The organism is Streptomyces hokutonensis, assembly GCF_042751305.1.
GTDB lineage: Bacteria > Actinomycetota > Actinomycetes > Streptomycetales > Streptomycetaceae > Streptomyces > Streptomyces hokutonensis_A.
In genome coordinates, this window is the sequence record NZ_JBHYWD010000003.1 from 187,775 (window position 1) to 233,317 (window position 45,543).

Annotated in this window: 38 protein-coding genes; 17 read left to right on the plus strand and 21 right to left on the minus strand. The window is 70.6% G+C overall.

Annotated features, from left to right (window positions below):
- Window positions 1-187 precede the first annotated feature (187 nt).
- The 4 genes from ACFXC1_RS10785 to ACFXC1_RS10800 form a co-directional block, all read right to left on the minus strand.
- Complete coding sequence (locus ACFXC1_RS10785) at window positions 188-1,648, minus strand: NCS2 family permease (RefSeq protein ID WP_381241416.1); 1,461 nt, start codon at window positions 1,646-1,648, stop codon at window positions 188-190.
- Between the two features lie 115 nt (window positions 1,649-1,763).
- Window positions 1,764-4,148, minus strand: coding sequence for a xanthine dehydrogenase family protein molybdopterin-binding subunit (locus ACFXC1_RS10790; RefSeq protein ID WP_381241418.1), 2,385 nt, complete (start codon window positions 4,146-4,148; stop codon window positions 1,764-1,766).
- 2 nt (window positions 4,149-4,150) lie between these two features.
- Window positions 4,151-4,720 carry a (2Fe-2S)-binding protein gene (locus ACFXC1_RS10795; RefSeq protein ID WP_381241420.1) on the minus strand — a complete coding sequence of 190 codons (570 nt, stop codon included), beginning with the start codon at window positions 4,718-4,720 and terminating at the stop codon, window positions 4,151-4,153.
- Window positions 4,720-5,610, minus strand: a complete 891-nt coding sequence (locus ACFXC1_RS10800) for an FAD binding domain-containing protein (protein WP_381241422.1) — start codon at window positions 5,608-5,610, stop codon at window positions 4,720-4,722. Before ACFXC1_RS10800 ends, ACFXC1_RS10795 begins: the two co-directional genes overlap by 1 nt.
- A gap of 311 nt (window positions 5,611-5,921) precedes the next feature.
- Here ACFXC1_RS10800 and ACFXC1_RS10805 point away from each other — a divergent pair, with 311 nt between their 5' ends.
- Window positions 5,922-7,595: a PucR family transcriptional regulator gene (locus ACFXC1_RS10805; protein ID WP_381241424.1), complete on the plus strand. Its 1,674-nt coding sequence runs from the start codon at window positions 5,922-5,924 to the stop codon at window positions 7,593-7,595.
- Between the two features lie 117 nt (window positions 7,596-7,712).
- On the plus strand, window positions 7,713-8,495 hold the full coding sequence (locus tag ACFXC1_RS10810; RefSeq protein ID WP_093632174.1) for a hypothetical protein: 783 nt from the start codon (window positions 7,713-7,715) through the stop codon (window positions 8,493-8,495).
- Between the two features lies 1 nt (window position 8,496).
- Here ACFXC1_RS10810 and ACFXC1_RS10815 read toward each other — a convergent pair whose 3' ends face one another.
- The gene (locus ACFXC1_RS10815; RefSeq protein ID WP_381241426.1) at window positions 8,497-8,754 is read right to left on the minus strand and encodes a hypothetical protein; all 258 of its coding nucleotides are present in this window, start codon (window positions 8,752-8,754) and stop codon (window positions 8,497-8,499) included.
- Window positions 8,755-8,882: 128 nt separating this feature from the next.
- Window positions 8,883-9,689 (minus strand): GntR family transcriptional regulator, encoded by an 807-nt coding sequence (locus tag ACFXC1_RS10820; protein WP_381241427.1) that lies wholly within the window; start codon window positions 9,687-9,689, stop codon window positions 8,883-8,885.
- A gap of 157 nt (window positions 9,690-9,846) precedes the next feature.
- Between ACFXC1_RS10820 and ACFXC1_RS10825 the strand changes: the two genes are divergently transcribed.
- The gene (locus ACFXC1_RS10825; RefSeq protein WP_381241429.1) at window positions 9,847-10,695 is read left to right on the plus strand and encodes a (2Fe-2S)-binding protein; all 849 of its coding nucleotides are present in this window, start codon (window positions 9,847-9,849) and stop codon (window positions 10,693-10,695) included.
- Window positions 10,696-10,997: 302 nt separating this feature from the next.
- The gene (locus ACFXC1_RS10830; RefSeq protein WP_381241431.1) at window positions 10,998-12,032 is read left to right on the plus strand and encodes a DUF2637 domain-containing protein; all 1,035 of its coding nucleotides are present in this window, start codon (window positions 10,998-11,000) and stop codon (window positions 12,030-12,032) included.
- 84 nt (window positions 12,033-12,116) lie between these two features.
- Here ACFXC1_RS10830 and ACFXC1_RS10835 read toward each other — a convergent pair whose 3' ends face one another.
- Window positions 12,117-12,569, minus strand: coding sequence for an ATP-binding protein (locus tag ACFXC1_RS10835; protein ID WP_381241433.1), 453 nt, complete (start codon window positions 12,567-12,569; stop codon window positions 12,117-12,119).
- Between the two features lie 438 nt (window positions 12,570-13,007).
- Window positions 13,008-13,478, minus strand: a complete 471-nt coding sequence (locus tag ACFXC1_RS10840) for a hypothetical protein (RefSeq protein ID WP_381241435.1) — start codon at window positions 13,476-13,478, stop codon at window positions 13,008-13,010.
- Window positions 13,479-13,661: 183 nt separating this feature from the next.
- On the opposite strand from ACFXC1_RS10840, the gene ACFXC1_RS10845 reads away from it, so the two are divergent.
- Entirely contained in the window at window positions 13,662-14,735 is a 1,074-nt protein-coding gene (locus ACFXC1_RS10845; protein WP_381241437.1) for a helix-turn-helix domain-containing protein, read from the plus strand.
- On the opposite strand, the gene ACFXC1_RS10850 is transcribed toward ACFXC1_RS10845, so the two are convergent.
- Both ACFXC1_RS10850 and ACFXC1_RS10855 read right to left on the minus strand, forming a co-directional pair.
- Window positions 14,732-16,474, minus strand: coding sequence for a pyruvate dehydrogenase (locus ACFXC1_RS10850; protein ID WP_381241439.1), 1,743 nt, complete (start codon window positions 16,472-16,474; stop codon window positions 14,732-14,734). The genes ACFXC1_RS10845 and ACFXC1_RS10850 overlap by 4 nt on opposite strands.
- 73 nt (window positions 16,475-16,547) lie before the next feature.
- On the minus strand, window positions 16,548-18,254 hold the full coding sequence (locus ACFXC1_RS10855; RefSeq protein ID WP_381241441.1) for a protein phosphatase 2C domain-containing protein: 1,707 nt from the start codon (window positions 18,252-18,254) through the stop codon (window positions 16,548-16,550).
- 470 nt (window positions 18,255-18,724) lie between these two features.
- Between ACFXC1_RS10855 and ACFXC1_RS10860 the strand changes: the two genes are divergently transcribed.
- Together ACFXC1_RS10860 and ACFXC1_RS10865 are read left to right on the plus strand one after the other, a co-directional pair.
- On the plus strand, window positions 18,725-19,705 hold the full coding sequence (locus tag ACFXC1_RS10860) for a helix-turn-helix transcriptional regulator (protein ID WP_381241442.1): 981 nt from the start codon (window positions 18,725-18,727) through the stop codon (window positions 19,703-19,705).
- Between the two features lie 36 nt (window positions 19,706-19,741).
- Window positions 19,742-20,224 (plus strand): DUF456 domain-containing protein, encoded by a 483-nt coding sequence (locus tag ACFXC1_RS10865; protein ID WP_381241444.1) that lies wholly within the window; start codon window positions 19,742-19,744, stop codon window positions 20,222-20,224.
- Between the two features lies 1 nt (window position 20,225).
- Here the strand turns inward: ACFXC1_RS10865 and ACFXC1_RS10870 are convergent, their stop codons facing one another.
- The gene (locus ACFXC1_RS10870; protein ID WP_381241445.1) at window positions 20,226-21,467 is read right to left on the minus strand and encodes an SGNH/GDSL hydrolase family protein; all 1,242 of its coding nucleotides are present in this window, start codon (window positions 21,465-21,467) and stop codon (window positions 20,226-20,228) included.
- Between the two features lie 172 nt (window positions 21,468-21,639).
- Between ACFXC1_RS10870 and ACFXC1_RS10875 the strand changes: the two genes are divergently transcribed.
- Window positions 21,640-22,002, plus strand: coding sequence for a PPOX class F420-dependent oxidoreductase (locus ACFXC1_RS10875; RefSeq protein ID WP_381241447.1), 363 nt, complete (start codon window positions 21,640-21,642; stop codon window positions 22,000-22,002).
- A gap of 5 nt (window positions 22,003-22,007) precedes the next feature.
- Here ACFXC1_RS10875 and ACFXC1_RS10880 read toward each other — a convergent pair whose 3' ends face one another.
- The 3 genes from ACFXC1_RS10880 to rsgA all read right to left on the minus strand — a co-directional run bounded on the left by ACFXC1_RS10880 (window position 22,008) and on the right by rsgA (window position 25,142).
- Window positions 22,008-22,493 carry a methylated-DNA--[protein]-cysteine S-methyltransferase gene (locus ACFXC1_RS10880; RefSeq protein WP_381241449.1) on the minus strand — a complete coding sequence of 162 codons (486 nt, stop codon included), beginning with the start codon at window positions 22,491-22,493 and terminating at the stop codon, window positions 22,008-22,010.
- A complete protein-coding gene (locus ACFXC1_RS10885) occupies window positions 22,490-23,926 on the minus strand; it encodes a DNA-3-methyladenine glycosylase 2 family protein (RefSeq protein ID WP_381241910.1) in 1,437 nt (478 codons plus the stop codon). The genes ACFXC1_RS10880 and ACFXC1_RS10885 overlap by 4 nt, the downstream gene beginning before the upstream one ends.
- Before the next feature lie 100 nt (window positions 23,927-24,026).
- Window positions 24,027-25,142, minus strand: coding sequence for a ribosome small subunit-dependent GTPase A (gene rsgA, locus ACFXC1_RS10890; RefSeq protein WP_381241450.1), 1,116 nt, complete (start codon window positions 25,140-25,142; stop codon window positions 24,027-24,029).
- Window positions 25,143-25,739: 597 nt separating this feature from the next.
- Between rsgA and ACFXC1_RS10895 the strand changes: the two genes are divergently transcribed.
- Window positions 25,740-26,270 carry a hypothetical protein gene (locus tag ACFXC1_RS10895; RefSeq protein ID WP_381241912.1) on the plus strand — a complete coding sequence of 177 codons (531 nt, stop codon included), beginning with the start codon at window positions 25,740-25,742 and terminating at the stop codon, window positions 26,268-26,270.
- Window positions 26,271-26,475: 205 nt separating this feature from the next.
- Here the strand turns inward: ACFXC1_RS10895 and ACFXC1_RS10900 are convergent, their stop codons facing one another.
- The 7 genes from ACFXC1_RS10900 to ACFXC1_RS10930 form a co-directional block, all read right to left on the minus strand.
- A complete protein-coding gene (locus ACFXC1_RS10900) occupies window positions 26,476-27,462 on the minus strand; it encodes a L,D-transpeptidase (RefSeq protein ID WP_381241452.1) in 987 nt (328 codons plus the stop codon).
- 139 nt (window positions 27,463-27,601) lie between these two features.
- A complete protein-coding gene (locus tag ACFXC1_RS10905) occupies window positions 27,602-28,174 on the minus strand; it encodes a YbhB/YbcL family Raf kinase inhibitor-like protein (protein ID WP_381241454.1) in 573 nt (190 codons plus the stop codon).
- On the minus strand, window positions 28,171-28,818 hold the full coding sequence (locus tag ACFXC1_RS10910; protein ID WP_381241455.1) for a hypothetical protein: 648 nt from the start codon (window positions 28,816-28,818) through the stop codon (window positions 28,171-28,173). The genes ACFXC1_RS10905 and ACFXC1_RS10910 overlap by 4 nt, the downstream gene beginning before the upstream one ends.
- A gap of 28 nt (window positions 28,819-28,846) precedes the next feature.
- Complete coding sequence (locus ACFXC1_RS10915) at window positions 28,847-29,290, minus strand: MarR family winged helix-turn-helix transcriptional regulator (protein ID WP_381241456.1); 444 nt, start codon at window positions 29,288-29,290, stop codon at window positions 28,847-28,849.
- A 93-nt stretch (window positions 29,291-29,383) separates the two neighbouring features.
- Window positions 29,384-30,880 (minus strand): cellulose-binding domain-containing protein, encoded by a 1,497-nt coding sequence (locus tag ACFXC1_RS10920; RefSeq protein WP_381241457.1) that lies wholly within the window; start codon window positions 30,878-30,880, stop codon window positions 29,384-29,386.
- Between the two features lie 215 nt (window positions 30,881-31,095).
- A complete protein-coding gene (locus tag ACFXC1_RS10925) occupies window positions 31,096-32,415 on the minus strand; it encodes a radical SAM protein (RefSeq protein ID WP_381241458.1) in 1,320 nt (439 codons plus the stop codon).
- A 169-nt stretch (window positions 32,416-32,584) separates the two neighbouring features.
- Window positions 32,585-33,244, minus strand: a complete 660-nt coding sequence (locus tag ACFXC1_RS10930; protein WP_381241459.1) for a pyridoxamine 5'-phosphate oxidase family protein — start codon at window positions 33,242-33,244, stop codon at window positions 32,585-32,587.
- Window positions 33,245-33,392: 148 nt separating this feature from the next.
- Here ACFXC1_RS10930 and ACFXC1_RS10935 point away from each other — a divergent pair, with 148 nt between their 5' ends.
- The 8 genes from ACFXC1_RS10935 to ACFXC1_RS10970 all read left to right on the plus strand — a co-directional run bounded on the left by ACFXC1_RS10935 (window position 33,393) and on the right by ACFXC1_RS10970 (window position 45,347).
- On the plus strand, window positions 33,393-34,637 hold the full coding sequence (locus tag ACFXC1_RS10935; RefSeq protein ID WP_381241460.1) for an FAD-binding protein: 1,245 nt from the start codon (window positions 33,393-33,395) through the stop codon (window positions 34,635-34,637).
- Window positions 34,638-34,784: 147 nt separating this feature from the next.
- A complete protein-coding gene (locus tag ACFXC1_RS10940; protein WP_381241462.1) occupies window positions 34,785-36,062 on the plus strand; it encodes an ROK family transcriptional regulator in 1,278 nt (425 codons plus the stop codon).
- A gap of 11 nt (window positions 36,063-36,073) precedes the next feature.
- Window positions 36,074-37,930 (plus strand): glycoside hydrolase, encoded by a 1,857-nt coding sequence (locus tag ACFXC1_RS10945; protein WP_381241463.1) that lies wholly within the window; start codon window positions 36,074-36,076, stop codon window positions 37,928-37,930.
- 214 nt (window positions 37,931-38,144) lie between these two features.
- A complete protein-coding gene (locus ACFXC1_RS10950; protein WP_381241465.1) occupies window positions 38,145-39,410 on the plus strand; it encodes an ABC transporter substrate-binding protein in 1,266 nt (421 codons plus the stop codon).
- A gap of 20 nt (window positions 39,411-39,430) precedes the next feature.
- A complete protein-coding gene (locus ACFXC1_RS10955) occupies window positions 39,431-40,399 on the plus strand; it encodes a carbohydrate ABC transporter permease (protein ID WP_381241467.1) in 969 nt (322 codons plus the stop codon).
- Window positions 40,396-41,265 carry a carbohydrate ABC transporter permease gene (locus ACFXC1_RS10960; protein ID WP_381241469.1) on the plus strand — a complete coding sequence of 290 codons (870 nt, stop codon included), beginning with the start codon at window positions 40,396-40,398 and terminating at the stop codon, window positions 41,263-41,265. Before ACFXC1_RS10955 ends, ACFXC1_RS10960 begins: the two co-directional genes overlap by 4 nt.
- Window positions 41,266-41,292: 27 nt before the next feature.
- On the plus strand, window positions 41,293-44,178 hold the full coding sequence (locus tag ACFXC1_RS10965; protein ID WP_381241470.1) for a glycoside hydrolase family 2 TIM barrel-domain containing protein: 2,886 nt from the start codon (window positions 41,293-41,295) through the stop codon (window positions 44,176-44,178).
- Window positions 44,179-44,189: 11 nt separating this feature from the next.
- Window positions 44,190-45,347 carry an MFS transporter gene (locus ACFXC1_RS10970; protein WP_381241472.1) on the plus strand — a complete coding sequence of 386 codons (1,158 nt, stop codon included), beginning with the start codon at window positions 44,190-44,192 and terminating at the stop codon, window positions 45,345-45,347.
- Window positions 45,348-45,543 lie beyond the last annotated feature (196 nt).

Genomic DNA, 45,543 nt, shown 5'->3' on the forward strand with positions numbered 1-45,543 from the left:
TCGGCCTCTCCACTCTCACACCTCCACACCCCCCCTCGTGCACAGCGCCGCGGCTTCTAACCCAGTCTGTCTATACTACAAACGGGGCGCCCCCGCCCCCCCCCCCCCGCCCCCCGGGGAACTGCGCGACCAGCCACGACGGACCTGCGGCGGACCACCGGCCCATCGCGGCTCTCCCGGCGGAGCGCTACCGCACTCCGAGCCAGCCCTCGATCGGGTGGAGGGCGAAGTACACGAGGAAGATGACGGTCAGGCCCCACATGAAGGCGCCGATCTCGCGTGCCTTGCCCTGGGCGGTCTTGATGGCGACGTACGAGATGACGCCCGCGGAGACACCCGCCGTGATGCTGTACGTGAACGGCATCACAACCACCGTGAGGAACACGGGAATTGCGGTGGCCCGGTCGGCCCAGTCCACGTGCCGGGCGTTCATCAGCATCATCGAGCCGATGACGACCAGGGCGGCGGACGCGACCTCCTGGGGGACGATCGCGGTGAGCGGGGTGAAGAACAGGCAGGCGGCGAAGAAGAGTCCGGTGACGGCCGAGGCGAGGCCCGTTCGCGCGCCCTCCCCGACTCCCGTCGCCGACTCGATGAAGACGGTCTGGCCGGAGCCGCCCGCGACACCGCCGATCGCGCCGCCCGCGCCGTCGATGAACAGCGCCTTGGACAGGCCCGGCATCCGCCCCTTGTCGTCGGCGAGCTCGGCCTCGGTGCCGACGCCGATGATGGTGGCCATCGCGTCGAAGAAGCCGGCCAGCACGAGCGTGAACACGATCATGCCGACCGTCATCGCGCCGACCTTGCCCCAACCGCCGAACTCCACATGGCCGAAGAGCGAGAAGTCGGGCATGGAGACCGCGCTGCCGTGCAGTTCGGGGGCGGCACCGCTCGCCCACTGCTTGGGGTCGATGACTCCTGCGGAGTTGAGGATCGCGGCGACGACCGTGCCGGTGATGATGCCGATGAGGATGGCGCCGGGCAGGTTGCGGGCCTGGAGCATGAAGATCAGGAGCAGCGTGCCGGCGAACAACAGGACGGGCCAGCCCGCGAGTTCGCCCGCCGGGCCGAGGGTGACGGGCGTCGCCCTGCCCTGGTGCACGAAGCCCGACTTGTAGAAGCCGATGAGGGCTATGAACAGCCCGATGCCCATCGTGATGCCGTGTTTCAGCGCGAGCGGAATCGAGTTCATGATCATCTCGCGCAGGCCGGTGACGACCAGCAGCATGATGACCACGCCGTAGACCACGCACATGCCCATCGCCTGCGGCCAGGTCATCTGCGGGGCGACCTGCGAGGAGAGCACCCCGGAGACGGAGAGCCCGGCGGCGAGGGCCAGCGGCACCTTGCCGACGAAGCCCATCAGGAGCGTGGTGAGGGCCGCCGCGAACGCGGTCGCGGTGATCAGGCCCTTCTGGCCGAGCGTGTCCCCCGCGACGTCCTTGCCGGACAGGATCAGGGGGTTGAGCAGCAGGATGTACGCCATCGCCATGAAGGTGGTGACTCCGCCGCGCACCTCGCGCGCGACGGTCGATCCCCGTTTCGAGATGTGGAAGTAACGGTCGAGCCAGGACCGGCCGGCCGGGACGCGGGTTCCTTCGCCCGCGTCTTCGGCGGCGGTCCTGGGTTCCAGGGACTGCTGGGTCATGGGGCCATCTCCCAAGGTTCACAGGGGCACCCGCTCGCCGCCTCTGGAGCGGCATGCGGGATTTGGGATGGACGACCCGGGGGACGGCCCGAGACGAACAAGGGGGACCCGGAGGTCACATACCGGTGAGGTGCTCCGGGCGTACCGGTGTCCTGTTCAGTTCCAGCCCGGTCGCGTTCCGAACTGCCGCTAGCACGGCCGGAGTCGACGACAGGGTGGGTGCCTCGCCGATGCCGCGCAGCCCGTACGGGGCGTGCTCGTCGGCGAGTTCGAGCACATCGACCGGAATGGTCGGTGTGTCGAGGATGGTGGGGATCAGGTAGTCCGTGAAGGACGGGTTCCTGACCTGGGCGGTCTTCGGGTCGACGATGATCTCCTCCATGACCGCGATGCCGAGACCCTGGGTCGTACCGCCCTGGATCTGGCCGATCACGGACAGCGGGTTGAGCGCCTTGCCGACGTCCTGCGCGCAGGCCAGCTCGATGACCTTCACCAGGCCGAGTTCGGTGTCGACCTCGACGACGGCGCGGTGCGCGGCGAAGGTGTACTGGACGTGCCCGAAGCCCTGTCCGGTGCGTAGGTCGAAGGCCTCGGTGGGACGGTGCCGCCACTCGGCCTCGATCTCGACGGCCTCGCCTTCGAGGACGTCCACCAGATCGGCGAGGACCTCGCCCGCGTCGGTGACGACCTTGCCGCCCTCCAGGAGGAGTTCGGCGGTGGCCCAGGCCGGGTGGTAGGTGCCGAGCCTGCGGCGGCCCATCTCCAGGACCTTCTCGCGGACCAGCTCGCAGGAGTTCTTCACGGCGCCACCGGTGACGTACGTCTGGCGGGACGCGGAGGTCGAACCGGCCGAACCCACCTGCGTGTCCGCCGGGTTGATGGTCACCTGGGTGACGCCCAGTTCGGTGCGGGCGATCTGCGCGTGGACGGTGACACCGCCCTGGCCGACCTCCGCCATCGCGGTGTGCACGACGGCGACGGGCTCACCGGCCACAACTTCCAGGCGGACCTTGGCCGTCGAGTAGTCGTCGAAGCCCTCGGAGAAGCCGACGTTCTTGATGCCGACCGCGTAGCCGACGCCTCGTACGACGCCTTCGCCGTGCGTGGTGTTGGACAGCCCGCCCGGCAACTGCCGTACGTCGGCGGCCTCTCCGGCCGCGAGCCACTGCTGCTCCGGCGGCATGGGCATCGCCTTGACGCGGCGCAGGAGTTCGGCGACGGGCGCCGGTGAGTCGACGACCTGTCCGGTCGGCATCACCGTCCCCTGCTCCATCGCGTTGAGCTGACGGAACGCGACCCGGTCCATGCCCACCTTGTCGGCGAGCTTGTCCATCTGGGCCTCGTAGGCGAAGCACGCCTGGACCGCGCCGAAGCCGCGCATCGCGCCGCAGGGCGGGTTGTTGGTGTAGAGGGCGATGGCCTCGATGTCGACGTTGTCGACGACGTACGGTCCGGCGCCGAGCGACGAAGCGTTTCCTACGACCGCCGGGGACGCGGACGCGTAGGCGCCGCCGTCCAGGACGATGCGGGCCTTGAGGTGGGTGAGCCTGCCGTCCTTCGTGGCGCCGTGCTCGTAGTACAGCTTGGCGGGGTGGCGGTGGACGTGGCCGAAGAAGGACTCGAAGCGGTTGTAGACGATCTTCACGGGTTTGCCGGTGCGCAGGGCCAGCAGGCAGGCGTGGATCTGCATCGACAGGTCCTCGCGCCCGCCGAACGCGCCGCCGACTCCGGAGAGCGTCATGCGGACCTTGTCCTCGGGCAGGCCGAGGACGGGCGCGATCTGGCGCAGGTCGGAGTGCAGCCACTGGGTGGCGATGTAGAGGTCGACACCGCCGTCCTCGGCGGGTACGGCGAGCCCGGACTCGGGGCCCAGGAACGCCTGGTCCTGCATGCCGAAGGTGTACTCGCCCTCGACGACGAAGTCGGCGCGCTCGCGGGCCGCCGCCACGTCACCGCGCACGATCGGCTGGCGGTGCACGATGTTCGGGTGCGGGACGTGGCCGATGTGGTGGTCGTCGCGGTTCTCGTGGACGAGGATCGCGTCCGGGGCGGTCGCGGACGACTCGTCGGTGATGACCGGGAGTTCGCGGTACTCGACCTTGATCTTCGCGGCCGCGCGGCGGGCGGTCTCGGGGTGGTCGGCGGCGACGATCGCGACCGGCTCGCCGTGGTGGCGGACCTTGCCGTGCGCGAGGACCGGGGTGTCCTGGATCTCCAGGCCGTAGTTCTTCACGTCGGTCGGGAGGTCGTCGTAGGTCATGACGGCGTAGACGCCTGGCGTCTTGAGCGCCTCGACCGTGTCGATGGAGACGATCTCGGCGTGGGCGACCGTGGAGCGCAGGATCTGGCCCCAGAGCATGTCCTCGTGCCACATGTCGGAGGAGTACGCGAACTCGCCGGTGACCTTGAGGGTGCCGTCCGGGCGGAGCGTGGACTCGCCGATGCCGCCCTTGGTCTTGGAGCGCTGGGTGAGGTTCGTGGGAGTGCCGGTGGTGCCCATCGTCAGACCGCCTCTCCCTGCCTGGCGGCCGCCAGGCGGACCGCGTCCATGATCTTCTCGTAGCCGGTGCAGCGGCACAGGTTGCCCGAGAGCGCCTCGCGGATGTCCGCGTCCGTCGGGTTCGGGTTGTGCTCCAGCATCTCGTCGGCGGCGACGAGGAGACCGGGGGTGCAGAAACCGCACTGGACGGCTCCGGCGTCGATGAACGCCTGCTGGATGGGGGCGAGTTCGGTGCCCTCGCCGGTCTGGGAGTCCTGTCCCTTCGCGGCCCACTGCTTGGCCTCGTCCAGCGACGTACCGCAACTCCCGTGCTCCGCGCGCTGCTTGGCGTAGTCCGCGAGCCCCTCGACGGTGACGACCTCGCGGCCCTCGACCTGCCCGGCGGCGACCAGACACGAGCACACCGGGACGCCGTCCAGCCGGACCGTGCAGGAACCGCACTCGCCCTGCTCGCACGCGTTCTTGGAGCCCGGCAGGCCCATCCGCTCGCGCAGCACGTACAGCAGGGACTCGCCCTCCCACACGTCGTCCGCTTCCTGCGGGCGGCCGTTGACCGTGAAATTGACGCGCATTACGCGACTCCCTCCGAACGGGCGGCGGAGCCGCGGTAGGACTCCCAGGTCCAGGTCAGGGTGCGGCGGGCCATGATGCCGACCGCGTGGCGGCGGTAGCTCGCGGTGCCCCGGACGTCGTCGATCGGGTTGCAGGCGGCGGAGCACAGGTCCGCGAACTGCTTGGCGACCGACGGGGTGATGATCCGGCCGTTGTCCCAGAAGCCGCCCTCGTCGAGCGCCGCGTTCAGGAATTCCTCGGCCGCCTTCGCCCGTACGGGTGTCGGCGCGGCCGAACCGATGCCGGTGCGGACCGTGCGGGTGGAGGGGTGCAGGGCCAGACCGAAGGCGCACACGGCGATCACCATGGCGTTCCGTGTACCGACCTTCGAGTACTGCTGGGGGCCGTCCGCCTTCTTGACGTGGACGGCGCGGATCAGCTCGTCGGGCGCGAGCGCGTTGCGCTTCACGCCGGTGTAGAACTCGTCGATCGGGATGAGCCGGGTGCCTCGCACCGACTCGGCCTCGACCTCGGCGCCGGCCGCGAGGAGCGCGGGGTGGGCGTCTCCGGCCGGGGAGGCGGTGCCGAGGTTGCCGCCGACGCCGCCGCGGTTGCGGATCTGCGGGGAGGCGACCGTGTGCGAGGCGAGGGAGAGGCCCGGCAGTTCGGTGCGCAGGTGCTCCATGATCCGGGTGTACGGGACCGAGGCCCCGAGCCGCACGCTGTCGGCGCCGACCTCCCACTCGTAGAGATCACCGATGCGGTTGAGGTCGAGCAGGTACTCGGGCCGGCGGTGGTCGAAGTTGATCTCGACCATCACATCGGTGCCGCCCGCGATCGGTACTGCGGTGGGGTGCTCTGCCTTGGCGGCGAGCGCCTCCTCCCAGCTTGCGGGGCGAAGGAAGTCCATGACCGGCTCTCTTCTTCGTCTCGTGGGTCGTACGGATCAAGCCAGTTCGTGTGCGGCGGGCCCGGCTCGTTCATGCGCTGTTAATGCAGCGTGGGGTCAGTACACAGGGCCGTGCTCCCCGGGGTCAGTCACGGAAACCATGAAGGAGTTGGCTGGCCAGCGCGGGCATCTTGTAGATTCGTATGAACGGAGGCCATCAGTAACCCCTCCGATTCCCTGTGGAAACGTGGGAAACAGCCCCGCACGGCCCCGCACCCACAGCACCTCTTGGTTCATCGTAGTTTTCTAGACAAAGAACGGCGGCGACGGCGATGCGGCTGCGCGCACTTCTGGACACCGATGCGCTGGGGCTGCGGCTGCTCGGCGGGGCGGACGAGCTGGACCGCACGGTACGCGGGGTGATGACCACCGACCTGCGCGACCCCAGCCGCTACCTCTCCGGCGGCGAGCTGGTCCTGACCGGTCTGGCCTGGCGCCGGAGCGCTTCGGACTCCGAGCCGTTCGTACGGCTCCTGGTGTCCGCCGGGGTGGCCGCGCTGGCCGCCGGCGAGGCCGAGCTCGGCGACATCCCGGACGACCTCGTGGTGGCCTGCGCCAAGCACCGGCTGCCGCTGTTCGCGGTCAACGAGTCGGTGGCGTTCGCGACGATCACCGAGCATGTCGTACGGCAGGTGTCCGGTGAGCGGGCCGGTGATCTGGCGGCCGTGGTGGACCGGCACCGCCGGATGATGACCTCGGGCCCGGCGGGCGGTGGCCCGGACGTGGTCCTGGACCTGCTCGGCTCCGACCTCGATCTGCGGGCGTGGGTGCTGTCGCCGACCGGGCGGCTGATCGCGGGTTCGAAGGTGGCGGGGGCCGCGCTGCCCGTGGACGTGTGCGCCAAGCTGGCCGCCGAGCACCTGGCCGCCGCCCGAACGGGCCGCCGGGGACCGCACCGGCTGGCGCTGGGGGCGGCGACGTACTCCCTCTTCCCGATCCGCAGCAGCGGGCGGTCCCCGCAGGGCTCGCGGGACGTGCGCGAGACGGTGCTGTCGGACTGGCTGCTGGCCGTCGAGGCGGACGCCGGGGACTGGCCGGACGAGCGGCTGGACCTGCTCCAGGGCGTCACCCAGCTCATCGCGGTCGAGCGTGACCGGCGGGACGCGGCGCGCACGGTCCGCAGACGGCTCGCGCAGGAGGTGCTGGAGCTGGTCCAGACGGGTGCCGCGCCGGCCGAGGTCGCCGCGCGGCTGCGGGTCGCCGCGCCCGTCCTGCTGCCCGGTCTCGGGGCGGCACCGCACTGGCAGGTGGTGGTGGCCCGGGTCGAGTGGGAGGGCGGGGACATCGAGGCCGGACCGGTCGCCCAGTCTCTCCTGGAGGAGATCCTGGTCGACCCCCTGGCGACAGGCCCCGAGCCCTCCGACCGGATCGCCGTGGCCCACACGGGCGACGAGGCGATCGCGCTCGTACCGCTGCCCGCGGTGTCGGCGGAGCACGACGGCTCCGAGTCCGGGCTCCACGCGGACCTGCTGCTGGCGGCCGTACGGGATCCGCTGTCGGCTGGGCTCGACGACGACGGGCGGGTGACGCTCGGGGTGAGCGCGGCCGTGCACTCGGCGGAGGGGCTGCGCGGGGCGCTGGAGGAGGCACGGCACGCGCGGCGGGTGGCGGCGGCGCGCCCTGGACGGGTGTGCGCGGCGGGCCACCAGGAACTGGCCTCGCACGTGCTCCTCCTGCCCTTCGTGCCGGACGACGTGCGGCGGGCCTTCACCGCGCGGCTCCTCGACCCGCTGCGCGACTACGACCGCAGGCACCGCGCGGAGCTGATCCCGACCCTGGAGGCGTTCCTGGAGTGCGACGGCTCCTGGACGCGCTGTGCGACCCGGCTGCACCTGCACGTCAACACGCTGCGCTACCGGGTCGGCAGGATCGAGCAGTTGACGAGTCGGGACCTCTCGCGCCTTGAGGACAAGCTGGATTTCTTCCTGGCACTGCGGATGAGCTGACCCGGGGATCCCACGACTTTGTGAATTCTTTCACCCACCCTCTTGGCCGGGCCCCGGGATTCGTGCTGAGATGCGGCCACCACTCAACAGCTCAATGGTGTGCTCGGGGAGGGCAACGTGGCGCATTCCGCCATGTCTGGATACGGAACGACCGCTGGTGACGATCCCCTCCAGACCGCGGTGTGGCGGCTGCGCTCGCGGGCCTGCTGGGTCGACGCGGCGGCGCTGCTGCGGCCCGACACCGCGGCGACGGCCCTCCAGCGGACCGCCCTGTTCGTGGAGCGGTGTCTCTACACCGAGCAGGGCTGGGAGGAGGCCGACGACGCGCTGCGGACGGCCGAGGCGCTGGCCCACAGTGACGACGAGCGGGGCGCGGCGGCCTGTGAGCGCGGGTACCTCGCCTACGCGGCCACGCTGCACGGGGTCCGCGACCGGGCCGACGAGGCGCGGGCCGCGCTCGGACGGGCGGCGGCGCTGATCCCGCCGGGCGGCGGTGGACGGGCGCTGCTGGACTTCCGGCGGGGGCTGCTCGCCGAGAACCTGGCGCGTTCGCCGCAGGCCGCGCGCGCCGCGTACCGGCGGGCGCACGCGGGGGCCGCCGATCACGCCGACCCGCTGCTGCTGTCGTTCACCTGGCGTCATCTGGCCGGACTCGCCCTGCGGGACGGGGAGTTGGCGGAGGCCCGGCACGGCTTCGCCGAATCGCTGCGGATCCGGGAGGAGTTGGGCTACCTCGTCGGTACGGCGCCGGCCCTCGCGTCGCTCGCGGACGCCGAGGTCGAGCCGGAGGCGTCCCGGCTGCGCGAGGAGGCGCGGCGGCTGTTCCGGCTGCTCGGCGGTGTACCGACGTGGCTGGCAAGGCAGTTGGCGGTACCGGCGCCGGGGGCGGCCACGGCGTAGGTCAGGCGCCGTCGGCCCGGTTCTGGACGACGTTCACGACGTGGTGGACGAAGTGCAGGACGGACGCCCGGAGTTCGGGATCGCGTGCGACCAGCACCACGACTGCGACGAGCAGCAGGAAGGTCAACAGGCCGCCGCCGGAACGGGAGTGGCCGCGCCGGGCTCCCGCCTGTGCGGCCCTCATCCCGTCCTCTGCCGCCCGGCGTGCGGACTGTTCGGCACCTCGCTGTGCGGCCTGCTGGCCGGGATTCGGAAACATCGGCGCTCTCCCCCACGGAACAGACATCTCTTTCCGTGGGGCACGTCACCAACGGGCGGGCGGGTTCCCGTCGGGGCCCGCGGTCGCCGGACCCGGACCCGCTCGTGACCGGAGTCACATATTCGGATTCACTCGGCGCCCGCGAAGTGCTCCCGCACCAGTGACTGCGCCACGTCCCACTCCCCCGCGCCCAACGCCTCGACCAGCGCGAGGTGTTCGGCCGCGTCGGCCACCAGCTCGGCGCGTCCGCGCGCGGACGGGCCGACGGCCGGCGGCCACTGGGTGCGGCGGTGCAGGTCCTCGGCGAGGTGGACGAGCTGTTCGTTGCCGGAGAGGGCGAGGACCGCGCGGTGGAAGGCCCGGTCCGACTCGGCGTAGGTCGCCCGGCACCCGGAGGACGCGGCGCGCACGGTCCCCTCGGCCAGCGGGCGCAGCTCGGCCCAGCGGGCGGTGGGCACCGTCCGGGCCAGCCGCAGTATCACGGGGACCTCGATCAGGGCGCGGATCTCCGCCAGCTCGGCGAGTTCGCGGGCGCCCCGCTCGACGACGCGGAAACCGCGGTTCGGTACGACCTCGATTGCGCCCTCGGTGGCGAGCTGCTGCATGGCCTCGCGCACGGGCGTGGCGGAGACGCCGAACCGGTCGCCGAGCGCGGGCGCGGAGTAGACCTCGCCGGGGGTCAGTTCGCCGCCGACGAGCGCGGTGCGCAGGGCGTCGAGTATCTGGCCGCGCACGGAGGGCCGCTGGAGTGCCTGCCGGGGGCGCGGGAAGGGAGTCTCGCTGTGCGTGTGCTCGCCGCGCACCGCGTCGGTGCCGTCCGCCCGGTCCCGGTCGCGGTCCATTTCGGCGGCGCGCGGCTGGGGCGGCACCCGGGTTCCTCGGGTACGCGGGTCAGGTATGCCGGTCCCGGCGGAGCCCTGCGCGCCCTGCTTCACGGGTCCTCCTCCGGACGTGTCGGTACTTGGGGTCATTACGGCTGCTTGTTACTCGTCCGTCAAGCACCTTAGGCGCAGATCGGACTAGTTCAAATTACGGAGGGGTTGGGTAAGGTAAGCCTTACCTCTAAACCAACGGCGAATCGGTGGTTCCGGCATGCCCCTGCCCTCTTCGGCCACAGCGGACGCGTACGCCCGCCTCACCGAGGTCGTCCCCGGGCTCGCGATCACCGAACTCCCCCTGGAACAACCGCTCCCGACCGGCGGCGGCTGGGCCTCGGCCGCCGCGCTCGCCGAGGGCGGCGCGGGCCTGGAGGCGTTCCTGGCCCGGGACGACGCCCAGGTCCTGCGCGACCACGGCCGGCCGGGCCGCCCCGACGTGATAGCCACCTTCGGCCTGCACCGCTACGCCTGGCCGGTCTGCCTCCTCTTCACGGTGCCGTGGTTCCTGCACCGCCGGGTCCCCCGCCTCCCCGTGACCCACGTCACGTACGACCGTACCGCCGAGGGCCTGGACATGGGCCACCTGGTCGTGCGTACCGACTCGTTCGCCTGCCTGCCCGGCGATCCGGCGGCGGCGCTGCCCGGTGCGCGGGTGGTCGCGGACGAGGAGGCACTGCGGGCGGAGGTGCGGGCCGCGGTCGCCGAGCACATGGAGCCCCTGCTGGCCGGCTTCGGCCCGCGGATGCGGCGGCGGGGCCGCGCCCTGTGGGGCATGGCGACCGACGAGGTCGTGGAGGGGATCTGGTACGTCGCCGATCTCTTCGGCGAACAGCCGCGGGCGGTACGGGAGTTGGAGCGACTGCTGCCGGGCGCGACCAAGCCGTACGTCGGGTCCGCCGCGTTCCGCGAGATCACCGGCCCGAACGGCGAGGTACTGCCCACCCGGGACCGGGCGAGCTGCTGCATGTACTACACGCTGGACGCGCTGGACGCCTGCCCGACCTGTCCGCGCGCCTGCGAGGCGGAGCGGGTCACCAAACTGCTGGCCGCCGCCTCGAGTTGAGGGACCCTCAGTGCGGGGCCCGTTTCCGGGCCCGCTAGGATCACCGCGAACGAGACTCCCGCCCGGTTACAGGTGCTTCACAACTTCCTCACTTGTCGCAGGAACTTTCCGTGGAACCACCCGTACGGGTAGTCTTATTCGAACTCAACTCCCGCCCCTCAAGCGGCAGTTCGAGCAGAAAGCCGCCCTGGGCATCCCCTTGCACCTCCTTGGCGGCCTCTTGCCCCGAAAACGCCTGAGGGCCGTTGGGATTGGGCCACTATGGCGGGCGTTACGCCCTATCCCAATGCAAGGGACCCCAGATGAGACTGACCGACATATCGCTTAACTGGCTGCTTCCCGGCGCCGTACTGCTCCTGGGCATGCTGGCGGCGGTTGCGGTGCTCGCGCGGAGCAAGCGGTCCGGCGGGGAGCACGCGAAAGACGACTCGTGGGAGCGCACGGAGGAGCGCCGCAGGCGCAAGGAGGCCATATACGGCATCGCCTCCTACGTCCTTCTGTTCTGCTGTGCGGCGGTCGCCGCGGCACTCTCCTTCCACGGACTGGTCGGCTTCGGCCAGGAGAACCTCGGCCTCACCGACGGCTGGGAGTACCTGGTCCCGTTCGGCCTGGACGGCGCGGCCATGTTCTGCTCGGTCCTCGCGGTCCGCGAGGCCAGCCACGGCGACGCGGCCCTCGGCTCCCGGATACTCGTATGGACGTTCGCGGCCGCGGCCGCCTGGTTCAACTGGGTGCACGCGCCCAGGGGTGTCGACCACGCGGGCGCTCCGCAGTTCTTCTCCGGCATGTCGCTGTCGGCCGCGGTCCTGTTCGACCGCGCGCTGAAGCAGACCCGTCGTGCCGCGCTGCGCGAGCAGGGTCTCGTGCCGCGTCCGCTGCCGCAGATCCGTATCGTCCGCTGGCTGCGGGCCCCCCGCGAGACCTACAGCGCCTGGTCGCTGATGCTCCTGGAGAACGTGCGCAGCCTGGACGAGGCGGTCGACGAGGTGCGCGAGGACAAGGCGAAGAAGGAAGAGACCCGACTGCGCCGCCGCGACCAGCAGCGGATCGAGCGGGCCCAGCTCAAGGCCATAAGCCGGGGCCAGCGCGGCCTCATCGGGCGGGGCCGGTCGCCGGAACCGCAGGCCCTGGAGCGCGGCTCCTCGCAGCCCTCCGCGGAGCCTGCTCTACCGACCGGAGAACCGCTGCCGGTTCGCACGCGTCCCTCACTCCAGCCAGTCCGCGGGGCATCTGACCCGATAACCGTCGACCTCACCGCGGAGGACGACACCATGGCCCTGCCGCGGCTCGACTCCCTCGAGCGCAAGCTCAAGGACCTGGAGCAGCAGTTCGGCTGAGATCCGGGACCACCACGAGGTCCGGGACCGGGCGACATCGGGACGGGGGCGGAGTCCAACTGGACGCCGCCCCCGTCCCGTTGCTCATGCCGCGTCCGAATCGAGTTCGAACCAGACGGACTTGCCCACCCCGTGGGGCGACACTCCCCAGGCGTCCGCGAGGGACTGCACCAGGACCAGGCCCCGCCCGTGCGTACCGTCGTCGGCGATCGGTGCGCGCAGTCTGGGCCTCCGGGCCACGAAGTCCCGTACCTCCACGCGCAGTCCATGGGGTCCGACCGTCGCCGTCAGCACGGCGTCGTGGTCGGTGTGGATCAGCGCGTTGGTGACGAGTTCACTCGTGAGCAGTTCCGCTATCTCCGATCGTCCCGGCCTCCCCCAGTGCCGTAACAGTTCACGCAACGCCCTGCGCGCTTCGGGCACCGCCCGCAGGTCCGCGCGTCCGAGTCTGCGCCTCAGTTGAGGCGACTGCGCCGGTTCCATGGCGCTGCCGGCCGTTTCCTCCACCGTTTTCGCCGAAGAGGCCCCGACCGCCATGGGACCGCCCCCTCGTGCTTGCCTCTTCATGACCCCCGCCTGCGCCGGTTTCCCTCCTGCTCGAACATGTTCACGGGGATCCATGCCCTCGTGCGGAACGGGCCAGTCATGTCGAATCGCCAACGACCAGGTGTTCGGCCATGGTTGGGCCGGATCCGGCGGGGCGGAGGATTCGGGGGCAGCGGCGTCCGTACGGTCGAACGGCCACCGTACGGAGCATGCGGCCCGGGCAGGCCGGTCGGGACGTTCCCCTCCGCGAAGTCCTGGCCTCCGACACCGGACCAGACGCCTCGTGCCGTCCTGACCACCGGCGATCGCACCGACTGCCGATGCCGGGCTGCCGATCCGGCCGTAGTCCGCGAAGGCGTGGGGCGGTTGGTCCCCCGACGGCCCACGCTTCACGAATCTGGCCGGAATCAGCCGTTCGGCAAGGGGTGTCTACTTGCCGCCGATGCCCTTCGTCCCGATGTGGAAGATCTTGTGGGTCGTACGGGTCATGTCGACGACCAGTTTCGTGGTGTCGCCGCCGCCCCAGGTCAGGGTGATGACGGCCTCGGTGTGGCCGGCGGTGCCCTTGTCGGTGACCTTCCAGCTCAGGGGCGTGTTCTGCGCCTGGAGGACGCCGTCGGCGTGGTTCCTGTCCTCCCAGGCCGTCAGCTTCTTCAGGTAGGCGGGCGTGAGGTAGTACGCGCGCAGCTGCCGGGCGAGCTTGCCGCCGCCGTTGTCGAGGTCGCTCTCGGCGTCGACGTAGGCGCCGTAGAAGTCGGCGATGCGGGTGATGTTGTCGTCGGGTGAGCCGCTGACGGTGCGCGGGCCGCCGGCGGAGGCCTGGGCCGCCACGCCCAGCCCGAGGGCGAGGGCGAGGCCGGCGGCGAGGGCGGTGCGGCGCGTGGCCTTCTTGCTGTTCACGTGGGTTCCCCGTTTCGATTCGGTGCCGTGCTCTGCGGTCCCTCAGAGCTTCGGCGCGCGGCCAGGGCGACCGCAACGACCGACACCGAACCCGCGACGGTGGAACCGTCCCACCCCCGCTGACCTCCTCATATGAGGAGTGCCTGGGATGCCGTCCCGGGACGCGACACGCACGGGGGAACAGTGTCGGGCGAGGGCGACGACAAGGATGTCGAGGAGTTCGCGGCGCTGCTGCGACGGCTGAAGGACCGCACGGACCGCAGCTACGGCCAGTTGGCCCGCCGCCTCAACATGAACGCCTCGACCCTGCACCGCTACTGCGTCGGCGAGGCGGTCCCGCTCGACTTCGCCCCCGTGGAGCGGTTCGCCGCACTGTGCGGGGCGACACCGGAGGAACGGCTGCGACTTCACCGGTACTGGATCCTGGCGGTGGCGGCCCGGCAGCGCCCCCGGCCCGCCGGGAATACGGTCCCCGAACCAGTGCCGGAGGAAGTCCCCGCGCCGGCGCCCGTCCCCTGGTACCGACGCCGGCTCACGCTCACCGCCACCGCGGTGTGCGCGGTACTCGCGGTGTGGGGCACCCTGTCGGCGATCACCACCCACCACCACACCGCCAAGCCCAAGCCCTCCCCGTCCGCACCCCCCGCGCCCCTCACCTGGACCGCCGACTCCCAGGCGTGGGCGATCCATTGCAGCCACGACTACGTCGTCGAGAAGTCACCCGCGCGGGTTCCGCCGCCCCCGGCCCCGGAGGACGCCGGAACCTGGGCGGCGAAACAGCGCGCGGTGCACGGGCGGGAGACCGACGTCGAGATCTCGGTGCAGGGGCGGACGAGCACGGCGGTCGTCCTGGAGTCGCTGCGCGTACGGGTCGTGGGCCGGGCCACCCCCGTCCACGGCACCGCCTACGCCATGGACCAGGGCTGCGGCGGAGAGGTCAGCCCCCGCTACTTCGGGGTCGACCTGGACGCCCGCCGCCCCCTGGCCCGCCCGGTCGCCGGAAGCGATCTGGGCACACCGGTCCCGGCCGTGCACCTCCCGTACCGGGTCTCCGCCCAGGACCCCGAGGTGCTGCTCGTCAAGGCCCGGACCCAGACCTGCGACTGCCGCTGGTACCTCGAACTCGGCTGGTCCTCCCAGGGCCGCACCGGCACCCTCCGCATCGACGACCACGGCAGGCCGTTCCGCACGACGAGCATCAAGGGCCTGCCGCACTACTGGTACTCGGCGAAGGGCTGGGCGCCGTACGACGGTTAGAGCCCGCGCACGTTACGGATGTTGGACCGCGCCATCTGCAGCATGCGACCGACTCCCCCGTCCAGCACGATCTTCGACGCCGAGAGCGCGAAGCCCGTCACCATCTCGGCGCTGATCTTCGGCGGGATGGACAGCGCGTTGGGGTCGGTGACGACGTCGACGAGGGCCGGACCCTTGTGCTTGAGAGCGGACTTCAGCGCGCCCTCCAGATCCTTGGGCTTCTCGACCCGCACTCCGTACGCCCCGCAGGCGCGGGCCACGGCGGCGAAGTCGGGGTTCTTGTTGGTGGTGCCGTAGGAGGGGAGACCGGCGACCAGCATCTCCAACTCGACCATTCCCAGAGAGGAGTTGTTGAACAGGACGACCTTCACCGGCAGGTCGTACTGGACGAGGGTGAGGAAGTCGCCCATGAGCATGGAGAATCCGCCGTCGCCGGACATCGAGATGACCTGCCGCTCGGTGTCGGTGAACTGGGCGCCGATCGCCATCGGCAGCGCGTTCGCCATCGACCCGTGCGAGAACGAACCGATCACGCGGCGACGGCCGTTGGGCGTGATGTAGCGGGCGGCCCACACGTTGCACATCCCGGTATCAACCGTGAACACGGCGTCCTCGTCGGCCAGTTCGTCGAGTACGGAGGCCACGTACTCGGGATGGATGGGGACCTGCTTCTCGACCTTCCGCGTGTACGCCTTGACGACCCCCTCCAGCGCGTCGGCGTGCTTCCTGAGCATCCGGTCGAGGAACTTCCGGTCCCCCTTCGGCTTCACCCGGGGGATGAGACAGCGCAGCGTCTCCTTCGCGTCGCCCCACACGGCGAGGTCCAACTTCGAGCGCCGGCCCAGGTGTTCGGGCCGTACGTCGATCTGGGCGATCTTCACGTCGTCGGGCAGGAACGCGTTGTACGGGAAGTCGGTGCCGATGAGGATCAGCAGGTCGCACTCGTGGGTGGCCTCGTAGGCGGCGCCGTAGCCGAGCAGTCCGCTCATGCCGACGTCGTACGGGTTGTCGTACTGGATCCACTCCTTGCCCCGCAGGGCGTGTCCGATCGGGGACTTGATCTTCCCGGCGAACTCCATCACCTCGGCGTGCGCGCCCGCCGTGCCGCTGCCGCAGAAGAGGGTGACCTTGTCCGCCTCGTCGATCATCTCGACGAGCTTCTCGATCTCCGCGTCGCCCGGGCGGACGGAGGGGCGGGAGGTGACGAGGGCGGTCTCGGCGGCCTTTTCCGGGGCGGGTTCGGCGGCGATGTCACCCGGGAGCGAGACGACGCTGACGCCGCTCTGCCCGATCGCGTGCTGGATGGCGGTCTGCAGGAGGCGGGGCATCTGCTTGGGGCTGGAAATCAGTTCGCTGTAGTGACTGCACTCCTGGAAGAGACGCTCCGGGTGGGTCTCCTGGAAGTAGCCGAGGCCGATCTCGCTGGACGGGATCTGCGAGGCGAGGGCGAGGACCGGGGCCATGGAGCGGTGGGCGTCGTAGAGGCCGTTGATGAGGTGGAGGTTGCCGGGGCCGCAGGAGCCGGCGCAGGCCGCGAGCTTCCCGGTTATCTGCGCTTCGGCGCCGGCGGCGAAGGCGGCGGTCTCCTCGTGCCGTACGTGGATCCAGTCGATGGCGGAGTTGCGGCGGATCGCGTCGACGACCGGGTTGAGGCTGTCCCCGACGACGCCGTAGAGGCGCTTGACGCCGGCGCGGACGAGGATGTCGACGAACTGTTCGGCAACGTTCTGCTTGGCCATGGTTCTCGCGTGCCCTTCGGTTTCCGGTGTACTGCGGATCCCTCTGGGTTCCATGAATTCACAGCCCGGGCGCTCACGCCTCCCAAACGGCGGCGGCCGTGCGGTCGTCGGCATAACCCTTGACCCGCACTTGGGTGTCGGCGAGGAACGCGGCCAGACCGGGCGGGGTGACGGCGGACCACCGGCCCGCCAGATGGGCGGACAGCTCGGGCTCGCCGCGCAATGGTTCGGCGAGGCCGCCCGTGCACATGAGAAGCGTGTCCCCGGGGCGGGCGACCGAGGCGCGGAAACGGAAGGGTTCGCGGGGCGGTTCGGGGGCGGGTTCGTACGGGCTCGGCGGGGTCGGGATGCCGAGGTCCATGGTCAGCCGGTCGCCCTCGGGGGTCTCGGCGGGCTGCGAGCCGAAGCCGACGACGGCCTCGCCGGTCGCCTCGCCCGCACTGGGCTCGATGTCCTGCCACTCCCCGTCGCGCAGCCGGAACAGACCGCCGGGTCCGACGCCGAAGAAGACGCGGGTACGGCACTCCGGGTGCGCGGGGAGGAGAAGACAGCGCAGGGTGGCCGCGTACTCGTCCGGGTCGATGCCCTGCTCGGCGGCGCTGGCGCGGAGTTTGCCGAGACTGCGGTCGGTGAGCCGGTGCAGACCCGACTTGAGATCACCGCGCCGGGCGGCCCGGATGTCCTCCGCGAGCCGCGCGTGACTGCGTCCGACGGCCCGCCCGATCCAGTGACAGGCCTCGGCGGCGGCCCGGTGCGCGCCCGGTGTGGCGCGCGCTCCGGTGGCCATCGCGACCAGCACCAGGGCCTGCTCCCCGACCCCGAACCGTGCGGTCAGCAGCGAATCCCGGCGCGGCTCGCCCCGGAACCGCGCGGAGTCCCCCCGCACGGAAGCGGCCCGCAGCGTGCTGCTCCCGTACCGCGCCCCGTCCAGCACGGTGTCCGCGACCAGGTCGTCGAGGTCGTCCGGGTCGGCGGGCGGGAGGGCGGTGGGCTCGGCGTCGTAGGTGGGAGGGCCGGAACCGACGTAGTCGAGGGTGAGGGATGCGGGAGGGGGTGTGGGCGGCTGAGGGGGAGGTGGTGTGAGGGCGGGGAGGTTCGGGGGCGGGCCGGTGAGGGCGGCCGGGGACGGCGGGTAGGCGGGCGCGGCGGGAGGTGCGTCCCCACGGAGGGGCCGCGGGGTGGGCGGTGCGGGGCTGATCGGTGCGGGGCTGATCGGTGCGGGGCTGATCGGTGGTGACGGCGGTGGGAAGGGTGCTGCGCCGGAGGACGGGGCCGTGCCGGCGCCGCGCCCGGCCGGAGACTGCGAGCTGTCGTCGCGCGTGGCCGGGGCCGGGGCCGGGGCCGGGGCCGGAGTCGGACGGTGGCCCGGCGCCTCGGCATCCGCCGTACCGCCCCGGAGGGAACCGGCGCCACCGGAGGCACCGGCACGCGGTGCCGGAACCCCCGAGCCGGCCACCGGTCGCAGGCCCTCGCCCACAGTCCCCGGTCCCGGACGCGAACCCTCGGCCACAGTCCCCGGTCCCGGACGCGAACCCTCGGCCACAGTCCCCGGTCCCGGACGCGAACCCTCGGCCATGGGCCCCGCCACCGGGCCCGCACCCTCATCCGCAGCCCCCGGCACCGCACGCGCACCCTCGCCCACGGTCCCGGCCGCCGAGGCGAACCGGTCCTCCAGGGAGTCGGCCGCGGCCGTGGGCCCCGTGTCGTCGGTGGAGTCGTCGTACAGCTGGCCCCACCAGTCGTCTTCGTGACCGGGCGGCTTTCCCCCCTGCTGGCTCATGCCCCTAATTGTCCACCGCGCGGGCCGGATGAAAACGGGGCGTCAGGAAAATCCGGTGCGCGGGTCTTCTCGAACGGCGTGTCGGATGACGTACCGAACACCCGTGCGCCACAAGGCGATACGGCACGGCACAGAGCCGCCGGACGGTTCCACCCCCCACGGGAGAACCGCCCGGCGACCACCGAGTGACCGGATTCCGTCGCGGATCCGGTCCGTCCGGGCCTGAGTGTGACCCCTCACCCTGAAGGGCCGCTGTGATTCGCGCCCGACTCCCCTATGACTTACGACGGGCGCGAATCCGCAGACCGTGCGAGCCCAATCCAGGCATTGCGGACGGCTGTTGGTGCCTCGGTGGCGCAACCTTGGCAGAGTGACGGGTGGTACGGCGATGATGTACGGAGGCGGGTTCGCGCCGTGGCCGATTTCCGCCATGGCGTGCGCGACGGGTGTGCGGGGAGGGGCGGGACCTGATGCTGGGAGCGATAGGCCTGGACGAGGCGCACGAGTCGGCGTATCGGGCGCTGGTGTCCGTCGGCGCCGCGGACGTGCCCGATCTCGCCCGACGGCTGACCATCGGGGAGTACGACACCGAGCGCGCCCTTCGCCGCCTGGAACTGCACGGACTCGCCGCCCAGTCGACGGCCCGTCCCGGCCGCTGGGTCGCGGCCCCGCCCGGGGTGGCGCTGGGCGCACTGCTCACCCAGCAGCGCCACGAACTGGAGAAGGCCGAACTGGCCGCCGCGCTGCTCGCCGAGGAGTACCGGGCGGCCGCCGCCAAGACCGCCGTACACGATCTGGTGGAGGTGGTGACCGGGGCCGCGGCCGTCACCCGGCGTTTTCTGCAGCTCCAGCTCGGCGCGAGCGACGAGGTGTGCGCGCTGGTCACCGGGAACCCGGTCGCCGTCACCGGCATGGAGAACGACGCGGAGGAGCAGGCCGCGGGACGCGGGGTCCACTACCGGGTCGTCATCGAACGGGCGGTGCTCGACCTGCCGGACGGCCGCACCGAACTGGCCGCAGCGCTCGGCCGCGGCGAGCAGGTGCGGGTGGTGGACAAGGTGCCGACGAAGCTGGTGGTCGCCGACCGGACCCTCGCGCTGGTGCCCCTCACCTCGCACAGCGCCGAACCCGCCGCGCTGGTCGTGCACGCGAGCGGCCTGCTGGAACTGCTCTGCGGGCTCTTCGAGTCGGTCTGGCGGGACGCGCACCCGCTGCGCCTGGGCGAGTCCGGCACCGCCGAACAGGAGCCGGACGGCCCCGACGGCACCGACCTGGAGGTGCTGTCCCTGCTGCTGGCCGGGCTGACCGACGCGAGCGTCGCGAAACAGCTCGACCTGGGCCTCAGGACGGTCCAGCGCCGGGTGAAGCGGCTGATGGAGCTGACCGGGACGACGACCCGGCTGCAACTGGGCTGGCACGCCTACGAACGGGGCTGGGTGACCCGTTACTGACCTGCGTTTTCCCCCGGGATCCCGCAGGCTGGGCAGATGGGAGTGGCTGAACTCCTGCTGGTCGGCGTCGTCATCCTGCTCGGCCTGTGCGGAGTCCTGGTGCCCGGAGTTCTGGGGTCGTGGCTGGTGTGGGCCGCGGTCCTGTGGTGGGCGCTGAAGGATCCGCAGCCCGTCTCCTGGGGCGTCCTCGTCGGCGCCACGGCCGCCCTCCTCCTCTCCCAGGTGGTGCGCTGGGCGCTGCCTCCTCGCCGCCTGCGGGCGAGCGGCGCGACCCCCCGGATGGCCGTCTACGCCGGAACCGGCGCGCTGCTGGGCTTCCTCCTGCTGCCCGTGCTCGGCGCGATCCCCGGCTTCATGGCAGGCGTCTACGTCCACGAACGCCTGCGGCTGGGCCGGCACGCCGAGGCCATGGCCTCCCTGCGGACGGCGATGCGCTCGGGCGGCTCCAGCGTGCTGACGGAACTGTTCACGTGCCTGCTGATCGCGGGGGCGTGGCTGGGCGCCACGATCTGGGGCTGACCTACGGGGTCCACGGGGTCAACGGTGCCAGCGTGGTGAGGTCGACCGTGTCGGCGAGTGCGCGCATACCGGCGTCGTTGAAGTGCAGGTGGTCGCCGGAGTCGTAGGCGGGCCGGATCCGCTGCGGCTCCTCCGGGTCGCGGACGGCCGCGTCGAAGTCGACGACCGCGTCGAAGAGCCCGCCGGCCCCGGCCCCGGCCCGGATGAAGGCGTTGACCGTCTGGCGTACGCCCTCCCGCGCCGCCGTGTACGCGCCGTTGCCGCCGTACGGCGTGAGGGTCCCGCCGATGACGCGGATGCCGTGGGCGTGGGCGCGGGTCACGAGGGTGCGGTAGGCGGTCTCGAAGGCGTCGGGGTCGGTGGCGTTCGGGGTGCCCTTGATGTCGTTGATGCCCTCCATGACGATCAGCACCCGCACCCCCGCCCGCGACAGGGCGTCCGCGTCGAGCCGGGCCAGGGCGCTCGGCCCGGTGTCGTCGCGCAGCAGGCGGTTGCCGGAGATCCCGGCGTTGAGGACGCCGAGACGGCGGTACGAGGGCAGGGCGGCGAGGCGCTCGGCGAGCCGGTCGGGCCAGCGGTGGTTGGCGTCGCGGGTGGAGCCGTTGCCGTCGGTGAGGGAGTCGCCGAAGGCCACGACACTGCCGGCCGCCGGGGCGTCGAGGACGTCGACACCGGCGACGTAGTACCAGGAGGCGGTGGTCGTCGTGTACGCGGCGCCGTCGCTGTCGGCCGCCCAATTGCCGCTCGGCGTGCGGTAGTTGGTCTGGCCTGCGCCGCGGTGGTAGGTCGCGGGGCCGGAGTCGTCGGGCGTGTGGACCGTGACAAGCAGGTCCGCCGCGTCGGGAACGGCGAGCGGGACGGCGTCGGTGACGAGGTCCTCGCCCGCCGGGATCGTGACCGCGCCGGCGCCTTTGAACGTCGCGGTGCGCATCGAGCCGGACACGGCGTCCGGACCGGTCCCGCGCAGGGCGACGGTCACCGTGTCGAGGCGGAGCGGCGCGGTGCCGAGCCGGTTGGTGAGCCGGACGCGGACGGCGTCGCCGCCGACGCTGAGATGCACGACGTTGCGGAAGGAGGCGCCGGGATGGGCCGTGGTGGTCCCGGACGGGGCGGCCTCCCAGCTGCCGGTCCAGGTGTCGAGGGGTTCGCGCGCCGGGGCCCCGGCCGCCGCCGTGCCCTGCCCGGCTCCCGTCCCCAGCACCACTACCAGCAGTGCCACACCGATCCGTCCGGCCACGACCATGAGCGCTCCGCCTCTCCCCGCCGATCACGAGGAGGCGACCGTGGCACGCGGAGCGCGGCGGACGGCGGAGCATCACCGGTGGCCGCGGCCGTATCCGCCTGTCCGGAGTAGGACGGAAGTCCTGGTCCCCGAAGCCGATGCGGTGGGCGGGCAGGCGTGTTTGGCTGCGGACATGACCGAATTCACCGAGGCCGAGCGCGCGTACCTCAAGTCGCAGCGGCTGGGGCGCCTGGCCACCGTCGACCCCCAGGGCCAGCCGCAGGCCAATCCCGTCGGCTTCTTCCCGCAGGACGACGGGACGATCCTGGTCGGTGGCTATGCGATGGGTACGACGAAGAAGTGGCGCAACCTGCGGGCGAACCCGAAGGTCGCGCTGGTCGTGGACGACATCGTCAGCGTCAGCCCGTGGCGGGTACGCGGCATCGACATCCGCGGCGAGGCCGAACTCCTCGTCGGCCCGCACGAGTTGGGGCCGCACATGAGCGAGGAGGTGATCCGCATTCATCCCAGGCGGATCCACAGTTGGGGCCTTTAGGCCGGCTAGACCAACACATGCTCCAGAGTCAGCAGGTGCACCTTCCGGTCGAGGCCGCCCGCATAGCCCGTCAGTGATCCGTCGGCACCGATCACCCGGTGGCAGGGGCGTACGACCAGCAGCGGGTTGGCGCCGATCGCCCCGCCCACGGCTCGCACGGCGGCCCGCGACGCGCCGATCCGGGCGGCGATCTCGCCGTACGTCGTCGTCGCGCCGTACGGAACGGAGTCGAGGGCGCTCCACACCCGCTCGCGGAAGTCCGTGCCGGAGGTGTGGAACTCCAGCTGGAATTCCTTGAGTTCACCGGCGAAGTAGGCGGCGAGCTGCTCGCTGGCCGCACGGAAGGGGCCGGGGTCCTGCCGCCACTCCGGCTGGACGGTACGGCCGCCCTTCTGGCCGGGGACGGAGAGCGAGGTGAGGGCGCCGCTGTCGTCGGCGGTGAGGAGCAACTGCCCCAAGGGGCTTTCGAAGTTCGTCCAGCGGATGGTCATGGCAACTCCAACTCCCCTGCTGCGAGCAGGTGTTGTACGGCGTAGGAACGCCAGGGGCGCCAGGCGTCCGGGATGTCGGCGCCGGGCGGTGCCACGTCGGGGTCGCCGAGAGCGCGGGCGCGGATGACGGCGACCGTGGCGGCGTCCATACCGGGCAGCGCGAGCAGGGCGGTCTGAGCGTCGTCCCGGTCGGCGCCGACGTCGAGTCGTACGGTGCCGTCGGCGAGGGCGGCGACGAGGCCGCCCAGGGGATCGCCGGGCAACGCCTCGGCCAGTACGGACGGTTCGGGGAAGAGGTGGGTGAGCGTGCCGGACGGGACGTCCAGCGTCCTGCCGTAGCGCCGCACCAGCCGCTCGGCCTCCGCCCGCCCCACCAGCGCCCGCACGGCCAGTTCCTCCGGATCGGCGGCGCCCGGTGAGCGCAGGCCCGGCCGGGCGGCGACGAGCGGGCCGAGCCGGGGGTCGGCACCGAGCCGGTCGTCGACGGCGTACGGGTCGGCGTCGAGGTCGAAGAGGCGCCGCAGCCGCTGCACGGCCGTGGTCAGGTCGCGGTGGTCGGTGAGGTGGAGGCGGGCGTCGAGCCAGCCGCCGCTGTGGGGGCGGCCCTTGAGGGTGCCGGGGCGTTCGTCGACGGCGACGATTCCGGTGCCGTAGGGAAGGCGGAGGGTACGGCGGTAGGTGCGGCGGCCCGGGGTGCCGGTGACTTCCTCGATGCCGGGAACTGCCTCGCGTTGCAGCAGGTCGAAGACGGCGGCGGACTGGTACGGGCCGCGGTGCGCGAGCCGCAACGGGATTCCGGCGGACGGCTCGGCGGCGTGGACGGTCCCGTCGGCGGGCGCGGCGGCAAGCTCTCTCACCGGTGACTTGGCCGGTGGCTGGGGCGTGTTGGTGCGCAGTTCGCTGGGGGTCGAGGCGTACACGGCGCGGATCGTGTCGTTGAACTGGCGCACGCTGGCGAAGCCGGACGCGAACGCGATCTCCGTGATCGGCAGGTCGGTGGTCTGCACGAGGACACGTGCGGTGTGCGCCCGTTGGGCCCGGGCGAGGGCGACGGGACCGGCGCCGAGTTCGGCGGTGAGCTGCCGCTGGACCTGCCGCGCGCTGTATCCGAGCCGTACGGCGAGCCCGGCGACGCCCTCGCGGTCCACCACTCCGTCGCCGATCAGCCGCATGGCGCGGCCCACGACATCGGCCCGCACGTTCCACTCGGCCGACCCCGGCACCGCGTCCGGACGGCACCGCCGACAGGCCCGGAACCCCGAGCCCTGCGCGGCGGCGGCCGTCATGAAGAACCGCACGTTGCGCCGCTTCGGCGTCACGGCCGGACAGCTGGGCCGGCAGTAGATCCCGGTGGTCGCGACGCCGAAGAAGAACTCACCGTCGAACCGGGCGTCCCGGCTCCGTACGGCCTCGTACCTGCTGTCTTCGTCCATCACGCAGTCCAGTCTCCGCCATCCCCGGGGATGGGGCTGGCGGAAATCGGACGCGGCGTTGAGGCCGGGCGGGGCCGAGCCGAGCTCGCCCTCTGGACCGCTAGGCCCAGCGCCCCCGCTTCGCCTCCATCGCCGCCTTCCCCTCCGCCCCCTTCCGCTTCCAGTCGCGGCGCAGTTCGGTCCTGAGCCGGGCGTCGGTCTTGGCGACGATCCACTGGTTCTCCCGCATGAGCTTGCGGTAACTGTCGAGCCGGCGCTCGGGCAGCTCGCCCGACTCGACGGCGGCGAGCACCGCGCACCCCGGTTCGGCGACGTGGGCGCAGTCCTGGAAACGGCACTGTCCCGCCAGTTCCTCGATCTCGGCGAACACCTGCCCGACCCCGGTCTCCGCGTCCCACAGTCCGACACCGCGCAGCCCCGGCGTGTCGATCAGGACACCGCCGCCGGGCAGTACGAGCAGGTTGCGCGTGGTGGTCGTATGACGGCCCTTGCCGTCCACGTCACGCGTCGCCCGGACGTCCATCACGTCCTCGCCGAGCAACGCGTTCGCGAGCGTCGACTTGCCGGCACCGGACTGCCCGAGCAGCACGGACGTACCACCGGCGGCGACCGCGGCGAGCACGTCGATCCCCGCCCCGGTCGTGGCACTGACACTCAGCACCGGCACCCCCGGCGCCGCCGTCTCCACGTCCTGGACGAGATACGACAACGTCACCGCGTCCGGCACGAGGTCGGCCTTGGTCAGCACGACGAGGGGCTGGGCACCGGACTCCCAGGCGAGCGCGAGGAACCGTTCGATTCGGCCGAGGTCGAGATCCCCGGTCAGCGGTACGGCGACGATCGCGTGGTCGACATTGGCCGCGAGGATCTGCCCCTCGGACCGCTTGGAGGAGGTGGACCGCACGAACGCGGTACGACGGGGCAGCAGCGTCCGCACATAACGCGGATCGCCACCCTCCGGATCGACAGCGACCCAGTCCCCCGTGCACACGACCTTCATCGGATCACGCGGAACCACGAACTCGGTGTCGGCACGGACGGTGCCGGCCGGCGTGACGACATCGCACAGTCCACGGTCGACCCGTACGACACGGCCGGGCAGGAGCCCCTGCTCGGCGAAGGGGGCGAACTCGGCCTCCCAGTCCGCGTCCCAGCCGTACGGCTGGAGCGGGTGCGAGGAGGACGAGAGCAAACCCGGGAGAGAAGAGAAAGACAAGGGGTGACCCTTCACAAGGGTGGCCCCGGCACCGCGCACACAGACGCGGAAGAAGCTCTGAGGTCAGCCGGAGACCACGGGAGTGGACTTGATGAACTTCCGGATGCGGGCAGCGCCCATCACAGAGACAGCCATCGGTCACACCTCCCACAACACAAGCCAAGTCACCGTCGGCAACGCAGGGTTGCCGCTCCAACAGCACCAAACCCTAGAACACGCACCAGTCGCGACGCCACCGAATTACGGCGCAGCCATGCCACCGGAAATGCACGGCGCCGGTACGGGATGCGTTGATCAAGAACTACGGAGGGATCCTGAGAGCCTTCGAGACCCGCCTGACCACCTGGATGTTCCTCGTTTCCGAACGAGGGGATCGGCGAGAGGCGGCTCAGCGAAGGCACTGTGCTCGTCCTGACGGTGGGAATGTGGGCACTCTGGATGACGGTCCTCGTCCTCCAGTCCCACGCATTGCGGTTCGGGCGTCCTGGCACGTGCGGGCAGGGATCTCCATGAGAGGTCTTTCGCGGCCTCTATCGGCCCGGGATGGCACTCCGGCAAGGCAACGGCCAGGGACCGCATGATGGCAGAGTGGCCGCCATGTCCAACTCGTATGCGCAGCCCGTCCTCAGGACGGCTGATCTCTCGGTGGGGCTGCACACTGTGGAGCGGTTGCTCACGATCGCCGACCTGCGGGATCTCGAAGTCGATTTCGAGGCACGGGTCTTCTCGGCTGACGTTCTCGCGGCACTGCAGGAATTGATTCCGGACGCCGAGCGGTGGGTCGAGGGGGACGATCCTGCGGCGCACCTCCCCGTCCGGCTGCGGGGCTGGGCCATGCCGCCTGAGACCGTCGAGCCGTTCCTCAAGGCGGTGGGCGAAAGCCCCGCCTCGGTTCGGTGGGATTTCAACGCCTGGCCCGAGGCCCCGGAAGTGGGCCTGGGCGTCGGTGGTACGAGAGGTGCGTTCGTGACCCTGTGCGTGAACGTCCGTGACCTCGAACTGGAGGAACCCGCGCCCGACCACACGGTTTTCGTCCACGTCAAGCAGGTCGAGGCCGAACGCGCACCGTGGCTCGCTGCTCAGGTCGGTCTGGGCGTGATCGGCGATCTGGTCATGGCTCCGTACTGAACAACCCCGGGCGTGGATGTGCAGGCCCGCGAATCGGGCGCACCGCCTGGGCCAGGGTGCGGGTGCGGCGCGCGGCGGAACCGCGTCGGCCGCCCCCGCCACAAGCGCCCGTAAGATCCGGCGGGCCCCACAGCTGATCCAACTGGTTCAGGCGCGTCAGTCGCGTCGGCCGAATCAGTTGAAGGTCAACCGGTGACCCGTACCGTCAAAGCGCCGCAGTGGTCCCCTCACCAGAGCCGCTGCCCGCCAGCCACTGGCTCCAGTCCAGGTTGAAGTCCGCGTAGCCGTTGTCCGCCGGGGCCTTGCCTCGGGGGGAGCCGGTGATGGTGATGGGGTCGCCCTGTTTGACCTGGCCGTAGAACCATTCGGCGTCGGAGAGGGAGAGGTGGACGCAGCCGTGTGAACCGCGGGCGCTGCCGGTGCCCGGGTTGGGGTCGCCGGTCGAGTAGTGGACGTAGGTGCCGGACTGGGTGAGGTGGATGTCCCAGGGCAGGGTCAGGTCGTAGTAGTTGGGGCTGCCCTTGTCGCAGCTGATGCCGACGCTGCAGGAGGTCATGTGGACCTTCTTCTGCTTGTCGATGACGGCCATCGTGCCGTCCCACGTCGGGTACTGGGCGCTGCCCGCGTTGATCGACAGGGTGCGTACCGCCGCGCCGTTCTTGGTCACCTTCATGGTGTGGTTGGTGACCGAGACGTCGGCGCGGACGTCGTCGCCGATCTTGAAAGTGTGTGTGTAGTTGTGCACGCCGTAGCGGCCGTTGCCGTTGCTGACGCCCGTCATGTCGGCGTCGATCTTCACCGTCGTACCGGAGGGCCAGTACGTCTTCGGGCGCCAGTCTGCGCGCCTGTCGCCCATCCAGTGCCAGGCGCCGACCACCGACTGCGAGGCACTGACCTTCATGTGTTTCTCGACGGTGGCTCGCGCCTTGGCCGCCACCGGGTTGGTGAAGATCACCGAGATCGGCATGGCCACGCCGACCGTGGTTCCGGCCTGCGGGGTGATCGTGTCCAGCAGCATCGGCGGGCCCGCGGGCTTCGTCGGCGATGGCGAGGCACTCGCGCTGGGCTTGCCCGACGCCTTCGCGTCGTCCCCGCTCGCCTTGGCGCTGCCGCCCCCGCCGCAGGCACTCGCGCCCACCAGCACCACACCTGTGACGAGTGCGATCCCTATGCTGCCCTTGCGCCGTCCCACGACGTGCCCCACTCTCTCGTTGCTTCGGCCCTGAATGGCCCGACTCCATGTCAGACGGATACCCGGGGGGCGGCAGTTTCGTCTGCCACGTAAAACGTGTCCCAAGATTCGCTGTGTATGCGGATTCGCCGTACTGGAGTCAGCGTTCGAAGACGCCGGCGAGGCGGGCACGGCCGAGGACGGGGGCGGGGACGGACGGCAGGAGCGTGCGGGGGCGGACCCGGTCCACCGGCGCGTAGGCGGGTGCGCCGTCCACAGTGGTCGACAGGGCGAACAACTGGAAGACATAGCGGTGCGGGCAGTGGCCCTTGATGGGTGCGGGGCCGTGGTAGCCGCGTCCGACCGTGGAGCGAAGTACCCGCACCCCGGGGCCGGGGTGTCGCGCGGACAGGGCGCCGGGGTCCAGGTGTCCGGCCGCAGGGTCGATCAGGGCGAGGCAGTGCACGGCGGGCTTGGCCAGGGGGACGTCGATGTCCTCCACGACCAGGAGGAGCTGGGCGGTGCCGGGCGGGGGCGGGGTCCAGGCGAGGTGGGGGGACTGGTCGGCGCCGCCGATGTGCTTCGCGCAGTTCTTCAGCGGCATGGTGGCGCCGTCGGCGAAGTCCTCGCTGGTGAGGGTCAGGAGCTCCGGGCCCCGCAGGTGGGGCAGGTTCCACGCGGTGTGCGTCTCTCCCGCCCTGCGGTTGTTGAGGAGTCGGCCGAGCAGGCTCATCGCTTCGCCTCCATCTTTTCTACGGCCGCTGCGGCGGGCGCGGTCGCGCCGGGCTCGGGGAGGACGTGCTCGGCGCTGGGCCGGCGGGCGGACGTGGGGGCGGCCGTCGTCAGTGGCACGGGGGTGTCTCTCCTGTGGTTGTCCCGGTCGTCCCGGTCGTCGGGCTGTCCGGCCGGGCGGGCGAGGGCGTCGGGGTGCCGGATATTCGCGGTGCTGGGGTCTCGGTGACGGGTGTTGGCGGTGCTGGGGTCTCGGTGACAGACGTTCGCGATGCGGAGCTCATGGCGGCGGATGTTCGCGGCGCCGGCGTCTCGATGGCAGATGTTCGCGGCACCGGCCTCTCGGTGGCGAACGTTCGCGGCCGCTCCGGGTTCCCGGGCGCGGCCGGGCTCGCACCCCGCAGCACCGACGCGACCGCCGCGAGCAGCGCCGGCGTGGCGCCGAAGACGCACACGATGACCAGGCCCGACTGGAAGGGCCGGCAGGGCGATCAGCACGATGGAGCCGTCGACCGCGGACATGAGGACCGAGGCGGTGGTGGCGGACATGAAGACTGAGGCGGTGGTGTTGGTCAGAGCGGTCCGCTTGGAACGGTCCCCGGCGACCGTACGCCGCGGGGTGCGCGTCGTGGGAGGTTTCGTCACGCGGTTGCTTCCTCCGGCACCGTCGGCGTCAGATGTTCTGGGCCAGTCGCTCCAACAGCGGTGCGGCTACGGCGAGTTGCTTCAGTTCCGCCGGGGTGAAGGTGCCGCCGGTCAGGGCTCGGCCGAGGAGTTCGGCGCGCGCGTTGCGCTTGTCCCGCAGCGCCTGCCGGCCCTCGTCGGTCAACGTCAGCACCACGCGCCGGCCGTCCTCCGGGTCCGGGCGGCGCTCGACCAGGCCCCGGGTCCGCAGCGCGCCCAGCGTCGCCCCCATGGCCTGCGCGGTGATCTGCGCGTCCCGGGCCAGCGCCGAGGAGGTGGTGGGGCCGGAACGGTCCAACTGCGCCAGGGCGGCCCGCTCGGGCATCGTGAGCCCACCCCCGACCGGCAGTTGGCGCACCCGCCGCAGCAGCACGCCGATACTCGTCATCAGGGCCGAGGCGACCGCTTCGGGGTCCGGTTCTTCGTCGCTCATATACTAAGGCTAGTTTATCAACCTGCCTTAGTGAATTGCGGCCGCGCTACGGCAGGCACCCAGTCGCCCGCTTCACCTGACCCACCGTCAGAACTAGTCGCAGGACGCTCCGTTGAGCGTGAAGCCGGACGGTGCGGAGTTCTTGCTGTTGTTCCAGGTGCCGAGGAAGCCGAAGGTGAGGCTGCTGTTCGCGGCGACGTTCTTGTTGTAGTCGGCGGCGGTGGCGGTGACCCGGGAGCCGTCCTGGGCGACGCTCGCGTCCCACATCTGGGTGACCTGCTGGCCGTCGCGGTAGGACCAGGCGACCCGCCAGTTGTCGAGGGCCTTGGTGGTGGTGACGGTGACCGTGGCCTGGAAGCCGTCCTTCCACTGGCTGACCAGGTCGTAGGTGACATCGCAGCTCGCCGCGGCGGGCGGCTGCGCCGGTGCGCCGGTGGTCGGCGCGGGGGCGTCGCTCGCGGTGGCCGAGGCGGTGCCCTGGGGTTCGGTGTCGGGGTTCTTGTCGCTGGGCGTGGCACTCGCCTTGCTGTCGCTCGCCGTCGGCCGCCCGGACGCGGACGGCGTGGTCGACGGGTGCGTGCCGACGGAGGTCACGGTGGAGCCGGGGTCGATCACCGGCTGGCTGTCGGCTTCGTCGCTGGCCGTGTTCTCGCGCCCGGAGCCGCCCATCGGCATCATCGACACCCCGAGCGCCACGAACGAGAGGAGGACGGCGGCGACGAGCAGTCCGTTGCGCACGAGACGCGCTTTGCTCGCGCCCTCCTTGGACTCCCCGGCCTCGAGTTCGGCGATCGGGCGCCCGCCGCCGAGCCGTACCTCGGCGGCCCGGCGGCGGCGCTCCAGGTAGGCGAGCCCGCCCCAGCCGATCACGCCGCTCGCGAGGGCAGACGGCAGTCCGCCGCCCTGGAGTCGCAGACAGGCGGCGGCCTCCGCGCACTGCACACAGGTGGCGAGGTGGCGGGAGAGGTCCTCGGGGGTGTCGGCGGACGGCGAGCGGGTGACCGCGTCGAGCAGCCGGGCGTAGCTGCGGCACTCGGCGGCCATCGGCGAGTCGAGGTGGTTGCGGTGGCAGCGGTCCCTGAACAGGCCGCGCACCTGGGCGAGTTCACCGGAGACGATCGCCGGGTCGAGGCCGAGCCGGCGGGCCACGACGGTCAGCGGCAGCGCCTCGACCTCGGCCAGCCACAGCAGTGCCGCGTCCGGCTCCTGGAGATCCCGCAGTCCGCGCAGGGCGATCGGGCGCTGCAACGGCATGCCGTGGAAGCGGGCCGCCTTCTCCGAGTTGAGCCACAGCCGCAGGTCGGGGTCGAGCCGGTGCCCCCGCCCGGCGAACTCCCACTCCGCGGCCGTGGTCCGTACGGCGGTCAGCAGCAGCGGTATCACCGGCAGGACGCGCCGGGTCGGGCCGCGCATCGGGCCGGACCCGGCGGAACGGGCCTCCTGAATGCCGAGTGCGAAGGCCTCGCTCGCCAGCTCGGTGGCCGAGGCGGCGCCGGATGTGCACAGGTCGGCGTAGGACAGCACGGCGTCCCAGCACTCGGTGAACAGCGCGGCCTCAGCGGCGTCCTGGGGAGTCGGCAGGTCGGGCATGGGTCTCCTGCATCCACGAATGACGGCCAACTAGCTCTGACATTAGGCGAGTTGGAGGGGGGCTGCCTCGTGACAGGGCCAGAGCCTTTCACGCATCCCACACAACTGACAAGCCGGGTATTCAATTACGGTAACCGTCAGTCGTCCTCTGTGCAGTTGTACGTGTCCGAGCCCCTCCCGTCTCACCCGTCGCAGGAGTTGGCCACACCGTTACCTTACAAAGCCGCGGGCTCCTCGGCGGGGAGGCTGTCCATGAAGGAACTGACGGAGAAGACCGCGCGGCCGGGTCCCGGTTCGCCGTATCCGGGCGGGGACTTGAGCCCGAAGTCCTCCATCGTGGCGCGGTAGGCCTCCAGCAGCCGGATGTGGTACTCCAGCGGCGCGCCCTGCGGGTTGGCCTTGCCCAGCGGGGTGGTGGGCTCGGGGCACCAGGTGGTGAAGCGGGGCGTGATGCCCTGCGACATGAAGAAGCGCAGGCCCTCGGTGGTGGAGGCGATCGCCTCGTCGACGGTCTTGAAGCCGAACGGCTCCGCCATCTCCACGCCGGCCACGAAGTTGGGGATCACGTTGCGCGCGCCGAAGATCTCGGCCGAGTCGAGGATGCGCTTGTGCCACTCGGCGCGCCCGACGTAGCGCTCCTTGCCCGGGCAGTGCAGCTTGAACAGATACTCGTCCCACACCTCGTAGTTGGGGTGGTAGATCTGCACTCCGTAGTCCTTGAAGCGCTGTACGTCGTCCTTCGGCAGCGCCTGGGCGACGACCTTGCCGATCCACCGGCCAGGGAACCGCTCCTCGATGGCCTTGGCGTAGTGGCCGTAGAAGTCGGCCTCGTCGCGCCCGGCGACCGTCTTGGTGATCGCGCCGCCGGTGAGGGTGTATGCGGTCGACACCTTCTCGGTGTCGTAGCGGTCGATGATCTCCAGGGCTTCGAGGACCTCCTCGACGTCCTTGACTCCTGTATACGGTCGACCGGCGGCCTTGTGCTGGCGCCAGTTGTGGTTGATGTCGCAGTACTGGCACTCCTCCTTGGCGCCGAAGTACTGGCAGACCCGGAAGACGGTCAGATAGATCAGGTAGCCCCACTGGATGGTCGGGGCCACCTCCATGACGGACTTCCCGTTGGCGAGCTTGTGCTTGTAGTACTCCGGCATCGGCGGCACACCGACGTCCGCGATCCGCTTCCCGTCGAGGTAGAGCCCGAGGACGCCGTCCTCGTCGGAGGCCACGCGGTACGGCGAGGCGGGGTTCACCCGCACGGAGACGACGGTCCGCCTCAGGTCGTACGGGCCACCCGTGAGGATGATCTCCTCCGGCGGGCGGCGCAGCGCGGCCTCACCCAGCTCCGGCAGGGTGCCGTGGTCGAAGGAGAAGATGAAGTACGACTTCGGCTTGACCTCGCCGCCCTCGTTGTCGCTCAGCGCGGACGGGTCGAAGGCGACACCCCCGCGCAGCAGGTCCTCCTTGAAGACGGCTTCCCGCGGCACATGCGGAAAGCGCTCCATCAGATCCTCGACCAGTGCGGTGCGGCTGCCCATCCCGTATCTCCTCCCGGCGCGTGCGCCCTGCTCGGACGTACGACTCCTCACGGTATGCCCCCGGCGGTTCGGCGGTGGGAGCGGGGGGCGCGGTGTGGTGCGGGTCGCCCCCGGCCTGGTCGGCACACTCCCCTGGCGCCCCCGTGCCCGGACGGAGATGGTTGCCGGATCAGCCCTGCCGGGCCCCCTCGCGGCGCGCGATGTGCTCCGGCACCGGGATGCCCGGCGGCAGCGCGGGGTCCGGAACGGGTGCGCCCCAGGTCGAGGTCAGCGGGAGCGTCCCGGCCCACAGGCCCAGTTCCGCGTCGGGTCCGTCGCCGTCGTCGGGCCCGCCGGTGCGGATCTTGACGGAGGCCTCGTCCAGCGGGAGGACGAGCAGGGTTGTGGCGGCGAGTTCCTTGCGGTTCGGCTGCCTGGCATACGACCACTGCCCCGGCGTCGCGTGTTCGGTGAGGCGGCGCAGGCCGGCCAGTTTCTCGTCCGGGTCGGTGACCTTGCGAGGCACTCCGTGGATCATCGCGCTGCGGTAGTCGACCCCGTGCTCGAAGACGGACCTGGCCAGCACCAGCCCGTCGACATGCGTGACGGTGACGCACACGGGATCTCCGCCCGCGAGGCTACGACTCGCGACGGACCCGTGCAGATACAGCCGCCGCCCGTCCCTCCCGTACACCGTGGGGACCACGACCGGCCGCCCCTCGATCACGACCCCCAGATGGCAGACGAACCCGGCGTCCAGGATCGCGTCCAGGTCGGCACGGTCGAGGCTGCCCTGTTCACGGAGTCGGCGGTGGCGGGTGAGGTCGGTCTCAGGCAAACGGTCGGTCATAACGCCGGAGACTACCGATACCGTAGGCACACGGCGATAGATTTGCCCATAAGGTAGCTATCGTCGCCACAAGACGACGAAATCCGCACCAGTCGTCGACAGGGTGAGAGGGTCGGGGGAAACGCACGCTCCCGGAGGGACGGCAGGCATGACGGAGACGGTCACCAACTGGGCCGGCAACATCACCTACGCGGCGAAGGAACTCCACCGCCCGCGCACACTCGACGCGCTCAGGACCCTCGTGGCGGAGAGCGCGCGGGTACGGGTGCTGGGCAGCGGCCACTCCTTCAACGAGATCGCCGAGCCGGGCCCGGACGGCACCCTGCTGTCGATCGCCGCGCTGCCGCCCGAGTTCGACGTGGACACAACGGCCCGGACGGTACGGGTCTCGGGCGGCGTCCGGTACGCGGAGCTGGCCCGCCGGGTGGCCGAGCACGGCCTCGCGCTGCCCAACATGGCGTCCCTGCCGCACATTTCGGTGGCCGGTTCGGTGGCGACCGGCACCCATGGCTCGGGCGTCCGCAACGGCTCGCTCGCGGCAGCTGTCCGCGAGGTCGAGATCGTCACGGCGGACGGGTCGACGGTGACGATCGCACGCGGCGACGACCGCTTCGACGGCGCCGTGACCTCGCTCGGCGCGCTCGGTGTCGTCACCTCCCTCACCCTCGATCTGGAGCCCGCCTTCGAGGTCGAGCAGCACGTCTTCACCGAACTCCCGCTCGCCGGGCTGGACTTCGAGACGGTGGCGGCCTCGGCGTACAGCGTGAGTCTGTTCACCGACTGGCGGGAGCCGGGCTTTCGGCAGGTGTGGCTGAAGCGGCGCACCGACCAGGCGCCGGTCGACTTCCCGTGGGCCGCGCCCGCGACGGAGGCGCTGCACCCGGTGCCGGGGATGCCCGCGGTCAACACCACCGAGCAGCTCGGGGTGCCGGGACCCTGGCAGGAGCGGCTGCCGCACTTCCGGGCGGAGTTCACGCCGAGCAGCGGGGCGGAGCTGCAGTCGGAGTACCTGCTGCCGCGGTCGACCGCATACGACGCACTGTATGCGGTCGACGGGATCCGGGAGACGGTCGCCGGTGTACTGCAGATCTGCGAGGTGCGGACGGTCGCCGCCGACGCGCAGTGGCTGAGCCCCTCCTACGGGCGGGACACGGTGGCGCTGCACTTCACCTGGATCGAGGACACGGCGGCGGTGCTGCCGGTGGTGCGGCGGCTGGAGGAGGCGCTGGACGGTTTCGACGCGCGACCGCACTGGGGGAAGGTCTTCACCACCCCGGCGGAGGTACTGCGCGGACGCTATCCGCGGCTCGGCGACTTCGCGGCGCTGGCTCGGGACCTCGACCCGCAGGGCACGTTCGCGAACGCATTCGTCCGGGACGTCATCGGTGAATGACTCGGTCCACGACTCGGCGGGCGGCCCGGCGAAGGACCGGGCCGACGACCGGGCGGGCGACTTTGTATAGCCCCTTTCCTAACCCCTTGTCGAACGTCACCCGCAGCCCATAGCCTTGCCGCGCGCCGGAGCCGTCGTGCCCCCGGCATGACCGCGAAGGCCTTGGGGGGCAACCCGGTGAAGCGCACCTCACGTGACATCCGCACCGCGAACCGCTACGAGGTGCTGCGCCAGATCATCGCCCAGTCGCCCACCTCCCGGCAGGAGTTGGCCGCCGCGACCGGGCTGAGCCTGGCCACGGTGGCCACGCTCGTCGGTGAGCTGCTGGACCTGCGGATGATCACCGAGGTCGGCTTCGAGGACTCGGCGGGTGGCCGCCCCCGGGGTCTGGTGGCGGTCAACGCGTCGGGGGGCGCGCTGATCGGTGTCGACATCGCGGAGACGTACGTCCATGTCGAGCTGTTCGACCTGGCGTTGAACGTCCTGGCCCGTGCCGACGAGGACATGCGGCCCGGCGAGAGCCGTCCGGAGCAGGTGGTCGGCCATGTCGCCGCCGCCGTCGGGTCGGTGGTCGCACAGGCCGGCGTCGAGGCGGCCCGCGTCCTCGGCGTCGGGGTGAGCGTGCCGGGCCAGGTGGACCGCAAGACCGGCGTCTCGGAGTACGCGCCCAACTGGGACTGGCACGACGTGCCGCTGCTGGACCTGCTCTCCGAGGTCATCGCCTACCCGCTCTACCTGGACAATCCGCTGCGGGCCGGCGCGGTCGCCGAGATGTGGTTCGGAGCGGCGCGCGGACGCGGGGACGCGGTGGTGGTCAACCTCGGAACCGGGGTAGGCGCCGGCCTCGCGCTGGGCGGCGGGCTGTACCGGGGCGTGAGCAACAGTGCCGGCGAGTGGGGTCACACCACCCTCGTCCTGGACGGGCGCCTGTGCCGCTGCGGCAACCACGGCTGTGTCGAGGCCTATGTCGGCGCGCCCGGAATCATGCTGAATCTGCGGGAGTTGAGCCCGCAGAGCCCGTTGCTGCACTCCGAGGACCAGACGGCCACCATCGACGCGCTGGCCCGCGGCGTGGCCGCGAACGATCCCGTGGCCCTCAAGGTCGTACGGGAGACGGCCCGTTACATCGGCGCGGGCATCGCCAACCTCGTCAACGTCCTCAACCCCGAAGTGGTCGTGCTCAGCAGCTGGGTCGCCCGCAAGCTCGGCGATCCGCTGCTGCACGAAGTGCGCGAGGCCGTCCAACGGCACGCGCTCGGGCGGCCGTTCGCCGCCACCGAGATCGTCCTCTCCCCCATCCCCACCGACCCGGCGTGCCTCGGAGCGGCGACTTTCGCGCTCGAAGGGGCACTTCAGTCGGTCGGGCAGAGGACCGGAAGAAACCGCACCACCTCGGCAAGGAGCCGTACCGCGCCACCTTCATGACGACGGAAGGGATGCACGTGACTCAGCCCCACCCCAGGAGATCGATCCTCGCGACAGCCGCAGCCGCACTGGCTGTCACCGGGGCCCTGATATCCGCGCCGCCCGCGAACGCCGACGGCGTCGCACCGGCGGAGGTCTCCCCCCACGCGGCCCAGACCATCGACAACATCGGCGCGTCCGGCGCCTGGTGGGTCAACGACCTCCAGTACTTCAAGCCTGAGGTGCAGGCCCGGGTGGCCCAACTCCTGTTCTCCTCAAAGGGGTTGGACCTCTCCTCCTACCGCTACAACATCGGCGGCGGTGGCGCCGCGGTCACCACCCCGGCCCGCGCCGCCCAGGACTTCCTCAACGCCGACGGGTCGTACGACTGGAGCAAGGACAAGGGCGGCCAGACGTTCCTCAGGTACGCCGCGAAGTACGGCGTCCAGGATCTGATCGGCTTCGTCAACAGCGCGCCCGCCCAGTGGACGACCAACGGGCAGAGCTGCGGCGGGCAGTTGAAGGCGGAGAACGAGAGCGACTACGCGAAGTACGTCGCCGACGTCACCGCCCACTTCGCCAAGCAGGGCGCGAAGTTCGACTACATCAGCCCCTTCAACGAGCCGAACAACAACTTCGGCGACTGCGGCCAGGAGGGCATGCAGGTCACCGTCGACCAACGGGACGACATCGTGCGGGCGTTGGGCGCCGAGCAGCGGGCCCGGAAGCAGCGGACGAGCATCATCGCCGACGAGTCGAGCAGCACGGTGAGCTTCAGCACCGAGGTCCCGCAGTGGATCGCGCAGCCGGACACCGCCCAGTACGTGTCCGAGCTGGCGCACCACACCTACAACAACCCGAACGACGGCCAGTTGGGCAACGTCTACGAGACCGCGAAGACGGTCGGCAAGCCCTCCTGGGCCACCGAGATCTGCTGTTTCGGCAAGGGCACCACGGGCTGGAACCAGGAGTACGACCCGACGATCGACAACGCCCTGCTGATGTCCCGGATCATGTACAAGGACTTCGCGAGCGCACACGACTCGGCGTTCCAGTGGTGGGTCGCCCTCGCCAGCGGCTACGGCACCGACCCGGCCGCGCGCAACGACGTCGGCTGGAACGACGGGCTGATCTACTACGACCCCGACTACGCGACGGACGGCAACCAGACCCTGTACTTCACCAAGCGGTACTACGCGCTCGGCCAGTACAGCAAGTTCGTGCGACCGGGCTCCGTCGCGCACAACGTGACGGGCGCGCCGAGCGGTGTCGAGGTGACCTCGTACGACCGGGACGGCAAGTGGGTCGTCGTGGTCAACAACCAGAACACCACGGACACTTCGCTGAACCTGCACTTCAACAGCAAGGTGCCGGTGCGGGCGACGCAGGCGGTGCGGACCTCGGCCACGGAGAACTGGGCGAAGGCCGCCGAGCCGGACGTGAGCGGCTCCACGGTCTCCACGACGCTCGCCGCCCGCTCGATCACGACGTACGTCCTCGACCAGAAACCCCGCAAGGGTCAAGGGAGTTCGACGGCCGTCACCGGCGCCCTCCGGGGCAGCCAGTCCGGCAAGTGCCTGACGGCGGACGCCTCGGGGGCCGCGATCGGCACCTGCACGGGCGGGGCGGAGCAGACGTGGTCGTACGACGCGAAGGGTGGCCTGAAGGGGGCCAACGGGTATCTGACGGTGGGGAGTTCGGGGCTGACGACCAGCGCCGGCTTCACGGGTGATCCCGGCCAGCGATGGCTGCTCAACGCCAACGGACAGATTCTCAGCGAGGCGTCCGGTAAGTGTCTCGACGTGAGCGGTCAGGCGACCGCCGACGGCAGCAAAGTGATCCTCTACAGCTGCAACGGCGGGGCCAACGAGGCCTGGTCGAAGGTCTGATGACGACCTGAAGGCGTGGTGCGGGCCGGCGGCACGGCGGCCCGCACCTTCGTCACGTCCGGTATTCCGAACCTTGCACAACGCTTCGAACAGACTTCGTCCAACCCCTTGCCGAAGCCTTAGCCGAAGGTTAACGTCCCGCACCGCACCTCGATTTCAGCCACGGGCAGCTGAGCCGTGGAGCCGCAGCCGCGCGAGAGACAAGGACGTCACCATGTCGGCAATGAGCAACAGCAACTGGTCCCGCCGATCGATATTCCGGGCGGCAGCGGGGATGACCGCCGCCGGCGCCCTGGCCGCCTGCGGCGGCAACAACGGCCGTGGCGGGGGCTCCGGTTCGGGCACGAACCTCGTCCAGTACTTCCACGCGTACGGCGAGGCCGGCACGGAACAGGCCATCAAGCGGTACGCGAAGGCCTACACCAAGGCCAACGTGACCACGAACTGGATCACTGGCAACAACTTCGAGGCCAAGCTCTTCTCGTCCCTGCTCACCAAGCAGGCGCCGGACGTCTTCGAGTTCCACCCGCAGTTGCAGCTGGTGAAGAGCGGTCAGGTGGCCGATCTGAGCGACATCATCGATCCGGTCAAGGACGACTTCAACCCGGCCGACATCAAGTCGCACACGGTGGACGGGAAGATCTACGGGATCCGGATGATCGACGACCCGCAGTTCTTCTACTACCGCAAGTCGATGCTGGAGAAGGCCAAGGTCGAAGTCCCCACCACGCTCGACGAGTTGCTGGAGGCCGCCGCCAAGCTGACCACCAGCAAGGTCAAGGGCGCCTACCTCGGCAACGACTTCACCGCGGTCCAGAACCCGATCATCTGGTCGGCCGGCGCGGACACCCTCGACGCGAACAACCAGATCGCTTACCACACGGACGGCGTCGTCGAGGGCCTCAAGAAGCTCCGCCAGCTGTTCACCAGCGGCCATGTGCTGCTCGACGCCCCGACCGACTTCTGGGACCCGTCCTCACTCAACCAGGGCCTGTGCGCCATCCAGTGGGGCGGCATGTGGTCCATGCCGGCGATGCAGCAGGCGCTCGGCGACGACCTGGGGATCTTCCCCTTCCCGAGCATCGGCAGCAAGGGCAAGCAGTCGGTCTACAACGGCGGTTGGTCGATGTTCGTCAACGCCAAGGGCAACAACGTCGAGGCGGCCAAGGCGTACGTCAAGTGGCTGTGGATCGACCAGAAGAAGTACCAGGAGGACTGGGCGACTTCCTACGGCTTCCACATCCCGCCGCGCTCCTCGATCGCCGCCGGGGCCACCAAGCTCAAGTCCGGTCTGCCCGCCGAGGGCGTCAAGCTCTTCACCGACTACGGCCACTTCGACAACATCGGCTTCGACCAGACCATGCTGACCGCGTTCGCCGACGTGATCGCCAACTCCGTGCGCAAGAACGGAAATCCGGAAGCCGCGCTCGACGCCTGCGACAAGAAGGTCAACGTCGAGCTCAAGAAGCTGTTCGGATAGGCCGGCGGACGGAACCCGAGATGTCGACCACCACCACGCGCGGGGTCGCCAAGCCCGCCGCGGCCGAGACCTCCAAGTCCCGGCCGCGGCGGGGCCTGCGGTCCAACGCCACCCTGAACTTCTGGCTCTTCACCGGCCCGTTCCTCATCGGCCTGGTGATCTTCGTCTTCGTCCCCATCGGATGGAGCATCTGGCTCAGCTTCTTCGACGCCCGCTACACCGTCACGCCGAGCCATTTCATCGGCTTCGACAACTACAAGCAGATCCTGACCAACAGCAACTTCCCTGATTCGCTGCTGACGTTCACGGTGTTCGCCGCGTTCATCGTGCCGACCACCTGGGCGCTGTCGCTGGGTCTGGCCCTGCTGGTCAACCAACTGCGGTTCATGCGGGCGTTCTTCCGGTCGGTGTTCTTCCTGCCGACCGCCGTGTCGTACGTCGCCGCCGCGCTGATCTGGAAGATGTCCATCTTCAGCGGCGTCCGCTTCGGCCTGATGAACACCGTCCTCGGCTGGTTCGGCGTCGACAACATCGCCTATCTCGCGAACCCCAGCCCGCCCTGGTACTGGCTGGTCATCGTGAGCCTGCGCCTGTGGATCCAGGCCGGCTTCTACATGATCCTGTTCCTGGCGGCGCTCCAGAACATCCCGGCAGAACTGTACGAGGCCGCCGAGATCGACGGCGCCAAGCGCGGCTGGCAGACCTTCCGGTACATCACGCTGCCCCAACTCCGCGCCACCTCCACGGCGGTGGTCCTGCTGCTGCTCGTCGCCGCCTACCAGGCCTTCGACGAGTTCTTCAACATCATCGGCACCAAGGCCACGTGGGCCCAGACACCGCTCATGGAGCTGTACAAGGCGGCCCTCGGGACCAGCCAGGACTACGGCGCCGGCAGCGCGGGCGCGGTCATCCTGTCGCTGCTGATCTGCATCGTCACCCTCGCCCAGGGCAGGATCATGGGCTTCGGAAGGGGAGAGGAGTCCAAGTGACCACCACCGCACCACAGTTGGGCAAGAAGCGCAGCAAGAAGCGCGGGGGCGTCCTCGGCAACACGGGCCTGTACCTCGCCGTCGGCATCGCCGCCCTGCTCTTCCTGATCCCCTTCTATCTGATCGTCCGCAACGCCCTCTCCACGGACCCGGAGATCACCGGCGAGAACTGGAAGCTGCTGCCCTCCTTCCAGTGGGGCAACATCTCCGAGCTGTTCGACGACCCGACCGTCCAGTTCGGCCGCTCCCTGTGGAACTCCACGGTCGTCGCCGTCCTGATGACCGTGGGCACACTCCTGGTCTGCTCGCTGGCCGGTTACGGCCTGGCCCGCATCCCCTACAAGCACTCCAACAAGGTCTTCTACGCGGTCCTGGCGACCCTGATGGTCCCCACAGCCGTCACCTTCGTGCCGAGTTTCGTCCTCGTCTCGTCCCTCGGCTGGGTCGACACCTACCGGGGTCTCATCATCCCGGGCCTCTTCAGTGGTTTCACCTGCTTCCTCTTCCGGCAGTACTTCCTGGGGTTCCCCAAGGAGCTGGAGGAGGCGGCGCGCGTGGACGGGCTCGGCTACTGGGGCGCGTACTGGCGGATCGTCGTACCCAACTCGCTGAACTTCTTCGCGGCCATCGCCACGATCACCTTCATCAGCGGCTGGAACGCCTTCCTGTGGCCGCTGGTCATCGGCCAGGACCCGAACTCCTGGACCGTGCAGATCGCCCTGTCGTCGTTCATGACGAACCAGACCGTCAACTTCCATCTCATCTTCATGGCCACCGCAGTTTCCATCCTGCCCCTGGTCTTCGTGTTCCTCTTCCTTCAGCGCTGGTTGGTCCAGGGAATCGCACAGACCGGCATCAAGGGCTGACACCCGCATCTCACGACCTGGAGACCGATGACTTCCAGCACCGCCGCCGACTACATCAAGGACGTCTCACCGGGCAGCGGGGCCCTCCCGCCCCGTGCCCGCTACGCGTCCTCGGACGCGAAGTCACTGTCGCTCAACGGCAGTTGGCGTCTCCGGGTGTCGGCGACGGCCGACGCCGAGGACGACTCGTTCGCCGCGGAGGGCTACGACGCCGGGGGCTGGGCCGAGGTCACGGTCCCCGGCCACTGGGTCCTGCACGGACACGGCTCCCCCATCTACACCAACCACCTCTACCCCTTCCCGGTCGACCCGCCGCACGTCCCGACCGAGAACCCGACCGGCGACCACCTGCGCGTCTTCGACCTGCCGTCCGAGTGGCCCTCGGACGGCGGGGCGGTGCTGCGCTTCGACGGCGTGGAGTCCTGCGCCCGGGTCTGGCTGAACGGCACGGACATCGGCGAGTTCAAGGGCTCGCGGCTGCCCCACGAGTTCGCGGTAGGACACCTGCTCAAGCCCAGCGGCAACGTGCTGGCGGTCCGCGTCCACCAGTGGTCGGCGGGCTCGTACCTGGAGGACCAGGACCAGTGGTGGCTGCCCGGCATCTTCCGTGACGTCACCCTGCTGCACCGCCCGCCGGGCAGCGCCCTCGACTTCTTCGTGCACGCGTCCTACGACCACGTCGGCGGCGCGGGCACCCTGCGCGTCGACTCCGACGTGGACGGCCGGATCACCGTGCCCGCGCTGGACATCGATGTCGCCACCGGCGAGTCCGTCACCGTGCCGGTGCGGCCCTGGACGGCCGAACAGCCCTACCTCTACGAGGGGTTGCTGACCACGGAGGGCGAACGCGTCCCGCTGCGCATCGGCTTCCGGACCGTCGAACTCTCCGACGGCCTCATCAAGGTCAACGGGAAGGCGGTCCTCTTCAAGGGCGTCAACCGCCACGAGTGGCACCCGGAGAAGGGCCGCGCCCTCGATCTGGAGACCATGCGCGAGGACGTGCTGCTGATGAAGCGGCACAACATCAACGCGGTCCGTACCTCGCACTATCCGCCGCACCCGGCCTTCCTGGACCTGTGCGACGAGTACGGCCTGTGGGTCATCGACGAGTGCGACCTCGAGACCCACGGCTTCACCGAACAGGCCTGGCGCGACAACCCGGTTGACGACGACCGCTGGACTCCGGCCCTGCTGGACCGCGCCGCGCGCATGGTCGAACGGGACAAGAATCACCCGTCGATCGTCATCTGGTCGCTGGGCAACGAGGCCGGCACCGGCCGCGGGCTCACCGCCATGGCCGAGTGGATCCACGGCCGTGACCGCTCACGTCTCGTGCACTACGAGGGTGACATCAACTGCCGTGACACGGACGTCTATTCACGGATGTACGCCGACCACGCCGAGGTCGAGCGCATCGGCCAGGGTCTGGACGGCGGCACCCACAAGCGCCGCCAACTCCCCTTCATCCTCTGCGAATACGGCCACGCCATGGGCAACGGCCCCGGCGGACTCGCCGACTACCAGCGCCTCTTCGAGTCCTACGACCGGCTCCAGGGCGGTTTCATCTGGGAGTGGATCGACCACGGCATCAAGGACGAGCGCCACGGCTTCGCGTACGGCGGCGACTTCGGCGAGGAGCTGCACGACGGGAACTTCGTCTGCGACGGACTGCTCTTCCCGGACCGCCTCCCCTCCCCCGGCCTGATCGAGTACAAGAAGGTCATCGAGCCGGTCTCCATCGACAGTCCCGACGGCTACGACGGCTCCGTACGGGTCACCAACAAGCACGACTTCGCCGACCTGTCCGCATTCGCCTTCCAGTGGTCCTACCAAGTGGACGGCGAGACGGTCGAGTCGGGCCCGTTGACGGTGCCGCCGCTCGCGCCCGGCGAGTCGGCCGACGTGAAGCTGCCCGCACCGCCCGTGGAGTCCGAGGGCGCCGAATCCCAGTGGACCGTACGGGCGTCGCTGGCGGCCGACACCGCATGGGCTCCCGCGGGTCATGTCGTCGGGTGGGGCCAAATCCCGGTCGCGGTACGACCGTTGCCGTATGTCTCCGCCACCGTCGGACCCGTCCTCGGCGAGCGGCGGATCACGCTCGGACCGGCCTCCTTCGACGCCCGTACGGGCGAGTTGAAGTCGATCGGCGCGGTGGACGTCACCGGTCCCCGCCTGGACGTGTGGCGGGCGACCACCGACAACGACGACGGCGCGTCCTGGCAGACGGACGTCCGGTTCGGTCTGCTCTGGCGGAAGTTCGGCCTGCACCGGATGCGACACCGCCTGGACGGCGTGGAGTTGGGCGAGGACGCGCTGACCGTACGCACCCGGGTGGCACCCGCCGCCTGGGAGATCGGGCTCGCCACGGTGTACCGCTGGACCTCGGACGGCGATCGGCTGCGGCTGACGGTGTCCGTGGCGCCCGAGGGCGACTGGACGTTCCCGCTGCCGAGGCTCGGCATCCGCTTCGGGCTGGACGCGGGCGCCGACCGTCTGAAGTGGTTCGGCGGCGGACCCGGCGAGGGGTACCCGGACACCAAGGCGGCTTCGCTGCTCGGTCGTTGGGAGTCCTCGGTCGACGGCCTCCAGACCCCCTACGTCCGCCCCCAGGAGAACGGCGCCCGCGCGGACGTCCGTTGGGCGGAGCTGGGAGGGCTGCGGATCGACGGCGACCCGGAGTTCTGGTTCACCGCCCGCCGCTGGACCACGGAACAGCTGGACGCGGCCACCCACCGCACGGACCTCGAACCCGGCGACACAGTATGGGTGAACCTCGACCACGGCCAGCACGGCATCGGCTCGCAGTCCTGCGGCCCGGGCCCGCTCCCGCAGTACTTCCTGAACGCCGAACCCGCCGAGTTCTCCTTCGTGTTCTCGGAAGCCGCGCGCCCGGAATCACCGGAGCCCAGTTGACCGGCACCGTCATGAAAACGCCTGCGGCCGACCGGCTCTTCGCCCGGTCGGCCGCGGTCGCGTCCTGCGTCGGCTTCGTCCTCATCGGCATGCTCCAGTCCCTCTACGGCCCCGCGATACCGGGCCTGCGCCACGAGTTCGGGCTCTCCCCGTCCGCCGCCGGTCTCGGCCTGAGTCTGCACTTCGCGGGCGGGGTCGCCGGTGTCCTCGCCTTCAACGCGGTCCACTCCCGGGTCAGGAACAGGGCGCTGCTGGCGTGGGGTTACGGCCTGATGGCGGTGGGCGGCGCGGGTTTCGCGCTCGCGCCGAACTGGCCGCTGGCCCTGGCCGCCGCATTCCTGTGCGGTTTCGGCTTCGGTGGCATCGACTACGGCCTCAACCAGCTCTTCGCCGTCGGCTTCGGCGACCGTTCCACCGCCATGCTGAACGTGCTCAACGCCCACTACGGCATCGGCGCGGTACTGGGCCCGGCGCTGGTGGCCTGGCTCGGTCCGGACGACTACCCGTACGCGTTCGGGGCGTGCGCGGTGCTGGCGGCGGTGCTGGTGTTCGCGGGCTCAAGTGGCGTACGCACACGTGTATCTGACGGTCCGCCGGCGGAAACGGGAAGCGGCGGCCTCGGCCTGTCGCGGGTCCTCGTCGGCTTCCTGGTCCTCTACATCCTCAATGTGGCGGTCGAGACGAGCGTCGGCGGCTGGGAGCCCACGCATCTGGAGACGGTCGGCTACACGGCGACCGTGGCCGCGTCGGCGACCTCCGTCTACTGGCTGATGATGACGGCGGGCCGCTTCCTCGTCGTACCGGTCACCCTGCGGTACTCCCCCGAGCGCATCCTCACGGTGTGCGCGGCCGGGATGACGGTGTGTCTGCTGTTGACGCTGGTTAAAGGAGTGGCACCGGTCGCGTACGCCGGTGTTGGCTTGTTCATCGCACCGGTCTTCCCGACGGGCTTCGCCTGGCTCACCAGGGCGCTTCCCCAGGCCGAGCGAGCCGGGGCGTGGGTGATCGCGGCCTCGAACGTCGGCGGGGTAGCGGCTCCGCCGCTGCTCGGTGTCGGGATCGAGGCCTCCGGGATCCACGCGGTGCCCTGGTTGTTGACCGCACTGTCGGGCGCGTCGCTGCTGGCGACGCTCCGGCTGATCCGACTGACGAGGAGGTCCGCATCATGAAGGCCCTGTTCCTGCTCACGCGAAGGCTGGTCGAGTGAACGCGAGCAGCACAAGTGAGCCGCAGGGGCGCGGGGGGGGGGGGGGGCGCGCGGGGGGGGGCGGGGGCGGGGGGGGGGGGCCCCCCCCGCCGGGGGGGCCGCCCCCCCCCCCCCCCCCGCGGCCGGGCCCCCACCGGCCGACTGCTGCTGCTGCTGGG

What these genes read in the sequence shown, in the direction of transcription:
- ACFXC1_RS10785 (WP_381241416.1), bottom strand. Translation starts at nt 1,648, where the DNA reads ATGACCCAGCAGTCCCTGGAACCCAGGACCGCCGCCGAAGACGCGGGC.
- ACFXC1_RS10790 (WP_381241418.1), bottom strand. Translation starts at nt 4,148, where the DNA reads ATGGGCACCACCGGCACTCCCACGAACCTCACCCAGCGCTCCAAGACC.
- ACFXC1_RS10795 (WP_381241420.1), bottom strand. Translation starts at nt 4,720, where the DNA reads ATGCGCGTCAATTTCACGGTCAACGGCCGCCCGCAGGAAGCGGACGAC.
- ACFXC1_RS10800 (WP_381241422.1), bottom strand. Translation starts at nt 5,610, where the DNA reads ATGGACTTCCTTCGCCCCGCAAGCTGGGAGGAGGCGCTCGCCGCCAAG.
- ACFXC1_RS10805 (WP_381241424.1), top strand. Translation starts at nt 5,922, where the DNA reads ATGCGGCTGCGCGCACTTCTGGACACCGATGCGCTGGGGCTGCGGCTG.
- ACFXC1_RS10815 (WP_381241426.1), bottom strand. Translation starts at nt 8,754, where the DNA reads ATGTTTCCGAATCCCGGCCAGCAGGCCGCACAGCGAGGTGCCGAACAG.
- ACFXC1_RS10825 (WP_381241429.1), top strand. Translation starts at nt 9,847, where the DNA reads ATGCCCCTGCCCTCTTCGGCCACAGCGGACGCGTACGCCCGCCTCACC.
- ACFXC1_RS10830 (WP_381241431.1), top strand. Translation starts at nt 10,998, where the DNA reads ATGAGACTGACCGACATATCGCTTAACTGGCTGCTTCCCGGCGCCGTA.
- ACFXC1_RS10835 (WP_381241433.1), bottom strand. Translation starts at nt 12,569, where the DNA reads ATGGCGGTCGGGGCCTCTTCGGCGAAAACGGTGGAGGAAACGGCCGGC.
- ACFXC1_RS10850 (WP_381241439.1), bottom strand. Translation starts at nt 16,474, where the DNA reads ATGGCCAAGCAGAACGTTGCCGAACAGTTCGTCGACATCCTCGTCCGC.
- ACFXC1_RS10855 (WP_381241441.1), bottom strand. Translation starts at nt 18,254, where the DNA reads ATGAGCCAGCAGGGGGGAAAGCCGCCCGGTCACGAAGACGACTGGTGG.
- ACFXC1_RS10860 (WP_381241442.1), top strand. Translation starts at nt 18,725, where the DNA reads ATGCTGGGAGCGATAGGCCTGGACGAGGCGCACGAGTCGGCGTATCGG.
- ACFXC1_RS10865 (WP_381241444.1), top strand. Translation starts at nt 19,742, where the DNA reads ATGGGAGTGGCTGAACTCCTGCTGGTCGGCGTCGTCATCCTGCTCGGC.
- ACFXC1_RS10870 (WP_381241445.1), bottom strand. Translation starts at nt 21,467, where the DNA reads ATGGTCGTGGCCGGACGGATCGGTGTGGCACTGCTGGTAGTGGTGCTG.
- ACFXC1_RS10875 (WP_381241447.1), top strand. Translation starts at nt 21,640, where the DNA reads ATGACCGAATTCACCGAGGCCGAGCGCGCGTACCTCAAGTCGCAGCGG.
- ACFXC1_RS10880 (WP_381241449.1), bottom strand. Translation starts at nt 22,493, where the DNA reads ATGACCATCCGCTGGACGAACTTCGAAAGCCCCTTGGGGCAGTTGCTC.
- ACFXC1_RS10885 (WP_381241910.1), bottom strand. Translation starts at nt 23,926, where the DNA reads ATGGACGAAGACAGCAGGTACGAGGCCGTACGGAGCCGGGACGCCCGG.
- ACFXC1_RS10895 (WP_381241912.1), top strand. Translation starts at nt 25,740, where the DNA reads ATGTCCAACTCGTATGCGCAGCCCGTCCTCAGGACGGCTGATCTCTCG.
- ACFXC1_RS10905 (WP_381241454.1), bottom strand. Translation starts at nt 28,174, where the DNA reads ATGAGCCTGCTCGGCCGACTCCTCAACAACCGCAGGGCGGGAGAGACG.
- ACFXC1_RS10915 (WP_381241456.1), bottom strand. Translation starts at nt 29,290, where the DNA reads ATGAGCGACGAAGAACCGGACCCCGAAGCGGTCGCCTCGGCCCTGATG.
- ACFXC1_RS10920 (WP_381241457.1), bottom strand. Translation starts at nt 30,880, where the DNA reads ATGCCCGACCTGCCGACTCCCCAGGACGCCGCTGAGGCCGCGCTGTTC.
- ACFXC1_RS10925 (WP_381241458.1), bottom strand. Translation starts at nt 32,415, where the DNA reads ATGGGCAGCCGCACCGCACTGGTCGAGGATCTGATGGAGCGCTTTCCG.
- ACFXC1_RS10930 (WP_381241459.1), bottom strand. Translation starts at nt 33,244, where the DNA reads ATGACCGACCGTTTGCCTGAGACCGACCTCACCCGCCACCGCCGACTC.
- ACFXC1_RS10935 (WP_381241460.1), top strand. Translation starts at nt 33,393, where the DNA reads ATGACGGAGACGGTCACCAACTGGGCCGGCAACATCACCTACGCGGCG.
- ACFXC1_RS10940 (WP_381241462.1), top strand. Translation starts at nt 34,785, where the DNA reads ATGACCGCGAAGGCCTTGGGGGGCAACCCGGTGAAGCGCACCTCACGT.
- ACFXC1_RS10945 (WP_381241463.1), top strand. Translation starts at nt 36,074, where the DNA reads ATGCACGTGACTCAGCCCCACCCCAGGAGATCGATCCTCGCGACAGCC.
- ACFXC1_RS10950 (WP_381241465.1), top strand. Translation starts at nt 38,145, where the DNA reads ATGTCGGCAATGAGCAACAGCAACTGGTCCCGCCGATCGATATTCCGG.
- ACFXC1_RS10955 (WP_381241467.1), top strand. Translation starts at nt 39,431, where the DNA reads ATGTCGACCACCACCACGCGCGGGGTCGCCAAGCCCGCCGCGGCCGAG.
- ACFXC1_RS10965 (WP_381241470.1), top strand. Translation starts at nt 41,293, where the DNA reads ATGACTTCCAGCACCGCCGCCGACTACATCAAGGACGTCTCACCGGGC.
- ACFXC1_RS10970 (WP_381241472.1), top strand. Translation starts at nt 44,190, where the DNA reads ATGAAAACGCCTGCGGCCGACCGGCTCTTCGCCCGGTCGGCCGCGGTC.